Below are 57,671 nucleotides of genomic sequence, written 5' to 3'. Positions count from 1 at the left end.
ATCGAACGGAACAAATACGGCAGGGGTACCACTTTGCAGCAAGTCCAACGCTGTGTTGTAGCCACACATACTGACCGAGGCGGCGGCATGAGGCAGCATCTGGCGAAAATCCGGGCGCACGGGTTCCAATGTCACTGACGCACCTTTTGCCAGTTCAGCCAGCTCGGCAATACGGATTTTGGCGTCCTGTCCACCAACCAACAGGCGCCAGCGCCTGTTGGATATCTTTCGGGCGGCCTCGATGGCCGCACGAAAGATCGGCTGCCCCACTGACCCGCCACCGGCACTGACAAGAACCTCGTCCTGGCCGATAGCTTCAGGGTGGGGTCGGGGCGGTTCAGGTGCAACAAAACCAGTGTAGTGCAACCGCGCGGCCAGTTTTTCCGAGACCGGCCAGCTGACAGACAATGGTGTTATGCTTTCGGTGGAGTGCACCAAGATGCCGTCATAATAGCGTTCGACAATGTCGTCAGCACGGGTGGCCTTCGACGGTTTTGACGGGGGCGCCAGAATGTCACGGATCGATCCGAGTATGAGTGGCCTGTTGGAAAGGCCCTGCGCGGTGGTCAGGGCCGCGTCGAATTCGGCAGCTAGCGATCTGCGCCCAAACGGATAGAGCTCGGTGATCAAAACCTGCGGCTGAAAGCTTTGAACCGCCTGGGTCAGTGCGGTTGCGCGGGCTGCTTTATAGGCGTCATCGGTGACGTCATTTTGGTCGGTCAGCAGTCGGGTAAAATCTGTCCCATCAGATCGCAACGGCGGCAGCCCAAACAATGTCACGCCGTCGCTGTTCAACTGCGGCGCAGGCATGCCGCCTGACGTGACCATAACGTCATGCCCATCCTCGGCGAAAGCCCGTCCCAGTGTCAAAGCGCGGCTCAGATGGCCCGTGCCCAGCAAATGCGTGACGATGATCATCACCTTCATCAGAGGGCCTTTCGGTTAATCAGGCGAACAGGATCAGCGTCGGGAGACATATCTGCTAAATCAACGATATAGAACCGATTGCGTTTGATTTTGAACGGCGCTGGGCCGTTGAAACCCCAACCCCAGGCCTTCGCCAGAATGACCCGCATGATCCCGATATGGCAAACGGCGATCGTATCGGACCGCAGACCTGAAACCCAAGGGGACAACCGGACCCAGACCTCGGCCGGACTTTCGCCGTTTGGGGGGCGATAGTCCCATCCCCAATCCTCGATATGCTTATAGCCGCTGTCGGCATCCGCAATCAGATCTACTCCGCGCAGGCCCTCCCAGTCTCCCCAGTTCATTTCAATCAACGCATCAGACATCCGGGGCGGTTGGCCGGTAACAAGGCGGGCGGTTTCGCTGGCACGCTGCAACGGGCTGGACCAGATGTCTGCCGCTTTCCAGTGATCGGGAAGATCGTACCCCGACAAGTCATCCCGCGCGGTCTGGTCCAGCGGAATGTCACTGCGCCCCTGAATGCGCCCGGCCCGATTCCAATCTGTGTGTCCGTGACGGAGCAAGGCCAACCGGGTCATGACGATGCCTTTAGCATTGGACGAATGGTAGACCAGAATTGTTCGGTCGCTTTGGGCATCAGATGGTGGTGCCCGATATGGTCGCGCGCCTTTGAGCCAATAGAACGGCAGAGGAGCGGATCATTCAGAAACTGTTGCATACGCTTGGCAAGACCCACTGAGCCTGCGCTGACCGGCGGGTAATCAGATGGGAACAGCACATCCCGCACGCCGGGCCGGTCTTGTGCGACCACCGGCAGACCCGCTGCCTGCGCTTCAAGGTAGATCATACCGTATGCTTCATTCACTCCAGGCCATACCAGAAAAGATGAACGCCCATATACGTCCTGCAAAGCATCACGGTTTAGTTCACCCAGAAATTCAACCTTGTTTCCAAAGGGTGCCATAAGGGCTTTGACTTCGGCCCGGGCAGGGCCATCGCCTGCGATCTCCAGACGCCAATCGCCTTTCAACAAAGACAAGGACTCGGCCAGAATTGCGTAGGACGCCAATTTGTCACCATGCCGCATCATTCCAACCGCGAGAATCGGACCATGGCCAGAAGTTTCCAAGGGTAAATCACAGATCGGCAAGAAGGGTGGAAGTTCGACCAATGCCTGATCACGATACCGGTCTCGTTCCAATGTGATCAGGTCATTTGCGGTGTGGTAGAAGATTGTATGGGCGGCATCGCACGCATCATGCGCAGATTGCGCGAACCCGGCCCACGGACCCATCAAACGGCTGGAGGCGCGGGTGCTTTCCAGTTGGATGTAGGGGATTCCCCTTGCCGCGCAAACCTGGGGTCCCAGTAAATCGGGGGCTTTGTAATAATTGTGGTACGTCACCCAAAGGTCGGTATCCAACGGCATCTGGGCGATCAGCCGTTTTGCTTCAACCTGCGCCGTGTCACGTAGCGTATTTTGCAGGGAAGGGTTCCCCGTTTTGTCATAGATACGAAGACGGGACACCAGATCGATTGCATCACCTTGAGCTGCGATGGCTTTCATCAGGTTTCGGGCCATTTCGCGATCGCCCGAAGGTTTCGGACTGTCCGGAGCTTTCATCGGTGCATAAAAGGCAACTCGGGCCATTACGCTGCATCCGAACACAAAGCATTCAGCCGCGCAGACAGACGCGCAATGCCGGGGTCCATTCTGAACTCAGCGATCAGGCGGTGGTAGGCGGCGTCGGCCATCCGAGCTGAATTTCCAGGGTTCGACGCCATCGCTGATATTGCGGCGGCCAGCGATGCGGGGTTGTCATCAGACAGAACGCCATGCGTTCCTGTCTCGATGAACTCTGGAATGGCCGACACTGGCGTCGACAAGATCGGTAGCAATTGCGAGGCTGCTTCCATCAAGACATTGGGCAACCCATCGCGATCACCATCGGCTGCGATGCGGCTTGGCAGTACAAACAAGTCGGCAGCTCGCATGGCCTGGATCACTTCCGGCTGATCGCACGGGCCCTGCCAGGTGATCCTGTGGCCGATTCCCGTGGCCTCGGCCCGTTCAAACAATGCGTCGCCGAGAGAGCCGCCGCCAATGTGAGTCCAGTGCCAATCGAGCGATGCGGGCAGCAAGGCAAACGCGTCGATCAGGCGGTCAAAGCCTTTTTTCTCGACCAGACGCCCGACAGACACCATGTGAAACGAGCTATCAGTTGCGCGCTGCGCGCGCTTGGGTGGTGTCGGAAACCGGGTCAGGTCCAGCCCGTGATAGATTAGATCGACGCGCCCCCGGTCGTCTGCCAGCCCACGCAGGTGGTCCGCACCGACGGCCGTACAGGTTGCACCAAATTGGGCGCCATGGGTTTTGGCCTGCAACTTTTCTCGCTTTTCCCAGTCAGGCGATGTCCAAATATCTTTGGCATGGGCTGAAAAGCTCCACGGGATACCGCGCATGATCGCCGCGTATCGCGCGACCGAAGAGGGTGTGTGCATGAAATGCGCATATAGGCCTTGTGTCGCCTCAGGCAATTCTGCGGCCAATACACAAGCCTGACCAAAGCGGCGAATGCGGTTGTGCGTTGGGTCCCGGCGCAAATCCCGGCGCCAGACATCATAGGCTTCGGCATAACCGGGCAAGTGCTGGGCACGATGTCGCGCCGCCCAAACGCGTTGAGGCTCGTCAAAAAGATACTCGGGCAGGTAATGCACCTGTCCCGTAAACCGGTCGTGCAGGGGATGGCGTTTGGTGTCGGTCGGGTGGCGCAGCGACCAGATGTCAAACTGATGCCCGACATCCTGCAAAGCAACGAGTTCCTGGGCGATGAACGTCTCAGACAGGCGTGGCCAGCCTTTGACCAACACCGCCAACTTGGGGGCGGTCGTGGTCATCCGGTGGCCCGTTCCTGTTCCCGGCTTAGCAATGTATCAATGCGATCAGTGACGTAGTCCAGCCCGTCCAGCAAACCGTCCTGGATAGTCTGCGACGGTAAGTTTTGATGCGGCAGGTTGCGGATGGCTTGGATCATCGAGTCGGGAGTCAAACCATCGCGGGTCTCGTCCAACATTCGCACAAGACCCAGACCCTCGGCGCGTGATGCCCGGATCCACTGTTCCAGACGCGGGGTGGTGCGGGGGACGATGACGGCGCGTTTGTCGAAGGACAGAACCTCGCAGAACGTGTTGTAGCCACCCATACAAACCACACCGGCGGCACCGGCAAAAAGTGTTTCAATCTGGGATTCAAACCCGACCGCCGTGACGCGACCATCCAGTGCGGCGACGCGGGTCTCAAACTCCTCGCGCAACTCGCCTGACAAGAAAGGGCCGTAAACCAGTACCGCGCGAGGCGACAGGTTGGGGTCTTTCTCATAAGCGGACAAAACCAGATTGACCATGGCCTTGCCGTCACCACCACCACCGGGCGTAATCAGAATATAGGGTTGTTCGGGGGATTCACCGATCGGACCAAGATCGCGACGCAGGTAACCGGTCCAGTGGATACGGGACTGAGCAGCGGGGCTTAGCGGCAGCCCTTCAGTCGGATCGTAGATTGACCGCAATCCATATACCCAGATTTCGTGATAGAACCGCTCTGTCGCGGCGATGGCATCCTTGCGGGCCCATTCGGCGGCCAGAACCTCGGGTTCGTCCAGAACGTCGCGCAAGCCAAGGATCAGCTTGATGCCACTATCGTTTTCCATTTGCTTCAACGTTGGCAGCAGCTCACCCCGGAACCCTGTGGGTTCTTTGTCGACGATCAACACGTCAGGATTAAACTGTTGAACCGCCGTTTGAATCAGACCCGAACGCAGTTCGGTGACCTCATCGATGCCCATCCCTATCGTGCGCGCGGCATAAGACCCATCAGCCCGCTTGGTCACGCCCGGCAGCCGCACGTGGTCAACCCGACGTGGAAAGGTGAATCGGCCAGCAACGGGTGATCCCGTCAGGATCAGCGCAGATGCGCTGGGATCTGCCTGCGTCATCGCCGCAGCTAGGGCGCGCGAACGCCGCAGATGGCCCAGCCCGAACGTGTCATGACTGTAAAACAGGATACGCGGCGCGCGGTTCGACTTGGTTTTAGCTATGCTTAGGCTCATACATTTGCCTGTCTTCTAGGTCGTTAGGCGGTATCCGCGCGTTCGCAGACGTTATCTTACATTCCTTGGCGGCGCTTGCCAAAGGCAGAAGCGTATTCCCGCAAATGTGCTAAGCATTGCGATTTGGCAACAGGATATTGATGGATTCGCGGCATATCGCACCAGAGTTTGGCATTGGTCGCAGAATGATCGAGAAAACAGCAAACGGGACGGCACTCAGACACAAAATCGGTCATAGTCAATTTTCCCTGAATTGAAAATACCCGCAGTGGTCTTGTGCGCCGAGAACACGTCTCGACACGATGTTGAGATTGTCGGCTGTGAAGATTTGTATAGACCCATGTGGTTCTGTAATCTGCCCGCATCGGAAAAATTGGATACAAGACCCTATGAAACCAAACTTTCTGGCCGGACTTGTCCTGGCATTCTGGACCCTTTTTCTGGCCTTTCCTGTCAGCGTGGCGGCGCAAACATCGTTGATACCGGGGTATCCGACGGGGTCAAGCGACGAGGCTGAAACCACGAGTGACAGCGATCTGGCCGCTGCGATCCGGGCTGCAAGCGAAGCGGGTGCAAGCGTCATCGTGATTGATAGCGCTGGACAGGTCGCAACTGCGACGACACCGGGTGGGACCACCGTTGATGAGGATGCGTCGGACAACCCGATGGCCAACGGGTCGCAGCTGATGAAGGCGCAGGAACGGTTTTCGAAGTTCCGCGAGTCGGTGGAATCACGTCTTGAAGCGCTGCCTTATTCAGTTTTTGAAGTGCAGTACATTCTGCGACAGACCAGTCCGGATGGTCGAATACAGACCTATTTTGAAGTTCTGGGCTGGAACATCCTGTTCCTTTTGCTGGGGCGATGGCTGTCCATCGAGATTTACGGCAAGCGTATCGCAAAGCGATATGTCGTCGCCAAGATAAAAGAAAACCCGCAAGGGTACCGTGAGAAGATGCCGTTCCTCGTAATGCGTTTTCTGACAGGAATTGGAGCTACGATTTTTGCCATGCTGATGGCGCTGATCGTCGGGTATCTGGTGTTTGGCGAATCCGAAGATATCTCAATCCAGTTTACAGTGACGGCCGTCTTTACAGCCTTCTTCTTGTCTCGCACAGCCTCGGATCTGTGGCGGATGGTTCTGTCGCCATATCTGAGCCAGTACCGTTTACCGCCCTTTTCTGACCGCCATGCAAAGCGGCTGTATTACTGGGCGTCAGCTTTGGCGACATATGACATCTCGGTGGCATTGTTTTCGACTTGGGTGGCTGATTTTGGCCTGAACTACAACGTATACGCGATGGTCTATGGCGGGCTGACGATGTTGGGGGCCGTCGGCAATGTTTTGATGATCCTGTTCAACGCGGGCGCTATTTCACATGCAATCCGCGGTGGGCGGGCGGCGGATCAGGTGTCGTGGATTTTGCGCTTCATCTCCTATGGATGGGCGCCGGTATTGATCGTTTACATGGTGTTCAGCTGGTTCAAGCTGGCGGTCGACCTGGTTCTGGAAAACGAGAACTCGCTGCCGATCGTGGCCAGCAGCTATGCAATTTTCATGTCCGTGGTCGTGGCTTATGGCGCGATGAACTATCTGCTTGAACGGTATTTTGACCGCAATCGCCGGCTGGAAGAAATCAACAGCGATGCCGATGGCGAGGATGACCCCAGCGAAGGAACGGAAACTCCTGAGGCCGAGCAGAGAAAACACACGATCCTGACCTATGAAGATCTGGCGCGGCGTGTGGCCGGGATTCTGGCCTTTGTCGTCGGTCTGTATGCGCTTGTGGTGATCTGGAACCCGGATGCCAGTTGGAGTGAGGACCTGCCGATTGAACGGGCGTTGGATGTGATGGTCATCCTGTTCATGGGTTACATCCTGTTCCACTTCTTCCGTATCTGGATCGACAGTAAAATCGCGGAAGAAGAGGTGGAAGTTGGCGACGCAGAGCTGGGTGATGAGGGCGGCGATGGCGGACAAAGTCGGCTGGCCACGTTGTTGCCGCTGTTCCGTGGGGCTATTCTGGCTGTGGTTGTCGTGACCATTGCCCTGATTGTTCTGATGGAACTGGGCATAAACGTCAGCCCATTGTTCGCGGGTGCTGGTGTCGTCGGTCTGGCCGTCGGCTTTGGCTCGCAAACTCTGGTGCGTGACATCTTTTCCGGGGCCTTCTTTTTGATGGACGATGCCTTTCGCAAGGGAGAGTACATCGACATCGGGGATGTGAAAGGGACGGTCGAGAAAATATCGGTCCGCTCGTTCCAGTTACGCCATCACCTAGGCGCGCTGAACACCATTCCGTTTGGCGAAATCAAAGTGCTGACCAATTACTCGCGTGATTGGGTGATCATGAAACTGCCGCTGCGTGTGACCTATGACACGGATGTCGAAAAGGTGCGCAAATTGATCAAGAAGCTGGGGCAGGAGTTGCTTACCGATCCAGTAATAGGGGAAAACTTCATCCAACCGCTCAAATCGCAGGGCGTGATCGAGATGCAGGATTCGGCGATGATCATCCGGGTCAAATTCATGACCAAGCCGGGCGATCAGTGGTTGGTGCGCAAACGTGTGTATCAGGATATCCGAGAGCTGTTTGCGCGTGAGGACATTCGTTTTGCCCACCGTGAGGTTACGGTGCGTCTGGCAGATAACAAAGACACGGAAGACCTGACGCCCAGAGAGCGCGAAGCAGTGACCGGTGCGGTTCAGGCGGCAATTGATGAGGATTACCTTGATGATATCGGACCTGGCGGAGATGACCGTTAACGAGGTCTCCCGCCGCATTGGACAACGTCTCTGACGAGACATTACCCAATGCGTTGGGCCGGGCCGCGCGTTCCGCGCGGCGGTTGGTCAGGTGGTCAGGGACGGCCAATTCGGTTCGGCTGTGCCCAGTTTCGAGGCCGGGCTCGACCACCGCATCTTGGCCCTTCCAACACTCAACGCCGGTTTGAGGCGGTGTCCGGGGCCCCAGCCGGACGGCTCGGTTGCCGCTGAGTAGTCCTTATCAGTGGCTTCGATTGCTTTATCGTCTGATCCTGTTTTGCCCAAAACCGCCAGTAACTCGGCCGTTCGGGCCAGCGACAGATGGGCATGCATGATCGAATTGCCCGACGCAGCCTCGGCCAGCGCAGATAGCACTGAGGCGGCCATCAGATATCCGGTGGCATGATCCAACGCCTGAACGGGCAAGGGCGTCGGTTTATCGGCGCTTGCCCAGCCCATCCCCGCATGAGCGATGCCAGCGCTCATCTGTACCAGACTGTCGAAACCGCGCCGCGATGACCATGGTCCTTGCCATCCATAGGCGTCCAACGTGACCTCGACCCTGTTCGGGGCCAGTTCGTCCCGCTTGGATTTTGTTAGCCCAAGAGCATCCAGCGCGCCGGGTCGATAGCCATGAACGAAGACATCGGCCCTCGCTAGCAGGTCTTGCAGATGCTCAAACCCCTCTGGCGTTTTCACATCAAGATATGCGCAGGCTTTACCTAGTGAGATATCCGGGATCACGCCGGGCTCGTCCCATTCCGGAGGATCGATACGCAGAACTTCGGCACCAAACCCAGCGAGTGTTCGGGTCGAGACAGGCCCGGCTAGAACGCGGGTCAGGTCGAGGACGCGCAGCCCGGCCAGAGGACGCGCCGCAGTCGCCTGAGATCGATCACGCAGTTTGATGCTTCGAGGTCCTTGCCAGCCAATCAAAGGGTCGCGGGCAACGGCGCGGCCTTGTGGGTGGTCTTGCCACTCAGAGCGGCTGCGCATAGCCGCCGCGACCCCACCTTCCGCCACGATAGCGGCCTCAAGTTCTGCGACTGCTCGGGATCTGACAGCCTGAGTAACAGCGACCCTGTCTGCAGGTGTTTCCAGAACTCTCAGGGCTGCATCTCGGTGACGCGGAAGGTTGGTGTGCAGCCGGATCCAGCCGTCAGAGGCCTGGTAGTTACCGGCAATTGCATCCCACAGATCGGGCATGTCCCAGCCGTCGGGTTTGAAGGAGTATCCAAACCAAAGCGACGCCAGCCGGTGATCGACTGTGACCTCGGGTGAAGTCGGTGTCAGGTTCAGTGCCGTCATCAGACGCGCCATCTCCTGTCCCACAGCAGCGACGCTTGCGGTGGCCAGTTCCGAGACTGCAAATGCACTGGGCAGCGCGCCAGAGCCCTTTTTCCGGTAGCCGTCCACGGCCGGAAGGGATGACAGCAAGCTCATTGCTGGTAGGGATCCAGACTGTCGCGCAGCCCGTCACCCAGGAAGTTGAATGCCAGCACAATGATGATGATCGGTAGCATCGGGATGGCAGTCCATGGGTAGATTTCGATCGAAGCTAGGTTTTGCGCATCGTTCAACATCACACCCCAACTGACAGCGGGTGCGCGCAGCCCTAGGCCCAGGAAGCTGAGCGCAGTTTCCCCAAGGATCATCGCAGGTATCGAAAGGGTGGCCGAGGCGATTAGGTGAGACATGAAATTGGGCAGAAGGTGCTTGCGGATCACCCGACCTGAACTTGCGCCCATCATCTCAGCAGCCCTGACGTATTCTTCTTCGCGCAACGACAGGAATTTCGCGCGCACGGATCTGGCCAGCCCGGGCCAATCGAGGATGCCCAGAATGATCGATATGATGAAGAAGACCGCAACCGGGCTCCAGTTAGACGGCACCGCTGCGGAAAGGGCCAGCCACAAGGGCAATTCGGGCAATGATCGCAAGACTTCGATCACCCGATTGATGACCCAGTCGATACGGCCGCCGAAGTATCCGGCCATCGAACCGAACAGGATGCCAAGGGAAAACGAAACCGAAATGCCGATAAGGCCCACGGTTAGCGACAATTGCGCCCCGTAGAGAATTCGGCTGAAAATGTCGCGGCCCAATCGGTCGGACCCCCACAGGAACAAAGTGGCGCCTTCTGGGGCACAGAACAGATGCGTATCTGTCGGGATAAGCCCGGCCAGCCGATATTCGGACCCTTCGCAGAAAAACCGGATGGGGCGTGGATCTTCGGTATCAGGAACAAATTTCCACTGGAACGTTTCCAGATCAGCCTCGGCCACGATCGGATAGACATATGGGCCTATGAAGGCGCCATCATGGAACCAGTTGACCGATTGTGGCGGGGCATACAGGTGCTCTCCGTTGCGTTCATTCGGGCCATAGGGGGCAATAAACCCTGCAAAAGGCAGCAGCAGGTAACACAGTAGCAGGAAGATGCCCGAGATAAGGCCCAATTTGTGCGTTCTGAATTTACGCCAGACCAACACCCAGTTCGGGGCGTCCAGGTCCGCACGCTCTAATTGCTGGACCGACGCCTGAGGATCAAACGGAGCGTCGTCGACAAAGCGGTCGTCGTTGCGGTCGGTCATGCTTCGCGCCCTTCGTATCGGATGCGTGGGTCAAGCATGACCAGCAAGATATCCGAGATCATGGTGCCGATCAGTGTCAGCAAGGCAACGAACATCAGGATAAAGGCCGACAGGAACTGATCCTGTGTCTTGAGTGCCGTCAGCAAGGTGGGACCAATGGTTTGCAGACCCAAAACCACCGAAACCAGAACAGAGCCCGAGATCATCGAAGGCAACAGGTTGCCGATGTCCGCTACAAAGGGGTTGAAGGCGACACGCAGCGGATACTTTGTCAGCATCCGGGCCGGTGCCATGCCTTTGGCGATAGCAGTTTCCACATAAGGCTTGCCCAACTCGTCCAACATGTTTGCGCGCAAGCGTTGCATCATGGCCGAGGCGCCAGAGGTGCCGATCACAAAGGTGGGGACGATCAGGTGGATCAGGATGGACTTCAGCTTTGCCCAACTCATGGGTTCGCCTTCAAAGGACGGGTCCATCAGACCGCCAATGGGAAGGTTGAAATACTGGTGCCCGTAGTAAAACAGGATCAGCGCCAGCAGAAAGTTTGGTGTTGCCAGACCCAGATACCCCACGAAGGCCGATGTATAATCGATCCATGTCCGGGATTTGGCGGCGGCGAGAACACCAAGCGGCAAGGCGACAGCGTAGACAAACAGGATTGCAGCCAGATTGACGACAACGGTTAGCCACAATGTGTCACCGACGATATCAGACACGGGACGATCAAACTCAAACGACCAGCCATAGTTGCCTTGCAGCAATCCGGAGAATCCGTGCGGACCGGGCCAGAACCCCATCCAGATCAGGTATTGCTCCCACATTGGGCGATCCAGCGCGTATTCAGCGCGTAGGAATTCTGCCTTGGCGACACCTGCGGACTGGCCCGAGGCCTGAAGTTCTGCAATCTGGTTGCTCAGATAGTCGCCGGGTGGAAGGTTGATGATGATGAATATCAAAACCGAGACCACCAACAACGTCAGCAGCATCGTGAAAAAGCGATACACCACATAGCGCAGCATGATCATTTAGCTGCTCCTGTCAGTCGGCGAAAAAGAACTCGTCCGGGCGGTGAATACCAAAATGTGCTCCGGGCTCCCAGGCCCACATGGCTTGTTCCGGGACGTTGCGCAAACGGTTCGACACCACGATCGGCTGAGGCGCGCCATTCAAAATCCCAATTGCGTATAACTGATCCGCATGGATATTGAGCATCTCGGTCCAAGCCGCTTCGCGCTCTTCATCATTTGCAGCAATTTCCCAATTGTGTGCCAGTTCCATCAGGCGTTCAGCCTCGGGCATGTCCGGGGCTTCGCCGACCTCACCGCTGGTTTGGTAGAATTGTCCCCATTTGGGCCAGGCCAGAAAGACCTGATCCGTCGGTGCCAGATAGGCGGGTGAGGTATGGGCCTGCGGAATGCCGTCATCCCAACCGAACCAGACCGAAGCCATGGTGTTCCCCGCAAATACACGATTGCGGAGGATGTCACGATCCAGCGGGCGCATCACCAGCTTGACGCCAATTTCCCGCCATGTGTCGGTTACGATTTGCAATGCGTTTTCGACTTCTTGCCGTTCGCCCGCAGTCTCGATCACCAGTTCCATTGGCCGACCGTCCGGCAGCAGGCGGATGCTCGACTTGTCCCGCTTATCCAACCCGGCTTCGTCGAGCAGGGCATTGGCCTGATCTACGTCGTAGGCCGCCCAGGACTGAGCGTTTTCCTCGCTGTAAAAGGGCGAAGCCGGAAGCACCGACATAGCGCCGGGATGCGCTAGCTTGAAGTACAGCGCCTGATTGATGGTCTTGCGGTCAATTCCAAGGGACAGTGCACGGCGGACCCGCACGTCGCGCAAAACATTGCGCCAGCCTTCATCATCGAAGTTCAGGTTGGGATAGATCGCAATCTGCGAGGCGACCCCGGTCTTCCAAAGTAGCGTTTTGTATCCGCCATTTGCCTCACCCTTTTTCAGGATCGACGCATCCCGAAAGGCCAGGCCTCGGCCTTGCAAGTCGCTTTCGCCAGCGTTGGTTTTGGCGGCCACCAGGCCAGGGGCGACGATTTCCATCTCGACAACGTCGATATACGGAAGCTGGACCCCGTTACTGTCAATCCGGTGGTAATAAGGGTTGCGCACAAAGTTGTGCCGGATCTTCTTGCCAGAACTGGCGTTCAGCCAGGGTTGCAAGGTGGGCAGTTCGTGATTGTCGAACTTATAAAGGTTGTCGAGCTTGTTGTGCAGCGCCGCCCAGCTTTTGACACGGGCATCTTCGACGTGAAAAGCAAGCTCTTCCTGATCCGCGAACTTCTCGTGGAACTGCTTCAGGAAGGCAGAAGGGCGATAGATAAACGGGGGCCGCGCTTGTGCCAACGACTGCAAGAAATCGGGGTTTGGGTCGTCCCACTCGTAGATCACCGTTGTCTCATCGGGAAATGAGACCGTTGGCAGTTTGCCTTCTACGATCAGGAAATCCGGTGGACCTGACGGGCTGAGCAATTCATTATTGGCCACATCTTCCCACCAATAGCGGAAATCTTCCGAGGTAAACGGTGTTCCGTTGGACCACTTGTGCCCTTCGCGCAGGTTCAGCGTGAATTTGCGATTGCCCTCGGTTTCGTACGAAGACAGCAGATCGGGGACAATTTTGTAACCCTGGTCAAACCCAACCAATCGCGCGTAACCGTAAACGACCATCTGCCGGATGTCCTTGGATCGGGTCACCATTGTCCGCAGGGTGCCGCCAGGCGTTCCGAAGTCGCGCCCCTTTGCAGCCAGATCAACAACCAATGGCTCCTTGGGCAGGCGATCTTGGACGGGCGGCAGATCGCCGGCATTTACTTCGGTTGCCCAGAACCCGCTTTCTTGCGGGGCAGGCGTGGTTTCTGCCGCAGCGGGCAACATCCACGCAGCGGTCAGCGAAGCGGCCAGGATCAGGGTGCGAGTGGTCTTATACATGGCAACGTACCTTATGGCCTGGTTCCAATTCCACCAGTGAAGGTATCACGGTGTCCGAGAAACGAAAGGCTTCGTCCCAACTGTCCGGCGCGCCGGCACCCAGTGAAACCATCTTCAGGTCGATTGGGCGATTGATGTCGGGTTCGGGTTGAGCGGCAATCAGCGCCTTGGTGTAGGGGTGGCGCGGATTGTAGAAAAGGGTCTCGGGTGGGGCTTGTTCCACGACAAGACCGCGCCGCATAACAGCGACCTCGTCAGCAATGCGCGCTACAACGGCAAGGTCGTGGGAAATAAAGAAGTAGGACAGATTCAAGCTGTCCTGTAGCCGTTCCAATAGGGTCAGGATTTGTTCCTGAACGGACACATCAAGTGCCGAGGTGGGCTCATCACAGACAATCAGTTGCGGATCCAGCATCATCGCACGCGCAATCGAAAGACGCTGTCGTTGCCCACCTGAAAAGGCATGTGGATAGCGTTTGAGCATATCTGCGTTCAGGCCAACGCGTTGCAGCATCTCGGATGCTTTGTCCCGTTGTTCTGAGGATGATCCGATGCGGTGAATCTCCAGCGGCTCGGTCATGGCATCCTGTATCCGCATCCGCGGGCTAAGCGAACTGTAGGGGTCCTGAAACACCATTTGCGCCTTGCGCTGAAACGCGGTGCGCTGGGCGCGTGTCATCTGATGAACTGGTATCGGATCCTCGTCCGGCGACGTGCGGAACAGAATCTCACCGCCCGGATCCGGAAGTTCGGCGCCCAGGGCGATACGGGCCGCCGTGGTTTTGCCCGAGCCACTTTCGCCGACAATTGCCAGCGTCTTGCCACGCGCCAGATTCAAGTCGACGCCCCGGCAGGCATGGATTGCCTTGTCAGACTGCCACCCTTTGCTGGACCGCATGGTGTAGGTTTTCGACACATTCTTCATCTGCAGGATCAGATCTTTGTTCGGCATCGGCAGGCCGACGGCATCCTGATCCGGAATTTCGGGTGCCGCGTCAAACAGTTGTTTGGTATAGGGATGCGCCGGGTTGGTGAGGATAGGGGCGGCTGGACCTGCCTCCATCACGCGACCTTTGTGCATGACCACGACTTTCTCGGCCATATTGGCGACGACACCCAGATCATGGGTGACAAGGATCAGCGCCATTCCGGTTTCGCGCTGCAGTTCCTTGATCAGCCCCAGGACCTGCGCTTGGGTGGTTACGTCCAATGCGGTGGTGGGTTCGTCTGCGATCAGCAGTTCAGGCTTTGACACCATGGCCATGGCGATCATGGCCCGCTGGCGCATTCCACCAGACAGCTCGAACGGATAAGAATCGTAGGCGCGTTGAGGGTCAGGAAAACCCACACGTTCGAACTGGGACAGGACTTCTTTGCGCGCCTGTGCTTCGGATGCATTGCGGTGCAGCCACAAAACTTCGCTGACCTGATTGCCGATTTTGTGCAAAGGGGACAGCGATCGCATGGGTTCCTGAAAGATCATCGAGACCCGGTTGCCGCGAATATCTCGCATTTCGCGTTCACTGATCGTCGTCAGCTCTGCCAGCCCCTTGGAGTCGTTCAAGGTGATGGTGCCACTGCGAATTTGGGCGATGCGGGGGAGAATACGCAAAGCGGCCCGGCACGATATCGTTTTCCCCGAACCGGATTCACCGACCAGTGCAAGTGTTTGCCCGGCCTCAACATCAAAATTCACACCTGTGACAACAGATTCTGCCGTGCCAAAGCCAATGCTGAGGTCTCTGACAGACAACAACGCGCTCATGCGGGTTTTCCACCCGGCTGGCCGTTCGATAACATCGGCTAAATCAACTCCCCGTGTTTTTTTGTGCAGTGTCGCCCGGTTCTGCCCGACTAGTCAAACCCGTTCTTGGGCTGAAATGCCGTGAAAATGTGAAACTTTGGACTTCTGTCCTACACAAAGTCTTGAGTTTTTGCCATCACAGGCGGCGTCGACCACATCTATGTTGGCGACTGGTATCAAGGAGAGATTTCCCGTGTCCGAGAATCAAAGCCGACTGGATCTGTTTATTGATCGCATGGTGTCGCAGCGTACCTGCCTGGATTTCGCGATTGGGCAAACCAACGACATGACAGGTCCTGTTTTCGAATTGGGCCTGGGAAACGGTCGAACCTATCACCACTTGGTGCAGCATATTCAGGGCCGTCCGGTATATGTATTTGAACGGGCGGTCGCGTCCCATCCGGATTCCACACCACCGGAAGACCGTGTTATCCTTGGCGATGTGCGCGAGACTTTACCAGCATCTGTTGAACGGTTCGGTGCATCTGCCAGTTTGATCCACGCTGATCTGGGTGGGCACAACCGGGAAAAGAACGATGCGTTTGCACGGTTTGTTTCGCCTCTGATTGAGCCTCTTTTGGCGCCGGGCGGGCTGATGGTTTCCAGCGATCGGATGTACTTTGATACACTGACCGAATTGCCGTTGCCCGATGGTGCGGTTGATGGGCGTTGCTTTATCTACCGCCGTTGATCCGCGAGGGAGGCAGACGATGATTTTCTATGATTGCTCCACGGCCCCAAATCCACGCCGCGCCCGTATGTTCATAGCCGAGAAAGGGTTGGAGATCGAGATCCGCGATATCTCGATTGCCAAAGGTGAACAACTGACCGAGGCGTTTCGTGTCGTGACCCCCCGCGCCACGATACCGGTTCTGATGACGGATGAGGGGACGGTGCTGACCGAAAATCTGGGCATTGCTGCTTACCTTGAAGCGCGATTTCCGGAACCGCCGTTGATGGGGCGGACGCCTGATGAAAAAGGATCGGTCCTGATGTGGAACGCAATTGTCGAGCAACAGGGCGGCATGCCGATTGCCGAGGCCCTGCGGAACACACACCCTGCATTTGCGGACAGGGCTATCCCCGGTCCCGTCAACTACCCCCAGATCCCGGACCTGGCGCAGCGAGGTTTTGACAGGACGAGGCTGTTCTTCGACCTGCTGGAGGACAGGCTAAAGGAAAGCCCATTTGTTGCGGGTGAGATGTTCACGCTTGCGGATATCTCGACCTTTGTTTTTGTCGATTTCGCGCGGGTTGTGAAAACGCGGATCCCTGAGGGAAACACAGCCACTCAGTCTTGGTTTGACGCTGTGAAATCCCGCCCCAGCGCGTCCCTGTAAAAACTGACGAATGTTTCGATTAATTTCACAAGGTAACTACTGTACAGAAATGTCTAGACAGAAGTGAACAGTGCTACTAGCGTCTCCTGAGAATCTATGCAGGGGAGGTTGGGATGAAATCCCAGTATCGTGTCGTGGTCATCGGGGGCGGTGTAGTAGGCGCCTCGGTTCTGTATCATCTGGCCAAATTCGGCTGGTCCGATGTCGTCATGTTGGAACGCCGACGTCTGGCGTCGGGGTCTTCCTGGCACGCAGCGGGCGGCATTCACGCATTGAACGCCGATCCGAACATGGCGTCGCTGCAGGCTTACACCATCGACCTTCTGAGCGAGATCGAGAAAGAGTCAGGTCAGAATATCGGTCTGCACATGACCGGGGGCCTGACGCTGGCCGGCACCCCGGAACGTTGGGAATGGTTGCAGTCGAACTACCGCATCTTCCAGTCAATCGGCATAGATGATTGCGAATTGCTGACGCCGGAAGAGGCTCAGAAACGTTGCCCGATCATGTCCACTGACGGCGTGCTGGGTGCCATGTGGGCTGATCGAGAGGGTTACATCGACACCACCGGCACCGTGCAGGCCTATGCTACTGCCGCTAAAAAGCGGGGGGGCGAGTACTACGAAGAAACCAAAGTCGAAGAGCTGATCCAGACCGACGATGGCTGGCAAGTCGTCACCGACAAAGGCACGATAACGTGCGAACATGTGGTCAATGCCGCGGGCCTCTGGGCCAAGCAGGTGGGGCGTATGGCGGGTGTGGAATTGCCGGTTTCACCATTGAAACACCACTATCTGATCACCGATTCCATTCCCGAAGTGGCCGCTGCCGACTTTGAGATGCCAATGACGGTCGACCTCGAAGGGTTCACCTATATGCGGCAGGACCAAAAGGGTGTTCTGATTGGGATCTATGAGGTTGATCACGAACACTGGGCCATGGATGGCGCCCCTTGGAACTATGGCGAAGAGCTGTTTCAAGAACAGCTTGACCGCATCGAGAACGAGCTGACGCTAGGTTTCGAACGCTATCCTTCAATTCAGGACGTGGGCATCAAAACCTGGGTCAACGGCGCCTTTACCTTCTCGCCAGACGGCAACCCGCTGGTCGGGCCTGTTCCGGGAAAGCGCGGGTACTGGACTGCCTGTGCGGTGATGGCGGGTTTCCTACAAGGTGGCGGTGTTGGCAAGACGTTGGCCGAATGGATGATTCATGGCGAGCCAGAGGCCGATGCATGGCCAATGGACGTGGCGCGCTATGGCGATTTCGCTCAGAATAAACGGTACATCCGCGAAACCACGGGGCAGTTCTATTCCCGTCGTTTCGTGATGACTTACCCGAACGAGCAACTGCCTGCGGGCCGTCCGTTGAAAATGGCCCCGGCCCATGACGCGATGACCGAGGCTGGGTGCAAATGGGGGGTAAGCTGGAATCTTGAAGTGCCGCTGTACTTTGCGCCGAAAGGATTCGAGGAAACGCCGACCCTCAAGCGGTCAAACGCGCATGATATCGTCGCCCAGGAATGCAAGGCGATCCGCGAAGGCGTAGGTTTGATGGATATCTCGGGTTTCTCCCGTTTTGAAGTCTCAGGCCCGAAAGCAGAAATTTGGCTCGACAAAGTCATGGCCTCAAAACTGCCTGTGCCGGGTCGGGCGAAACTGGCACCGATGTTGGGTGAGAACGGGCGTCTTAAAGGCGATCTTACCGTGCTGAACTGGGGCGACGGCACCTGGTGGATCATGGGCAGCTATTACCTGCGTGCCTGGCACATGCGCTGGTTCGACGATCACATGATCGATGGCGTGGATGTCCGCGATCTGGGCGAAGAATATTGTGGCTTTGCGGTTGTTGGTCCGAAATCGCAGGCTGTCATCGAAAAGCTGGCTGAACAGGACATCTCGGGCCTGAAATTCATGGGCTGCGGTGATTTCGATATTGGCCTGGTGCGCGCTCGCGTCGCGCGTATGTCAGTGACCGGTGAAAAGGGGTACGAGATCAATTGCCGCTATGGCGATCACATCAAGCTGCGCCGGATGCTGCTTGAGACCGGGGCCGAGGAGGACATTCGCGAATGCGGCTTCAACGCAATGCTGTCGACGCGTCTTGAAAAAAGCTTTGGCATCTGGTCGGCGGAATTTACCCAAGCCTACACACCGGGCATGACAGGGATGGATCGCTGGATCGACTGGGATAAGGATTTCGTTGGTAAAGACGCGGCTGTGGCCGAACGTGATGGCAACGGACCGGATCAGATTCAGGTGATACTGGAGGTCGATGCGCTGGACGCAGATGCCAGCGGATACGAGCCTGTTTGGGCGGGTGAGGAACGTGTTGGGTTCGTCACGTCCGGCGGATATGGGCACTACACTGGCAAGTCGCTGGCGATGGCGCTGGTGAACCGTGACAAAGCCGAAGCGGGCACCGAATTGTCCGTTCATGTGGTGGGTGTCGAACGCCCGGCCCGCGTGGTCGCGCCGTCGCCCTATGATCCGCAAGGCAAAGCGATGAGGGGCTGAGGATGGTCGCGCAGACCTCAGAGCGGGGCAGACGACGGCGCGGGCGCGGGGCGGATGCTGCCCCGCCGGTCAGCCGCGATGTGAACTATCGACAGTTAAAAAACCCGTTTCCGGCAATGGAAGTGTTCCCGGCGGACCAGATCGCGGACATGCACGAAACCGCACTGCGTACGCTTGAAGAGCTCGGGGTCAAGGTTCTGCTGCCCGAAGCGTTCCGTATCTTTGAAAAAGCGGGCGCACGGGTGGATGAAAACAGTCAAATGGTCTTTGTCGGGCGCGACATTGTTGAGGCGGCGATTGCCTCGGCTCCCAAATCTATCGCATGCCGTGCCGGGGCGCGACACCGGGATTTCACCTTGGAATTGGGTTCGCTGGTCTTTCAGCCGGGGGCCGGGGCCCCGAATGCCACAGATTTGGAACAGGGGCGCCGTCCTGCGACCGGGCAGGATTATCTGGATTTCCTGAAACTCACGCATCATTTCGATGTGTTCCAGATGATCTCGCCTCAGGTCGAACCGCAGGATGTGCCGACCCATTTGCGTCATTACTTCACGACGCAGGCCCAGATGGAACTAACCGACAAGTTCCCGTTCTTCTTCTCTCGTGGGACGCCGCAGGTGTTGGATTGCTTTGAGATGCTATCGACGGCGCGGGGTCTGTCGGACGATGCGTTTCGCGGAAATCCGCATTGCTACACAATTATCAACACCAACAGCCCCCGAACATTGGATATTCCAATGGCGCAAGGGCTGATCGACTTTGCCCGACACGGCCAGATGTCGATCATCACTCCTTTTACTTTGATGGGGGCTATGGCGCCGATCACTGTGGCCGGAGCGATCACATTATCTCATGCCGAGGCGCTGGCCGCTCTTACACTGACGCAGCTGGCCAATCCCGGTGCGCCCGTCTGCTACGGCACATTCACCAGCAATGTGGATATGAAGTCAGGTGCCCCTGCCTTTGGGACGCCTTCTCATTTTCAGGCTTCACTCGCGGCCGGGCAACTCGCGCGGTATCTGGGATTGCCTTGGCGGTCTGCGGCAGGGTCAGCTTCCAACACCAACGATGTGCAGGCGGCAAATGAAAACCAGTTCGGTCTTTGGGGCTGCCTGATGGCCGGGGCCACGGTGATCATTCATTCGGCAGGTTGGCTGGAGGGCGGCTTGACAGTGTCATTCGAAAAGCTTGTTTGCGATGCCGAAGTGCTGAACATGGTCGCCGAACTCTGTGCTGGTGCGCAGGCCGGAGAGGCCGAGATCGGCTTTGACACTGCGCTGCGCGAGGTCGAACCGAGTGGCCATTTCTTTGCCTCCAGCCAGACCATGGAGCGTTACAATACCGAATTCTACCAACCCCACGTGCATGATTATGCCAATTTTGGCACCTGGGCTGAACGTGGATCGATGGATGCCAATCAGCGCGCGACAGGTGTTTGGAAGGGCATTCTGCATGACTTCAAAGCCCCGACCAGCGACAGTGACAGGCTGGGCGCATTGCATGACTTTATTGCCCGACGTACTGCCGAGGGCGGCGCACCGCCGGAGAGTTGAATGAACACAAAACCGATCTTGCACAGGGATGATCCTCAGGCTGAACCACTGGTCGGCAACATCAAGGTCACGCGTGATGACTGGCTGAATGTTGCGATGGATGTTCTGATCTCGGATGGTGTGGACCAGATCAAGGTTCTGAACCTGGCCGAGCGGATGGCCGTGTCACGGTCTTCATTCTATTGGTACTTCAAGTCGCGTCAGGAACTGCTGGATGCGCTTCTGGCGCGGTGGCAGGCCACGAACACGGCAGCCTTGATCGCGCAGGCTGAAGCACCTGCAGAAACCATCACGGCAGCCGTTTGCAACGTGCATCGATGTGTTGTGAACACGGCGCTGTTCGACACGGCGCTGGATTTTGCGGTTCGCGACTGGGCGCGGCGTTCGGGCAAGGTGCGGCGGATGCTGGACCAGTCGGATGCGCGACGGTTGGCGGCCCTTCATGCAATGTTCGCGCGCCATGGCTATTGCGAGATCGAGGCCGAAACCCGGGCGCGGGTGCTCTACTACATGCAGATCGGATATGACCTGGCCCAGTTGAACGAGCCGATGGCAACGCGGCTGTCGATGGTGCCGCATTATCTTTACGTCTTCACCGGCGTCGAACCAAGGGCCGAGGAAGTCGAGGAATTCAGCGCCTATTCAAAGCGCTTTTCGGAAGGAGACACAGAATGAGCCAACCAGACGCAATCATCATCGGAACCGGTGTCATCGGAGCAGCCATCGCATTCGAGATGGCCAAGGCGGGCTGGAAGACCCTGTCGCTGGATCGCAACAGCCAAGTTGGTCACGGCTCGACCGCCGGATCCTGCGCGATCATCCGCATGCACTATTCAACCTTCGACGGAACGGCCTTCGCATGGGAGGGATATCACTACTGGCGTGACTGGGCCGACTATCTTGGCCTGCCTGAAGACGCCAACCTAGCGCAGTTCCGCGAAACCGGCTGTTTGGTTATGAAGACCGATGCCAACGGTCTGCTGGAAAAGCACAAGCACAACAGTGCCGATCTGGATTGCCCGTTCGAGGAATGGTCGCCCGAGAAAGTCGCCGAACGACTGCCGGTTTACTCACAGGACAGCTTTGCCCCCGCCAAACGCATGGATGATCCGGAGTTTGGTCAGCCAAACGGTCGTAAGATGCGTGGCGGCGTGTTCTGGCCACAAGCTGGTTATGTCACTGACCCAGCCTTGTCCGCGCAAAACCTGATGGACGCCGCCAAACTACACGGGGCAGAGGTGCGTACCGGCGCTGAGGTTGTTGAAGTTCTGACCGAGGGCGCGCGCGTGGCGGGTGTCAAACTCGCCTCGGGCGAGGAAATTCGTGCAAAGGTGATTGTAAACGTTGCCGGACCGGGGTCGGCGATCGTCAACAAAATGGCCGGAGTTCTGGATGATATGACCATCGAAACCCGCCCCCTGAGGCAAGAGGTGGTGCATGTTCCGGCGCCCGAAGGCTTTGATTTCGAAAATGACGGAACGATCGTTTCGGACAGCGATATTGCCTGCTACTGCCGCCCCGAACACGGAAATCACATTCTGGTTGGGTCTGAAGATCCGGAATGCGATCCGCATCAGTGGTGTGAAGACGACGTTCATTACAATCACGACTTTACGGATCAGTGGACAACCCAAGCCATGCGCTACGCGCAACGCGTGCCCAGCCTTGGTATTCCTTCGAAAACGCGCGGAGTCGTCGATTTGTATGATGCGTCGACCGATTGGATTCCGATCTACGACAAGTCCAGCCTACCGGGGTTCTACATGGCCTGTGGTACCAGTGGGAATCAATACAAAAACGCCCCAATCGCTGGCAAGATGATGACGGCGTTGATTGACTATTGCGAGGGCGGTGCGGATCACGACACGCAACCACTGCAATACGAACTGCCATATATCAAGCGGTCGGTCGACGTTGGGTTCTATTCACGAAAGCGGCCAATTAACGAAGAAAGCAGTTTTTCGGTTCTGGGCTAGCCGTTCACTGGAAATGCTCTAAGATTCACGGGGCTCGCAATCAAGGCGGACCCCTGATGATTGATCAAAAGAACACAGTACTGATTCTTGGCAGTGCCCCGTCTGCCATGGCGGCGCGGGATTGGTCGCGTTGTCCGTTCACGCATATTGTGGCCATCAACAATGCTTGGCGCATCCGACAGGATTGGGATTTTCTGATCCATCCAGAGGATTTTTCGACAGAAAAGCGCCCTGAAAGACTGAACACGGGTCAGAAAATGGTGTCTGCCGACGACTATGTCCCGCGACAAAACGAATTTGGGGGATTTGTTTATGCCGGCGGTACGATGGCTTTTACGGCAGGTTATTGGGCTCTGTCAGTCTTACGTCCCAAGGTCATAGCCTATTTTGGATGCGACATGGTGTATGACGGTCCGGGCCAGACTCATTTTTATGGTAACGGGGCAGCAGACCCTTTGCGAGACGACATCACCTTGCGCTCGCTTGAGGCGAAATCTGCCCGACTTGCCCTGTTTGGGGCGTCACAAGGGTGCCGGGTGGTTCGGTTGTCTGATGGAGAGAGCCGCTTGGTCTATCCGTCTGCGAAGGCAACAGAACTATCTTCGGGTTCTCTGTTGTCGACAAAACGCATGAGCGCGCCGCTTCAGCTTGAAGCTGAGCTTGGTTATAATGTGCCATCCGGGCGGTATTGGGAGACCACGCAGCAGTTTGACGTTGATAAGATCGATGCGTTGGATCGGTTGTGGTTGTCCGCCTATCAGGCCTGCGCGTTGGATGCTGTCGCCTGACCCCTGGTACCGATCAGGTTGCGAAGGTGACCCAAGCCCAAACCATTGCTATGTAGGTCAGGTTGTGCAGGCACTGATCCAATCCCGCCGCGCGCCAGAATGCAGCCTGGTTCGGCTCTAACTGTTTCTTGTCAGAATAGCTTGCCTTGAAGAAATCGATGTTGAAGTGAACGATCCATTCGAGTGCTGCGATGACCAGTATGAAGATTAGCGGCGTGCCAAATAGCAGGAAAACAATAACGGAGCCCACGACGTGCACACCGGCATGTTGCGCACGCCCCATGTGAAAATACTCTCCGCGCCCGGAAAGCATTTTGGGTGTCTGTAGGAAGAAGTCGGCAAACATATGCTTGATCTGCAATAAGCAGAGCATAAGAAACACTGCGCCAAAACTGGCAGTCAAAAGTACCCTCCCGATGTCGTCCTGCCCGAATACTAAGCCTTAAAATGCAGGCACGTAAATGAACTAGTTCACACAACGTGAATAAATATACCAAGTGTGAAACTATTTGCGTATCCCAACTGGATTACTGTAAATTCAATCTGTTGTATTTGCATGCATAACACCAAAATTACTTCGTTGATCAGCAGCAGGGGCAGGTTCAATAGAACGCACGATTTTTCGGTTCATTTGGAAGTACTCCAAGCGCGACCAGCTGATCTTGCTGGCCGTCACATCGACGTTGTTCCCACTGTTATACCTGACGCTGGAGCTGCCGAAACGCATCATCAACGATGCGATTGGCGCTACAAGTAGCATCGTCGAATTCTGGGGTTACAGCCTGCCGCAGACAAATTTCCTGATCATCTTATGCTTTGCCTTTTTGGCCGCGGTTTTGGCGCATGGGCTGATGAAGATGCGCATCAATACCATGAAAGGTGTGCTGAGCGAGCGGATGCTGCGCCGGCTTCGCTACCAGTTGATCAGCCGCGCCTTGCGATTTCCGCAACCCTATTTTGAGCGCGTCAGCCAGGGCGAGCTGGTGTCGATGATCACCGCCGAAAGTGAGCCGATGGGCGGGCTGATGGGCGATGCGATCAGTCAGCCCGTTCTTCAAGCCGGACAGATGATCACCATCCTGTCTTTCCTGTTTCTTCAAAGCGTCTGGTTTGGCCTGGCTGCCGTTGCGCTGATCCCGGTCCAGGCCTGGTTGATCCCGCGTTTGCAGCGCCAGATCAACTTGTTGAACAAACGCCGAATTCAAGAAGTGCGCGTTTTGGCCGCCCAGATCGGTGAAAACGCCGCAGGTGCGTCGACCCTGCGCGCAAACGGCGGCTGGCGGTATCGACGGGCCATGATCTCCGATCAATTAGGTCGGTTGTTTGGTATCCGGTTCGAAATCTACCAGAAGAAGTTCTTTATGAAGTTTATAAACAACTTCATCTCGCAACTGACGCCGTTCATGTTCTATCTGGTCGGCGGGCTTCTGGTGCTTCAGGGCTCTGTTTCACTGGGGGCATTGGTTGCAGCGCTAGCGGCCTACAAAGATCTCAGCTCACCCTGGAAAGAGCTGTTGACCTACTATAACCAAACCCAGGATATGTCTCTGCGTTGGGATGTCGTGAACGAGCGTTTTGCGCCTGCCGGTATGCATGATGAAAAGCTGTTCGAAGGTGAGCCTGATGCGCGCCCGCAGCTGAATCGCGACATTGTTCTGGATCGGGTTTCGGTCCGCGACATCGATGGAAATCAGGTGTTGGATGATCTGAACCTGACTTTTCCGCATGGAAAAACCATCGGTATAGCCGCTCCGAGCGAAGAGGACAGGCGCGCAATCGGCGAGTTGCTGACCCGGGAAATCCTGCCAAGTGCAGGTCGGGTCGAAATCGGTGATCTGAACCTGTCGGAGCTGCACCAGGGTATTGTGGCGGCTCGCATTGGCTATGCCTCGTCGCGCCCGGTCATGTTCCAGGGCACGCTGGGTGACAACGTCATGATGCCGATGCGGTACAAACCGTTGTCAGATGTGGCGGATGATCCGAATTTCTCTGAAACTCTGAGGGCTGGGAACAGCACCGACCCTTTTAAGGCCGAATGGTTGGATCCGTCTCTGGCCGGTCTGGACAGTGCGACCGCCCTGCGAGATTGGTGGCTGCAACTGATTGATGGAATGGGGTCCGGGGCTGCCCTGTTCCAACGCGGTGCAGAACAGGAATTTGACGCGTCAGAACATCCTGAGTTGGCGCAAAAACTGGTTGAGTTGCGCCCACGTGTTCAACAGGCCGTTCTTGAGGCAGGGCTGGACCAGAACGCCCTGATCTTTGACCGGGACAGCTACAACTCTGCGCTTCCTGTGGCTGAGAACCTGCTATTTGCGACGCCCCGAGTTCCGGTGACCCAAGACGTTCTGGCGCAACAAACTATCTTTTTGGGGCAATTGCGTGAATTGGGGTTGGACGAGACATTGATCGCGCTGACGCGAGACGTGATCGATATGTTGCGGCAGATTTTCGGGCTCGACGGGACGGATCACCCGTTGTTCCGCAAGCTGGGGCTTGAGGCGCAAACCTATGAAGCGGCTGTCGAGTTGATCGAGCGCACGCGCAAGGAAGGTGCGGCGGGGTTGGATGACGAGCAGTTGGCCAATTTGCTGGCGGTGCCGCTGGTCATTTCGGCTGAACAGATCGGGCCAGCCTTTACGGATGAGTTGAAGGACCGGATTCTCGAACTGCGGCACAGCCACTCCGAAAAGCTGCTGGAGCGGCTGCAGGATGTCTTTTTGCCGTTGAAACCGGACGAGTTCGCACCTGGCTTGACGGTGATGGAAAATGCCCTGTTCGGGAAGGTCAGCCAGATTGGCGGCGTGCGTTCTGACGAAGCACGCAAATTGATTGTTGATGTACTGGCCGAAAACGGTGCACGGCCGCTGGTGGTCGAATTGATCTACGACATTCCGGTTTCTCTGGGCGGGCAAAACCTGCCAGCCGTTTTTGCCGAGCCTTTGGCCTTTACCCGGGCAACGATCAAAAAGCCCGACATTCTGATTCTGGAAAATGCCTTGGCCAGCTATGACATGCAGACACAAGTTGCTGTGTACAAGAACCTGCGAGAATTGTTGCCTGAGACCACGGTTATCTACCTGAACGATCAGTTCGAAAGTCCTGACGTATTCGACATGTATGTTGAAATCCGACAAGGTCGTGTGGTCACAGACGAAGGACCTGCGGACGTGGAGGAAGACAGCGCTGCCTCGGCCGACCTTGCGCGCAAGCTGCGCGCATTGGAACAAACCCCCCTGTTTTCGGGGTTGGATCGCAGGCAATTGCGCCTGTTGGCTTTTGGTGCGCGCTGGTTCGATGCGGCCCCGGGGCAGGTTGTGTTTTTGAAAGATGATCAGCCGACGGACGGGGCCTATGTTGTGCTGGACGGTGAGGCTGGGTTGTACCTTCCCCAATCTGAGGGACCTGACCAGTTGATCGCGAAGGTCGGATCGGGCGCTTTGGTTGGCGAACTGGGGTTGATCCGCAAAGAACCACGCGCCTTGAGTATGGTGGCTGAGACAGAATTGTCCTGTTTGCGCATTGGTGAGGAAGAGTTCCTGGCCGTTGTGGAAAACGACGCAGCCACCGCGTTCAAGCTGCTGCAGGTCATTGCCGGGTATGTTTCCAACTAAAGCTCGGCGTTGTAGTTTTAGCAGCTGGTGTTAGAGGCACCTGATGATTTGCTTTGTTACCCTAAAACGACGCACGGCAATCCTTATCGCGCCTCTGGCGTCTCGCCCCAGCCGTCCATCTACGTAGTAGAGGCGCGGTAGCCTCCTCCTGCTCGAATCATTCCTCAGTCGCCGGGGCTCCTCCCTGAAAGGCATTGCCGTTGGTATAATCGCAGGGCGCCTCTTGCATCTCCAGATGCAATCCGGTTCCGGTGTAGGGGTTGGCACGCGCCAGATCTTCATCAACGTCGATCCCAAGCCCCGGGGCGGATGGCGCAACGATGTACCCATCTTCGACGCGCAAGGATCCCTTGATCAGTTGGTCGTGGAATGGTGTATCGATGGACTCCAGCAGCAACAGATTGGGGATTGAGGCCGCAAGATGGATGTTGGCCGCCCATTCGATTGGGCCGGCGTACAGATGTGGTGCCATCTGGGCATTGAACACCTCGGCCATTGCTGCAACTTTTTTCATCTCCCAGATCCCGCCTGCGCGACCAAGCGCGGGTTGCAGGATTTCCGCAGCACCCGCTCGCAGAACAGCGCCGAACTCGGCCTTGGTGGTCATACGTTCGCCCGTCGCCACAGGAATGCGGACGTTGCGCGCGACACGAGCCATGTCGTCGATCATGTCTGGCGGTGTCGGTTCCTCGAACCAGAGAGGCGCGTAGGGCTCCAGTGCCTGGCCCAGACGGATAGCACCGGCGGTGTTGAATTGACCATGGGTGCCAAACAGCAGATCGGCCTTATCGCCGACTGCCTCTCGGATCGCTTTGCAGAACGCCACAGACAAAGAGATGTCCGTCATCGCAGGCATGTGCCCACCGCGGATCGTGTAGGGCCCGGCCGGGTCGAATTTGACGGCTGTGTACCCGCGCCGCACCATTTCCGCCGCACTCTCCCCGGCTTGTTCCGGGGATGTCCAGAAATCCGTCAGATTATGCCGGGGCAGGGGGTATAGATACGTATATGCCCGGATGCGGTCGTTCATCTTGCCACCAAGAAGGGCATAAACGGGCCGGTCACGATCTTTGCCCAGAATGTCCCAACACGCGATTTCCAAGCCAGAAAACGCCCCCATGACGGTCAGGTCGGGGCGCTGCGTAAAGCCACTGGAATACGCACGCCGAAACATCAATTCGACATTCTCGGGATTTTCACCCTGCATGTGCCGCTCGAACACGTCGCGGATGACATGGCGCATGGCATCAGGTCCGACCGAGGATGCATAGCATTCTCCCCAGCCGGTGATGCCCGTGTCGGTCGTTACCTTGACCAAAATCCAATAGCGCCCACCCCATCCGGGTGCCGGGGGCGCTGTGATGATAACGTCGAGGTCTTGCAGTTTCATTACATACCCTCCTGCCGAGCGCGATTAGCTTCGGTCAAAGATGATTACATTGCGTTTGGCCGAGCCGGATTTGGTGTCCTTGATGGCATCGTTGATTTGGTCCAGCGACCAACGGCCAGAGATCAGTTCATCCAGTTTCAATCGGCCTTGTTCATAAAGATCGATCATCCATGGGATATCGCGCTGGATAACAACATCGCCCATTTTCGATCCGACCAGTCCTTGGCCAAGCGCGGCCAGAATGACCGGCTCGTAACGCGCTTCATCGCCGGAATGCGGCATTCCGATCATGATGGCCTTGCCCCCCGGGCCAAGATAACGCGGCGCTTGCTCGTAAGCCGGAATTGCGCCGACGGTGATCAAAACCGCATCTGCTCCGCGTCTGCCCAAAGCCTTGTAGGCAGCTTTCCAAGGCTCTTTCAGGCTACCGAGCACGCCATGGGTCGCGCCAAACTCTTTGGCGATTTCCAGTTTATTCTCGGTCATATCAACTGCCACGATGCGGCGCGCGCCAGCGATCCGCGCCCCTTGGATGGCATTTAAACCAACGCCACCAGCACCGATCACCACCACGTCCTGACCTGGTCGCAACCCGGCTGCGTTCACGGCGGCACCAACTCCGGTGATCACACCACACGACAGCAGGCTGGCCAGATCTTTCGGCAGGCTTTCAGGGATTTTTACAATCTGCCGATGGCTGACCACCACCTTTTCAGCAAAGGCCCCGCAGGCCATGGCCTGCTGTAGTGGCTCTCCGTCAGCCGTTTGCAACGGGCCTTTGATCGTATCGTAAGGTGTTTCGCAGATTGTTGGTTTCCCACCAGCACAGGACGGGCAGGACCCACAAGCGCGGATCAGGGTGACAACAACAGGATCACCGACTTTGAATTCGCCCGCCGCGTCGCCAATTGCGGTGATAACACCAGCGGCCTCATGACCGTAGACAGTAGGCAAAAAGCCGCCCCAGGCCCCATCGGCAAACGAAATATCCGAATGGCAGATGGCCACCGCATCCAGGGTCACTTCGACCTCTCCGGTTCCGGGTGCGGCCAGTCGAACCTCTTCGATCACCAAGGGCTCATTGAACGCCCGGCATACTGCGGCTTTGATGGTTTGCATATTTTCCCTCATTCCCAATGACCCACGGTGGCGCGTGATGCTGCAAGCTGCAAGACAGAAATCGCCAACAAAATGTCGTTGTTATGCAACGACAGGGCGGGATCGCAAAAACAGGATGAACCCGGCCAACATAAGCCCCAGTGCCAGCAGGAATGGCGCGCCGGGCAGATAGATGGCCGCATCTGGTTTGATGAACTGTGCAAATATACTGGTCATCAACAGAGGAGAGATCACCATCGACAGTGCGTGTAAGGCCGCTAGAACACCTTGCAGTTCCCCTTGCTGAGAATCCGGTGTGGCGCGCGACATCATTGCTTGCAAGGCGGGCGTGATTACGGCTCCTAAGGCCGTTATGGGAATAAGCATCAAAGCGATTGTGCCGTTGGTCAAAACGGCCAGCAGGGCAAAGCTGACGATCTCGAACACCATCCCAATGACGATTGTCATCCTTTCACCAAGGTAACGGGTTGCCGGTCGGATCAATCCGCCCTGAACCGCAGCCATTCCGATGCCATAGACGCCCAGAGACAACCCGATCATCTGCGGCGACCAACCAAAGCGTTCGGTCGTGAAATAGGACCAGATCGCAGGGTAGACATAGATCAAAACCGAATAGAGGAAATAGACCCACAGCATGGGTCGTATCCCGGGCAAGGCTGCGATGGCTTTTAGCGAGTTTATGGGGTTTGCACGTCGCAGGTTGAACGCACGCTGGGTTCTGTCTGTCACGGTTTCCGGCATCACCAAAACGCCGATGCCGAATATCATCGCTGAAAGGCCAGCCGCCGCCCAGAACGGAGCACGGGTTCCATACTCGCTCAGCAATCCGCCGATAACGGGGCCGAGGACAAAACCGATGCCGAATGCAGCACCGATCAGCCCGAAATTTGCAGCTTTTTCATGTGGCTTCGATACGTCTGCCATGAATGCAGCAGCTGTAGAGTGAGTGGCGGCCGTGATCCCACCAACTATTCGACCGATCAGCAAAAGCCAGATACTGCCAGCGATTGCCATCACCACATAATCCAAAGCCATGACAAAAAGGGAGACGAGCAAAACGACACGCCGCCCATAAGCGTCGGACAGGTTGCCCAATATGGGGCCAAAAACGAACTGCATTGCAGCAAAGGCAGTGCTGAGAATGCCGCCCCAGATCGCGGCATTGGCCAACGTGCCGCCCTGTACCTCGACAATCAGCTGCGGCATGATCGGTAGCACAAGGCCAATACCCATCGCGTCGATCATGACTGTACTGAGAACAAAGGCAAAGGGGAGGCGCATGAATACCGCTGCAATGGACCGTCTGCCGCACAGTATGCACAGTCACGGCCCGAGGGAAGAGAGCCTTTGCAATCTGGCCGCTAACGTTCCGTAACGACCTAATCGGTGCGATTCATAGCTTGCCTTCTATCTCGTTTAGGATCTCTGCCAACCTGCGTGGATGTGAGAAAAATGCCGAATGCGAGCTGTCGATTGTGTAGCGCAGATCCGCAGGTACGCTGTCACTCATCTGTTTTTGATACTCGGTCGGGACGGTCCGGTCATCGGTGCTGCGGATATAAGCTTTTGGAACTTTCTGGAACTTGGCGCTTAGGGGAAGCGGTGTGTTCTGAGGCCTGATGGGCTGTGGGGACAACCGGGCAAAGGCGAAAGGCAAGATTTCGGGCGCACAATCGTGATAAAACAGGTCGCGAACGCAATCAGGATGGACGGTGTAAGACAGGCCGTCGTCGGATTTTTCCACTGCGTTTACAATGGTTTGATGGGGTCCGTTTTTACGCATCTCGACCATCGACATGCCGTCAAGGGGGACATAGGCGCTTAGGTAGATCAGGGCGCGCATGGCTTCAGGTTGTGCTTCGGCTGCAGCGCTGATTGGATAGCCACCCCAGGAATGCCCAACGATGATTGTGTCAGGCGTGGAAGCGGCCAGAACTGCGTCGCGGCAGCTGTTTAAAGTCACTTCAGGTATAGGGGTCGGGTCTGAACCATGGCTGGGTAGATCAATAGCCCGTGCAACATGGCCCATCGCTTCAAGTTCGGGGATCAGATCACGCCAGCACCAGGCGCCGTGACAAGACCCGTGAATCAAGAGGAAACTGGCCAAGGTAATGCTCCTTTAAATATGACCGATTTCGGTCAAAAACTGTGTCAGCAGATTGGCATATTCTACTGGTCTTTCGACACAAGGCAGGTGCCCGGCGCGGCGCATCAGTTCGAAACGGGACCCCGGGATCAGGTCTATGGTCTCGCGCACCAGATCCGGTGGGGTTGAACCATCGTCGCTGCCTGCGATGCCAAGCGTGGGCAGGCGCAATCCGCTGGTTGGGGTGTAAAAGTCGGTGCCTGCAATCGCGGTGCAACACCCCAAGTAGCCGTCGACTGGTTGACGCACCATCATATTGCGCCACAAAAGATGGTCGTCTGACGCGCGGAAACCCCGCGTGAACCAGCGTTTCATAGTAGCGTCTGCCAATGCTTCAATTCCGCCCGAACGGACAGCCGCCATGCGATCCTGCCAGATTGATGGCGTGCCGATCTTTGCCGCAGTGTTCGACAAGACCAAAGCGCGGATCTGATCCATGCGTTTGACGGCCAGCCCTTGTGCAATCATACCGCCAACGGACAACCCGACAAAGACGCAATCGCGAACCTCAAGGTGATCCAGCAGCGCCTCGGCATCGCGAATCAACGCACCCATAGAATACGGGGCAAGGGGTGTGGATGACAGCCCATGTCCGCGTTTGTCATACCGGATGATCCGCACACCTGCAGGCAAATGAGGCAGGACCGCATCCCAAAGGCGCAGGTCAGTTCCCAGCGAGTTGGCAAACACAACCGGTGCGCCATTTGCCGGACCATCAATCCGGTAATGCAGTCGCACGTCGCCAAGATCAGCGAACTTCATATCCTAAATCCTTGTCGGCAAGACTAGTGCGGCCAGAGTGCACCGCCCGCGCGCGATTGTCAGGTCAGGAATTCCAACGCTCGGTCAAAAACTTCGGGGTCAGTGTTGCCGCCCGAGGCAACGACAATGACGTTGTCGCCTGCGATATCGTCCTTGCGGAACAAAGCTGACGCCAAGGCCACGGCGCCTCCGGGTTCCAATACGATCTTAAGGCGCAAAAACGCTTGTGCTACTGCACGCAAGGCCTCTTCCTCGGTGACGGACAGCCCTGGTCCACACAGGCGGAGCAGAATCGGAAAAGTTATGTCTCCCGGCTGCGGTGTCAGGATGGCGTCGCAGATATTGCCCGAAGCTGCATTGTTGTTCTGGATTTGACCTGCCGCCAATGAACGCTTCACATCGTCAAACCCTTCGGGTTCGCACGGGCGGGCGCGCAATGCGGGAGCATGTTTTTCCAAAGCCAACGCAATGCCCGAGGTCAATCCGCCGCCACCACAACAGATCAGCACGTCGGCCTCGGTCACGCCCAATTCTTCTGCCTGCCGGGCTATTTCCAAACCAGCAGTGCCTTGCCCGGCAATCACCTGGGGTTCGTCATAGGGTCGGATCAGGGTCAAGCTGCGTTCTGCCGCCAGTGTCTCACCGATCTCCTCGCGGCTCTCCGAGGCCCGGTCATACAGGACCACTTCGCCACCAAGCGCCTTTGTATTGTTGATCTTCAGCTGAGGTGCATCAGACGGCATCACGATAACCGACGCAACCCCGTGTTTCGACGAGGCCAAGGCGACACCCTGCGCGTGATTGCCCGAGGAATAGGCAATGACCCCGCGCTGACGTTTTTCCGTGCTGAGGGCGGAAATGGCCGACCATGCGCCGCGAAATTTGAAACTGCCCGTATGCTGCAGGCATTCGGGTTTCACAAACACACGGCGTCCAGCGATTTCATCCAGAAATGGTGAGGTCAACAGGGGCGTTTCCTGGACGTTGCCTTTTAGTCTTTCGGCGGCGGATTCGATCAGTTCAATAGTGCTCATGTGGCGTTCAATACCTTGCGAATAATGTCAAGCGACTGTGTTTCGTTCAAAAACGGGACATGCCCACGATCGGGGACTTCTGCTGAGATCAGGCCTGGATGTCGGGCATGCATCTCGGTTACGGTGTCGCGGCTTAGAAGGTCCGAATTCGCGCCTCGGATCACTCCGGTTGTCAGGTCTCGCAGTGTTTCAAACAATGGCCACATATCAGGTATCGCCCCGCTTGCGGCTTGTTCTTGCAGGGCTTTCCCAAGCGCCGGATCATAGCGCAACCCAAGGCTGTCGCCTTGTTCTTCAAACTGGAACTCTGCCTGCTTGCGCCAAACTTCAAGGGCGACGCCGGGAAACTGCGGCTCCATCAGTATTTTGAGAACAGCAGCGGCATCGTCATAAGATTTTGAAGTGGGCCGAGCGCCAACGTATCCAATGATTTTAGCAACGCCAGCCGGTTCGATCATCGGACCGACGTCATTCAGAACAACACCCGCCAGACGTTCCGGATGGCCGGCGGCCAGTGCCATGGCGATCAGTCCCCCTCGGGATGTTCCCAGAATTGACACTTTCTGCAGGCCCAGATGATCCAAAAGTTCGATCACATCCTGAGCTTCGCGTGGTACATTGTAGTTCAAATAGTTCGGATCGTATTCCGACCGCCCGCGTCCGCGATAATCCATCGCAATCATGCGTAGGTCGGTTGCATGAGGTGCAAAAAACGAAAAATCGCGGCTGTTTCGGGTCAACCCGGCCAGACACAGAATAGGTGCGCCTGTTCCAGTTTCCTCAAAGTATATCCGGATATTGTCAGAGGTCGTGAATTCAGCCATCACAGCCCTGCCAACTTGGGAATTGAGGTCAGGTCAGGCAGCACATGCGCAGGGGTCCATGGAAGGCGATCCATCGGCTCGGCTGCACGATTGACCCACGCCGTTACGAAACCATAGCCGCTTGCGCCGGCTGCATCCCACCCGTTTGAGCTGACGAACAGAACCTCATCGCGGTCGCCGCCGAACCTCTTCTGCACCAGATCGTAAACTCGCGCATGGGGTTTGAACACGCCAACGCTTTCGACCGATAGAACGTCGTCCAACACATGGCCTATTCCGGCCGATTGCACCGCTCCGTCCAACATCGGAGGCGACCCATTCGAAAGGATTGCGGTTTGCAGGCCACCCTTCTTCAGCGCCGTCAGCATGTCCGGAACTTCGGGGTAGGCCCGCAATTCCCAGTACAAGTCCAAAAGGCATTGACGCAGCTTTGCGTCCCCCTGCAAATCGGTCGCTTCCAGCGCCCAATCAAGACCATCTTGTGTAACGTCCCAGAAATCGGCATGTGCGTCGGCAACGGCGCGCAGCCACGTGTATTGTAGCTGTTTCAGGCGCCAATGACCCGCCAGATCAGGCCATTTTCTTTGTAAAGCCTCGAATCCCGGTTCCGTTGCGGCCTGACGCGCCGCCGCAGCAACATCGAACAACGTGCCATATGCATCGAATACGCAGGTCTTGATTGCCATCTACCTCTCCCTCGCTCGCCAGCAAGTTGGCACAAGAGATGTGGGGGTTAAAGGGCCAAGGGTTTACATCATCGTGTCAGCGCCTAGGGTTGATCGTTCAATTTCCACTAGGCCGGAGGCCCATATGACCGCAATCAAACAAGGCGACACTGTTCGCATCCATTACACCGGTACGCTGTTGGACGGTAACGTCTTTGACAGTTCCGACGGACGCGATCCGCTGGAGTTCGTCGTTGGGTCCGAGCAGATTATTCCCGGTCTGGACAGCGCAATGCCCGGTTTGTCGGTTGGTGAGAAGAAGCGGGTCGAAATTGCCTGTGTTGACGCCTATGGCCCGATCAACCCAGCAATGCGGCAGGACGTTCCACGCGAAGGCATTCCGGATGATATCCCGCTGGACCCGGGCACCCAGCTGCAGATGCAGACGCCAGATGGTCAAACCTTGCCGGTAACGATTGTCGACGCCGACGAAGCGACCGTGACCCTGGATGCAAATCATCCCTTGGCCGGGCAGGATCTGGTGTTTGAAATCGAGGTTGTTTCGATCAACTGAAGCACAGTTTGATGTGCTTCTTACCCCAGCAAGGCCTCAATCGCGGCGCGAACGGGTGGCTGCGTCATAAAAACGAAAAGCAGCAGCAACGAGGTCAGCGTCAGCAGCAAAACTCTGGCGCGATTCCCAAGAAAGCCTGATTTTCTCCGGCCACGGGATGCGCGTGCATTGTTTGCAATGATTTGGTCTAGCTTGTTCATAACGAAATCCTGCCGCCGAAAGATGGTTAAATCTTGGCGACGGCAGGGAAATAAATCGTCACATGAAATCAGGCTGTGGCATTCCAAGCACATGGAATCCGCCATCAACGCGGATAATTTCGCCAGATGTGCACGCACCAGCATCTGAGGTCAGATAAACAGCGGTCCCGCCAACAGCTTCAAGCGTTGCATTTGACCGCATCGGTGCGTTCTGGTCGCAGAACTTGTAAGTTCTACGCGCGCCACCGATTGCCGCCCCGGCAAGGGTTTTCATCGGTCCCGGCGAGATCGCGTTGACGCGAATGCCATCGGGACCAAGATCATTTGCAAGATAGCGGGTCGCCGATTCAAGGGCAGCCTTGGCCACGCCCATAACGTTGTAGTTCGGCACAACCCGGTTCGATCCCTGATAGGTCAGGGTCAAAAGCGTTCCGCCATTTTCGGTCATCATCGGATAAGCGCGGCGCGCGACTTCGATGAAGGAATAGGCAGAAACATCCATTGAGTGTTTGAAATTGGCGCGGGTGGTGTTCAAAAACCGACCGGTCAGCTCGGACTTGTCAGAGTAGGCAATGGCATGCACTACGAAATCGATTGTCGGCCACCGTTCGCCCAGCTCGGCAAACGCACGGTCCAGCGACGCGTCGTCGGTCACATCCGCATCGACCATGAAGTCACTGCCGAGGCTTTGGGCCAGCGGTTCCAACCGCTTGCCGAACGCCTCGCCCTGATAGGTGAATGCCAGTTCGGCGCCAGCCTCGTGCATTGCCTTGGCAATACCCCACGCAATCGAGCGGTCATTTGCCACGCCCATGATCAGGCCGCGTTTACCCTTGAGAACTTCCGACATCACATTCACCCGTTATACTTTGACAGAATCATGGAACCGTTCGTGCCACCAAAGCCGAAGCTGTTGGTCATCACGCTGTCCAAGCCTGCGTTTTCAACTACTTGAGTTGCAATTTCACCGGGCAGGATGCCTTCGGCAAGTGTGTCGACGTTGATCGACGGAGTAATAAAGTCATGACGCAGCATCAGCAGGCAGAAGATCGCCTCAAGCGCGCCGGCCGCGCCTTGCGCGTGACCTGTCATCGACTTGGTAGAGGAGATGGGGGGCACACTGCCTTCGCCAAAGATACGACGCACCGCCTCAACCTCACCCACATCACCGACCGGAGTCGAGGTGCCATGGGCGTTGATGTAGTCAACCTTGCGGCCTTCTGGCACGGTCGACAGGGCCAGACGCATCGCCCGCTCGCCACCTTCCCCGGACGGAGCGACCATGTCGTGACCATCGGATGTTGCCGCAAAGCCGGTCACTTCGGCATAGATATCAGCACCACGTGCCAGTGCGTGTTCCAGTTCTTCCAGAACAACGATACCGCCGCCGCCCGAAATCACGAACCCGTCGCGATCCTGATCGAACGCGCGTGACGCTTTCTCGGGCGCGTCATTGTATTTGGACGACATCGCGCCCATCGCGTCGAACAGGCAGGACAGGGTCCAGTCCAGTTCTTCACCACCGCCCGCAAACATGATGTCTTGTTTGCCCATCATGATTTGTTCGGCGGCGTTGCCCATGCAATGCAATGATGTCGAGCAAGCCGAGGTGATCGAATAGTTGATCCCTTTGATCTTGAACGCAGTCGCCAGATTGGCCGAAATCGTTGAACACATGCATTTCGGAACAGCAAACGGGCCGATCCGCTTGGTGGCACCGTTTTTCAGTACTGTCTGATGCGCGGTCAGCATGGCGCTTGTGGAAGGTCCACCAGAGCCTGCAACAAGACCGGCGCGCGGGTTTGACACCTGATCTTCGGTCAGGCCCGCGTCGGCGATTGCCTGTGTCATCGCGATATGGGCGTAGGCCGCGCCTGGCCCCATGAACCGCAGGGTCCGTTTGTCCACATGCGCGGCAACGTCGATGTTGATCGATCCGGCGATTTGGCTGCGAAAACCATGTTCGACCATCTGCTCATTGGCCTCGATGCCAGACTTGCCAGTCTTGAGAGAGGCCAGAACCTCTTCGGCATTGTTCCCGATGGAGGAAACAACCCCCAAACCGGTGACAACTACTCGACGCATGTGCGTGCTCCTTATTTCAGGCCAGTCCGGCGCTTAGGCTTCGGACAGAACGACTTTCATATCTTTGACGTCGTAAATCATTTCGCCGTCTGCTTCGACGATACCATCCGCCACACCCATCGTCAGGCGGCGTGTCTGGATCGCTTTCTTGAAGTCTATCTTATAAGTCAGCATCTTGCGATCAGGCCGGACCATCCCGGTCAGTTTCACTTCGCCGACGCCGACCGCCATGCCGCGCCCCTGCCAACCACGCCAGCCGAGGTTGAAACCCGTTAGCTGCCATAGGCCGTCCAGCCCCAGACAACCCGGCATGATCGGATTTCCTGGGAAATGGCACTCAAAGAACCAAAGGTCAGGTGTGATGTCGAATTCAGCAACAATATGACCTTTGCCATGTGCACCTCCGTCACCGGAAACATCCGTAATCCGGTCCATCATCAGCATCGGCGGAGCAGGCAACTGCGCATTGCCGGGGCCGAATAATTCGCCACGGGCGCATTTCAGCAGATCGTCCTTGTCAAAGCTGCTCGGGAATTGGGCCATTCTGCCGCCTCTCCTGCCAGGGGTCCGTTCGTTACATCTGGCCTCGTCTAGCACCCGTATGCAAGGTCCTGCAAGAGCAGCGCGCGACATCATGTTTTGTGGGTAACATTCTTTGCGAATGAATTTCATTTGAAATTACCGACTGAGCGACCCTATATATAGTATCAGCAAAAACGGGTATCGGATTGATGACACCTCAGAGCCGAAACATCGCGACAAACTGGTTGGAAAACGCCGGATTACGCCCAACGCGACAGCGTGTGGCCTTGGCAGAGCTATTGGTGGGTGACGGTCACCATCGGCATGTCACTGCCGAAAGCCTGTTTGAATCGGCAAAAACAAATGGCGACGCCGTGTCGCTTGCGACGGTCTACAATACTCTGCGCGCGTTTTGCGATGCTGGCGTTTTGCAAGAAATCACGGTGGACGGATCAAAAAGCTATTTCGATACGAATACGCATGATCATCCGCATTTCTTCTGGGAAGACGAAGCCCGCCTGAGTGACGCGCCTTCGGAAGAGCTGGTTATTCAGCGTTTGCCCCAGGCCCCCGAAGGGGTTGAGATCGCATCTGTCGATGTGGTCATCCGCCTTCGCAAGAAGTAGTGACCTAGGCCGCCTGCAGGCAATCGCTCAGAACCCGCTCAGCAATTTCAACAGTCGTATCCATCGGTCCTGCGCCGTGGTGTGCCAGAACAACCGCCTCGGACGCATCCGGGTTGGTGACTGGCAGGCTGACCAGTGGTTTGTCACCAAAACTGTCGCCGTTGGATGCGTCGGCATAGCTGACCCCGATTCCCTCACCATGCGCGGCCAGGCTGCGCTGCAGATCCAGCGATACAGCTCGATGCGCCACAGTAGGATGCAGCCCGTTCCGGCGAAACAGTCCCAATATGTGCTGCGCAGACAATCCTTCCGTCGACAGGATCAAAGGGTAGGGCGCTATCTCTGCCAGCGTGACTTGCCTGGCGCAGGCCAATGGATGGGCGGGCGACATCAGCGCAAATGGTCGATTGTCGAACAGCTTTCGACGAACAAATCCTTCGTCCATGGTCAGGTCATAGGTGATTGCGATGTCGATTTGTCCGTCGGTGAGCCCACTTAACAACCGTTCGAACGGCTCAACTCTGTAGGACACTGCGACTTCTGGCAATGCCGTGCGCAGCTGTTGGAGCGCGGGGGCGAGGTGAAAGGGTGCCAGATCCGTGAACATGCCCAAACGAATGTGTGATGCGCCTTTTACTGCGAGGTTTGGAGTTTCAAGCTGTGCTGCTTGGGCCAGCACTTCCTCGGCCTGTTTGATGAATTTCCGCCCTTGGGGTGTCAGCGCCATGGCCGCCCCACGCCGACGAATGAACAAGGGGTAGCCCAGATGCGATTCGACCCGCGTTAGCGCATTCGACAGGGCAGGTTGCGAGACATTCAGGTTCAGGGCCGTGGCAGACAAGCTGCCATGACGTCCTATGGCACATACGTATTCGTATTGGCGCAGAGAGATATATAACATAAAGTTAATACTATATTTGAAAGATATGATTTGAACAGAAGGTATATTCCAGAGCAGAACAGGGAGACTGTTGAAAGGAACCCGACATGACGCATCCCCTCGTTTCCCAAACCATGATCGATACATATCAGGCTGAAGGCGTCGTTTTGATTAAAGGGCTGTTTGCCGATCACGTGGATCAATTGCGCGATGGCGTTGCGGCGAACATGGCCGAACCCGGTCCCTATGCATCCGAGAACAAGAAACAGGGCGAATCTGGCCGCTTCTTTGACGACTATTGCAACTGGACGCGCATACCGCAGTTTCGTGAGGTGATAGAAACCTCTCCGGTGGCCGAGGTCGCGGCGGATCTGATGAAGTCGCAAAGCGTGCAGGTGTTCCACGACCACGTGTTGGTCAAAGAGCCCGGGACGTCGATGGCAACGCCCTGGCATCAGGACGGTCCCTACTACTTTGTAGAAGGACAGCAGACGGTCAGCTTCTGGTCGCCGCTGGACCCTGTGAAACAGGCGACTCTGCGGTGTGTGGCCGGGTCGCATCGATGGGAAAAGGAAGTTCTGCCTACACGGTGGGTTTCAGAGGAAGGGTTTTTTCCGGATGAAGGTCAGTACATTCCGGCCCCTGATCCAGATGCAGAAGGCATGAAAGTCGTGGAGTTTGAAATGGAACCGGGCGACGCGGTGGCATTCAACTACCGAACTTTGCATGGCGCACGCGGCAACCAGTCAGACAGCCGCCGTCGCGCGTTTTCGCTGCGGCTGGTCGGCGACGACGCGCGCTATGTCGAACGCCCCGGTCGCACGTCACCGCCGTTTCCTGGACACGACATGACACCGGGTCAGCGCCTGCGCGAGGATTGGTTCCCGATACTGCTACAGCGCTGAGGAGATCAGAACCACTGCCCCGATTCGATCAGCCCTAAATCGAGCAACTGGCGCGAGCTCCACTGAAACGGGACGGAATTTCGCCAGCGAAAGCTGGGAATATCGAATGTAGACCCTGCGTTGCTTTTGAGGGCCTTTGCGGCCCGAAACGAGCAAATGGCCGCTGTCATATTGTGATGCCAGGGGCAGGAATAGGTGTTGTATTCCGGTTCGTTAAAGGTGTGGTCCTGCAGAATTTCCAGCCCCTTTCGGGCCTTGAACAATGCGATCCGGTCGATGCGTCGCCGCTCGTATGGGATGTGATCCTCGAACCGCCAGCGCAGGCCACCTGACATATCCAGCTGTCGTTCCAGCGGCTTCCCGGTCGGGTCATGACGTGTGTGGGCATAATACCCTGTGCTGTCGAACATCGCATGATCGGGGGCAACGCCACTGGGAAAGCTATTCAGATCATCAGCGTAAAGATCGACGACGTGGCCGAGCATGGCATTGCGGCGCTCTTCGCCGTGGAAGGTCAGCATTTCGCCGATACTGCGTGTTTCGCAAAAAGGAAAGAACAGATACTCTGCGTTATAGCAGTAATACATCCAGATGCCGGGTGCAGCTTGGGTGATCCGATTGATCGTCTCGAACACAACTGATCGGGGGGCGCATTTCAACGTCACCCGGTGGATGCGTTCGCCCAGTTTGTCATCAAGCCGAAATTCGGCGGGCATGAACGCGATCAGAGACTTGAAGCCCAAATTCAGGTGATGGCGCAGGGTCCCGTCCAGCTCTGTCTCATCTTCCGCAAAGACCATTGCAATCGGGCCTTTTGCCAAAGCACCCTGGCCTGTTCTCAAAAAGTGATCGAGGGTTTCGTACTGCATCGCCGGTTTCATTCATGCCTTGCTGGAAAGTCCCGCCAAATTCGGGTAATTGCGCCTGCATTGCAAGCGGCGTTCGAAGCATATAGATGACGCCGATCCAGCGACTGCAAAGGCCCGATCCATGTCCGAACCGAAAAAGCTGTTTATCAAGACCTATGGTTGTCAGATGAATGTCTACGACAGCGAGCGCATGGCCGAAGCACTGGGTGGTCAGGGCTATGTCGAAACCAAAAGTGCAGATGACGCGGACATGATCCTGCTTAACACATGTCACATCCGGGAAAAGGCCGCCGAGAAAGTCTATTCTGAGTTGGGTCGTTTTAAGGGTTTGAAGGCTGACAAGCCGGATCTGAAAATCGGGGTTGCAGGTTGCGTTGCACAGGCTGAGGGTCAGGAAATCATGCGCAGACAGCCTCTGGTCGATCTGGTGGTTGGTCCGCAAAGCTATCACCGCCTGCCCGAGATGGAGGCCAAGACCCGCGCCGGTGAAAAGGCGTTGGATACGGATTTCCCCGAAGAAGACAAGTTCGAGAAGCTAAAGAACCGCCCCAAGGCCAAGCGTGGACCAACGGCATTCTTGACCGTGCAGGAGGGCTGCGACAAGTTCTGTGCCTTCTGCGTGGTGCCCTATACGCGCGGGGCCGAGGTTAGCCGCCCAGCCGATCGCATTCTGCGCGAGGCGCAGGATCTTGTTGAACGCGGTGTACGCGAGATCACTCTGCTCGGGCAAAACGTCAACGCCTATCATGGCGCAGGGTCGAATGGCGAAATGACACTGGCCGGGCTGATCTGGGAATTGAACAAGGTTGATGGGTTGGAACGTATTCGGTTCACGACGTCACACCCCAACGACATGGCGGACGATTTGATCGAAGCCCACGGCACCTGTGACAAGCTGATGCCCTATCTGCATCTGCCGGTTCAGTCGGGCTCGGACAAGATTCTGAAGCGTATGAACCGCAGCCATACCTCTGAAAGCTATTTGCGCTTGATCGAACGCATCCGCGCAGCCCGGCCCGATATTGTCATGTCGGGGGATTTCATTGTTGGGTTCCCTGAGGAAACCGAAGAGGATTTTCAGGCCACGTTGGATTTGGTCGAAGAGGTCAAATACGGGTATGCCTACTCGTTTAAGTATTCGACGCGACCCGGAACTCCGGCGGCTGAACGGGCTCAGGTCGACCCACAGGCCGCGGATGATCGTCTGCAGCGCCTTCAGGCCTTAATCACGCGCCACCAAAGGGAAATACAGGATGCAATGGTGGGCCGAACCGTTCGTGTGCTGTTTGAAAAGCCAGGCCGGCTACCAGGGCAAATGGTCGGGAAATCCGAATACCTTCATTCGGTTCACGTTGTAGGGCCAGAGATTTCCTCCGGTGATCTGCGCGCGGTTCGGATCACCGAATCCCGTGCCAATTCTCTGGCAGGTGCGCTGCTGTAACTCGGAAACTATTCGAAGTTCGGATACCGTTACCGGTGGTTGTTTCCAAAATTTACCCTTGATTTATTGCTTGGAACTATGTTCCGAGGGAAGCCAGGTTTTTCTGGACGACGTTTTCGATACCCGGAAAACCATATTGCACCGATCCGCAAACCGGGCCGGAGCCATGGAGGGTACGAGTGACGGTTCTTGAGCACTTCAGTATTGCGAGTTTCCGGCAAGCTCTGCCGGTTGCCTCGGTGGTTACGTTTTTTGCCAGCGCGACCTTCGCCGGTGACCTGACCGGGGACATATCTGACCCGGATGTCGGAAGCCCCAAACGATTTGGCAGCGATGTGAGTGCGTTTTACCTCGGCCTGAGCGCTGGGTATGGCTCGGGTGGCGATGACCGGTTTGGACTAAGGGCGCCTGCGGGCGTGTTCGAAATCGGGGAATTGGATCTGACCGGATCCTACGGCGGGCTTCGCGGTGGTTGGAGGGGCGTTCTGCCAACCAGCATTGGCCGCGACTACGTTTATGGCTTCGAAGTCGGGTATGACTTTGGCACTCTCGATGACAACGTCACCAATCAGATCGGCGGAGATACGGTTCAGGGCAGCAGCGCAATCTCAGACGTATTGTCGTTGCGGATCAAGAACGGTCTGACGAATCGCAAGGGCAGCGTCCTCTATTTTGTCAGCTTGGGTTATGTTTGGGGCGACGTTGAGACGACAAGCAGCATCACATCCGGGTCTTCACGGCGGGCGTTCGAAGATTCGGATCGCAGAGGCGGGTTTACAGCCAGCATCGGGGCAGAACACAAGCTAAGCGACAATTGGTCGATTACTGGCGAGTATGAATTCGTTCAGTTCCAATCGAAAGATGTCCAGTTCAACTCGAATTTTTCGACGAAATCGACACCCAGCTATCGCGGGTTGCGGTTTGGTTTGAACTACGCTTTTTAGCGTCAGTCGTCGGCAATGGGTCGGCGGTTTTGTCATCTGCCGAGTTTTTTTAATTCTGTGGCTTGCGCCCACCAAGAATTGTTGTCTACGCTTGAGGTGAACTGCCAAGACAGGAGAATGGATTGGCCATCGGTGCCCTTACCCCACCGCAAGATGAAATGCCCCAGAGCGAGGCGTTTGTTGAGTTTCCAGACAACCGATTGTTGATTGACCTGTGCGGTGAATACGACCGCAATCTGGCTGATATTGAACAGAAGCTATCTGTTCAGATTATTCGCCGGGGCAATCAGCTTGCAGTAATGGGCGACGAGGAGGCCCAGAAACACGCGATCGAAGTGCTACAGGCGCTCTATACCAGATTGGAAGGCGGCCGCGACGTCGAGGCAGCGGATGTTGATCGAGAACTTCGCATGGGCGGGTCCGAACAGGAAATCGGCAGCCGCGACGGCGACCAGCTTGAGATGTTCAAGGGCGGTACTGTCGAAATCAAGACACGCAAGAAGCTTGTCGAACCTCGTACGGATGCGCAGAAGATTTACGTCCAGTCGCTGTTCAATAATGAACTTGCATTTGGCATCGGGCCCGCAGGCACCGGAAAGACGTACCTTGCCGTCGCAGCTGGGGTCTCGATGTTCATCGGCGGACATGTAGACCGGATCATCCTAAGCCGCCCTGCGGTGGAGGCTGGTGAAAAACTGGGATATCTGCCCGGTGACATGAAAGACAAGGTCGATCCTTACATGCAGCCGCTATATGATGCGCTGAACGATTTTTTGCCCGGCAAGCAGCTGGCCAAGCTGATTGAAGAAAAGCGAATCGAGATTGCGCCGCTGGCCTTTATGCGCGGCCGAACGCTGGCCAATGCATTTGTGGTGCTGGATGAGGCGCAGAACGCCACAACCATGCAGATGAAGATGTTCCTGACCCGTTTGGGTGAAGGCAGCCGGATGGTGATCACGGGTGACCGCTCTCAGGTCGATCTGCCGCGCGGTGTGCAATCAGGCCTCAAGGATGCAGAGCGGTTGTTGAAGACCATTCCCAATGTCAGTTTCAATTACTTCACGTCGAAGGATGTGGTGCGCCACCCGCTTGTCGCGGCTATCATCGAGGCGTATGAGGCCGACGCGGGTCGTGAAACAAATTGATTTCCAATTCCCGCATGCGGGAATTGGAACGGCAATATGAACCTGGAACTGACCATCGAAGATGAACGCTGGCACGGATTGGAAGCCCTCTCTGTGCAAGCTGTGTCAGCGGTTTTGCTGTATTGCGAATTGGACCCGGACCTCTGCGAGGTCAGTATTCTGGGCTGTGACGATACACGCATTGCTGATCTGAATGCCGAGTTTCGCGAAAAACCGACCGCAACCAATGTGCTGAGCTGGCCAGCCGAAGATCTGGCCGCCGATGTGCCCGGGCGCAAACCGTATCATCCCCAGCCAGATTTCACCGGCGAAATTGCGCTGGGGGATATTGCGATCTCTTACGATACCTGCAGCCGCGAAGCGGCAGAGGCCGGCAAATCCACGGAGGATCACGTGAGGCATCTGATCGTTCACGGGATGTTGCACTTGCTGGGGTATGATCACATTCGTGACCCTGATGCCACCCTGATGGAAGAGGTTGAGGTCAAGATACTTGGCAAACTGGGTATTGATGACCCATATAAGAGGTAAGGCGGGTTAATTCACCCGATCAATTGGAACAGGACAATGGGCGATACAGACGGCAGTTCTAGGGCGGCGCACAGCGCGCAACCACAGAACACCAGCGATGACATTGAAAAGAAAAACGGATTTTTTTCTTGGGTTTACGATGCGTTTTCCGGCCCGACTGGGGAGCAGCACACTTCTGTAAACGGACATCAGGAAATTCCCGATCAACCCCGAGGTATGATCAACCTGCGCCGAATGCGGGTCGAGGATGTTGCAATCCCAACCGCAGAAATCGTGTCGGTACCTTCAACGATCGCCAAAGATGAACTGGCGCAGGTGTTTCGCAACAGTGGCCTGTCACGCATTCCGGTCTATGAGGGGACGCTGGACAATCCATTGGGTTTTATCCATCTGAAAGACTTTGCTCTGACGCATGGGTTTAATGGCGGATCGACCGAGTTTGATCTGCTTTCAATGTTGAGAACCTTGCTGTTTGTGCCACCTTCGATGCCGATTGGCGTGCTGATGACCAAGATGCAGACCGAGCGCCGCCATATGGGTTTGGTGATCGACGAGTATGGCGGTGTTGATGGCCTGTTGACGATCGAGGATTTGATCGAACAAGTCGTAGGCGAGATTGCCGACGAACATGACGCCGATGAAGATCAGATGTGGATACAGGAAAAGCCGGGCTGCTATGTTGTTCAGGCCCGTGCACCACTTGAAGATTTCGAAGCTGAGATTGGCCGTTCTCTGACCAGCCATGAAGATGTCGACGAAGAAGAAATAGAAACGCTGGGCGGTTTGGTGTTCATGCTGTCTGGTCGTGTTCCGGCCAGAGGCGAAGTCGTCCTGCACCCCGAAGGCCCCGAGTTTGAAGTCGTCGAAGCCGACCCACGCCGCATTAAACGGCTGCGTGTCATGCTTCCGGATATCGCTGCATGAATCCTGCCCAGCGCTGGCCCTTTTGGCTGAAACTCTTGGTTGCAGCCTTGTTGGGTGCGTTTGGCGCTTTTGGGTTGGCACCTTTCGGCTATTGGATGGCGACTCTTGTGTCGCTCCTCCTGATTGCGCCTCTGTTTCTGACCTGCAGCACGCGCGCCCGTGCGGCAATGCTGGGTTGGGTTTTTGCGACGGGGTACTTCGCACACGCGCTAAGCTGGATAATCGAACCCTTTCAGGTCGATGCCGAACGGCACGCTTGGATGGCGCCGTTTGCCTTGATTCTCATGGCGGGGGGGCTGGCACTGTTCTGGGCGCTTGCCTTCTGGGTCTCGCGGCGCCGAAACGCGTCGGCAGTACGACAAGGCGTGTTGCTTGCCGTGGCGCTTGGGCTGGTCGAGTTCGGGCGCGGGTATCTTTTGACGGGCTTCCCCTGGGCCGGTGTTGCGCAAATTTGGGTCGACACGCCCGTCGCGCAACTATTGTCGCTGATTGGACCATATGGGTTAGGGGCGCTGATATTTGCGGCAACTTTGCCTTTGGGTGCGGCTTTGTCGGAAAACAGGTCGGTTCGCAGCGTGGTGTTGCCTTTTGTCTTTGTTTTAACGTGCGCAGTGCTAGCACTGAGCTATTCTGCTTTTCGACCACTCGTGCAATTTAGTGAAAACACAGTGCGCCTTGTGCAACCAAATGCGCCGCAGCATCAAAAGTGGGATCCGGATTACGCACCGTTGTTCTTTGCCCGGCAAATTGAATTCACGGCAAGCCATCCCCGACCAGACTTGATCATCTGGCCGGAAACCTCGGTGCCCGCTTGGTTGGGAAGCGCTCAGCCATATCTATCTGCAATAGCTGATGCCGCGCAGGGAACGCCCCTGGTCTTGGGTATTCAGCGTGGCGACGGTCCGCGAATTTACAATTCGATGGTCTATCTGGACGAAGAGGGGCAACAGCGCGGGCTATACGACAAGCACCATCTAGCTCCGTTCGGCGAATATGTCCCGTTTGGCGATCTGATGGCTCGGTTGGGTGTTTTTGGTCTCGCAACAACGACGGGCAATGGATTTAGCGCGGGGCCAGGACCTGCGTTGCTGGATGTCGGCAAATTGGGCCGGGGTGTGCCGCTGATTTGTTACGAGGCAGTGTTCCCGCAGGACGTCAACGGGGCGCCTGATCGGGCTGATTTCCTCCTGCAGATCACCAATGATGCCTGGTTCGGCACCCGTTCAGGTCCCTACCAGCATCTTGCGCAAGCGCAGATGAGGGCGATTGAGCAGGGCCTGCCGATGATGCGGTCGGCCAATACCGGGATTTCTGCGATGATTGATCCGCTGGGTCGGATCACCGAGGCCCTTCCTTTGGGGCAGGCGGGCTATGTCGATGCGGTATTGCCAGAACCACAGCCTATGACGGTTTATACGCGGATCGGGGATAGCCCGGTTCTAATCGCGTTACTGTTCTTGTTTGCGTTGTTGTTGCGCCGCACTCGGAGCGCTTCACGGTAGTTTTCGATTGACCCTTTTGGTCAACGCGCGTATCCCGGCCATCGCCTGTCACAACGGCTTCCTGACGTGACGGAGACATCTCAATGGAGCACTTTTATGTCCCGACAGAACTATACATTTACTTCGGAATCGGTTTCCGAAGGGCATCCCGATAAGGTCTGTGACCGTATTTCCGATGCCGTCCTTGACGCATTTCTGAATGAAGAACCCGAAGCACGTGTTGCGTGCGAAACCTTTGCCACGACCGATCGTGTCGTTATCGGCGGAGAAGTAGGTCTGTCTGATCAGGAAAAGCTGCATGACTACATGGGCCGCATCGAAGAGATCGCGCGCGCCTGTGTGAAAGACATCGGCTATGAACAGGACAAGTTTCACCACGAAACAGTCGAGGTGACGAACCTGTTGCACGAACAATCTGCGCATATCGCGCAGGGTGTGGATGCATCTGATGACAAAGAAGAGGGTGCCGGTGACCAGGGCATCATGTTCGGTTACGCAACAACCGAAACACCTGCGCTGATGCCTGCGCCTATCCAGTATTCCCATGCAATTCTGCGGCGTTTGGCAGAGGTTCGCAAAAACGGTACCGAGCCTGCATTGGGTCCTGACGCGAAATCTCAGCTTTCAGTGATTTACCGTGACGGCAAACCGGTCGGCATCAGTTCGATCGTGTTGTCGACACAACATCTGGACGAGGCTTTGACCTCAGATGACATTCGTCAGATTGTTCAACCTTACATCACCGAGACGCTGCCAGAGGGTTGGGTGACCGCCGACACGGAATGGCACGTCAACCCGACTGGGAAGTTCGTAATTGGCGGCCCTGACGGTGACGCAGGTCTGACGGGCCGCAAGATCATTGTTGACACCTACGGTGGTGCGGCACCGCACGGCGGCGGGGCATTCTCGGGCAAAGATCCGACGAAAGTTGACCGGTCAGCCGCTTATGCTGCCCGCTATCTGGCCAAGAACGTGGTTGCTGCAGGCATGGCCGAACGCTGCACTATTCAGCTGAGCTATGCGATTGGCGTTTCCAAGCCGCTGTCGATTTATGCAGATACGCATGGCACAGGTCAGATCGCAGATGCGTTGATTGAAAACGCGGTTGGACAGGTGATGGACCTGACCCCTCGGGGCATCCGCCAGCATCTGCAGATGAACAAGCCTATCTACGAGCGCACAGCCGCATACGGGCATTTCGGCCGCGAACCCGATGCGGATGGCGGTTTCAGCTGGGAACGCACCGATTTGGCAGATGCGCTGAAGCAAGCCGTCTGACGCTAAAACCCAAAAGCGCGCCGATGCAGGCGCGCTTTTTCATGATACGGGGTGCAGATGACACCCTTGCAAGGCGGCTGACCCCGCAGTATGGCCTCGGCCATGAGCTCTGAGACCCCACAACGCCCGCGCAGAAACTTCTATGGCCGCTTCAAGGGCAAGACCCTGAAGCCCAGCCAGAAGACATATTTGAACGAAGACCTTGCCGCTCTGGCACCCGGCGCCGTGGATTGGGACAGCAACCCCGAGCGTGCCCCGCTTGACCTCAACGGTCTTTTCGATGGCAAACCCGTTTGGCTAGAGATTGGGTTTGGCGGTGGTGAGCATCTTGTCCATCAGGCTGCGAACAACCCCGATATCGGAATCATCGGGGCCGAGCCCTACATCAACGGCGTCGCAATGTTGCTGGGCAAAATTCGCAAGGCAGGCGTCGAAAACCTGGCCGTACATCCCGGAGACGTGCGGGACCTGTTTGACGTTTTGCCGGATGCCAGCATCTCGCGCGCGTTTTTGCTTTACCCCGATCCGTGGCCCAAAACACGTCATCATCGCCGTCGGTTTGTCACGCCCGAACATCTGGAACCGTTGGCGCGTGTTCTGAAACCGGGTTCGATCTTCCGGGTCGCTACCGACATTCCCGACTATGTAAGGCAAACGCTTGAAGAAGTCCCGCGTGCGGGCTTTGAATGGTTGGCTGATCGTCCTGACGATTGGCGCGCGCCGTGGGCGGACTGGATTTCCACCCGCTATGAGCAAAAGGCCCTGCGTGAGGGGCGCACGCCGCACTATCTGACGTTTCGGCGCACCGACTAACTATCGTTTAGCTTCGCGAACACGCGGCTTTTGGCAAACCACGCGGTTCCGAAGGCCCAAAGCGCGACTGCCTCAACAAAGAAGGTTAGGTTCAGGCTGTCCCACCAGATCAAAAAGCCTGGGCCGCCGATTTTGCCTTTGAAGAACAGCAACGCCACGCATACGAGAATGATCAGGCCACAAACGCTGTAAAGCTGATTGCGTTGACGCTTGCTTTCGATCATCACGCCGTTTGCCTCGTGTCGTTCTGGAACCACCCGTTTTAGCACGATCAGACAATAGAGCGCGAGGTAAATGAACAAGATGCCTGCCGCGACCAGATGCCAGTTGCTGGCGGTGCTGAACAGGTTGAAGAACTCCTGATCGGTTGCCTCTGCAACGGCTATGGGGTCGCTATTCGTCACTTCAACAAAGACGCGAGACAGGAACTTATCGGGCCCCTCACATCCGCTGCCCAAGGTAGGGATCGAGGCCACGATAAAGGCGCCGACGCCGGCCACGGAACTTAGCCTGTCCTCGAAAAAAGTCTCGCCTGTATAGGCAATCAGGAACCCGCCGATGAAATAAAGCAGGCCGACAAAGATCGGTCCAAGAAACTGGGCGTAGTAGAAATGACTGATGCTGTCGCGAAAGCAGCTGCCACCAAAGATGGCCCCAGCAGCCAATACGACGGGTAGTCCGAATGCAACCAGGCCGACAAGAAACGCCAGCCGTTTCTCGATATCGCTTTCGGGTTGGTGCGGGTCGGTAGGATGAAAAAGCGTTCTGGGACCTCTGGCCAGCAGAGATGGAGCATCGGTCATAATATAGTCCTTCAACTGTTTACTGAGTTAAAATCGATAAAGATCAATGCTGTGATTTTAACCCAAAAGCCGCATTTTTTCTACTGCCAGGACAGGCTTTTCAACTGGGCAGTGATTTACAACGCCTTTGAGGCTGGACCAAACTTGGCCAATTCGCTAATCGGCTTGAGCACGATAGCGCAAAAGGAGCCCGCATGTCCGGACACGGCACACCCATCCCGATGACTTCGCACCCCTGCGGTCCGCTAACCGGCACGGCCGAAGTGCCCGGCGACAAGTCGATCTCGCACCGGTCGCTGATCCTTGGCGCGATGGCGGTGGGCGAAACCAAGATCTCGGGGCTTTTGGAAGGTGAGGATGTTCTGGACACGGCAAAGGCCATGCGCGCGTTTGGGGCCGAGGTCACGGATCATGGTAACGGTGAATGGACGGTGCATGGTGTCGGTGTCGGCGGATTTGCCGAGCCCGATCAGGTCATCGACTGCGGAAACTCGGGAACCGGTGTGCGCCTGATAATGGGCGCGATGGCAACCTGTCCGATTTCTGCGACCTTCACCGGGGATGCCAGCCTGAACAAACGCCCCATGGCACGAGTCACTGACCCGCTGGCTTTGCTTGGCACGCAATCGGTCGGGCGTTCGGGCGGGCGACTGCCGATGACCATCGTGGGCGCGGCAGAACCAGTTCCGGTGCGCTACGAAGTGCCTGTACCTTCTGCTCAGGTAAAATCTGCAGTTTTGCTGGCGGGTTTGAATGCCCCGGGCAAGACTGTGGTGATCGAAAAAGAGGCCACCCGAGACCATTCCGAACGGATGTTGGCTGGGTTTGGGGCTGAAATCACCGTCGAGGATACAGACGAAGGCCGTGTGATTACCCTGACAGGTCGTCCAGAGCTGAAACCACAAGTGATCGCGGTGCCGCGGGATCCATCCAGTGCGGCGTTCCCTGTTTGCGCAGCCCTGATCACGCCCGGTTCAGACGTTTTGATCCCCGGCATCGGCCTGAACCCGACCCGCGCCGGGTTGTTTGCCACCCTGCGCGACATGGGCGCGGACCTGACCTATGAAAACGAACGCGAAGAGGGCGGCGAACCAGTTGCCGATTTGCGCGCGCGCTACTCACCGAACATGACGGGCATCACGGTTCCGCCAGAGCGTGCAGCGTCGATGATTGACGAATATCCGGTGCTGTCGGTGGTTGCAGCGAATGCGACCGGCACAACGATGATGGGCGGCGTCAAAGAACTGCGCGTCAAGGAAAGCGACCGTATCGACGCGATGGCACGTGGTTTGCGGGCCAATGGTGTGACCGTGGATGAGGCCGACGATTGGTGGTCTGTCGACGGCCTGGGTATCGGCGGAGTGACCGGGGGTGGGACATGTGAAAGCTTTCTGGATCACCGCATTGCCATGTCTTTCATGGTGATGGGTATGGGGGCTAAAGCTGCGGTATCCGTGGACGACGGCGGTCCGATCGCCACCTCCTTCCCGATCTTCGAGCCGCTGATGGCCTCGCTGGGCGCCAAGGTCCAGCGCGGGTGAGCCTTACTGTTGCCATCGACGGCCCGGCTGCGGCAGGCAAGGGGACGATATCCAAAGCCGTCGCTGCGCATTTTGGGTTCTCTCATCTGGATACCGGGTTGCTGTATCGCGCGGTCGGGCGACGCACTTTGCAGGGGCTCAATCCTGTTGAAGCTGCACAGACTTTGACAGCCGAGGAGCTGGAGCAAGGCGACCTGCGGACGGCTGAGATTGCGCAAGCGGCATCCAAAGTTGCCGTCGTTCCTGAGGTACGGGCCGCCCTGGTCGATTTTCAGCGCGCTTTTGCACGGCGCGCCGGTGGCGCTGTTTTGGACGGGCGGGACATCGGGACCGTCATCTGTCCGAATGCCGACATCAAGTTGTTCGTGACAGCCAGTGCCGAAGTTCGGGCTGAGCGCCGGTTTCTGGAGCTGGAAGCCAAAGGCGCAGAAGTGACGCGGGATCAGGTCCTTACAGATGTGCGCGAACGGGATGCGCGGGATTCTGAACGCAGCGCCGCGCCGATGAAGGCGGCAGATGACGCGATTTTGCTGGACACATCTGACTTGAGCATCGAGGCCGCCTTGGCAAAGGCCATTGAGATCATTGAAAAGGTAAGACCCACGAACCCTTGAGTTCGCGAATCTAAGTTGCGACGTGCCAGATTGCAGCTCTTCGACCTCGTCACTTTTTTGATTTCGAGGGGCGTGGTTTTGTGCGGGACCAGCAGCGAAGGGTCTTTTACCCTGGGTCGCGGGGCCGAATGGGTGGCTGTGCATGCTGGCTAGGGCGTCATAGGCTCTAGCTGGATGCAGGAAAGCTGCTATAGTTTCCCTAATAAAGCCTTAAGGGAAAGCCGCTATTCAAACCCCAAAAAGGGGAGGCAGCTATATAATTCCCTAAGCCAACAGGGATGGAATGAAATGAACAATCGTTTGCGCAAACTCACCATTGTGGGCGGCGGCACGGCTGGTTGGATGACCGCGCTGATTCTGGACATGGTGCTTTCCCGCACGTCAGCCCCAAAGGATCGCCCACGCATTTGCCTGATAGAGAGCCCCAATATCGCTACTGTGGGTGTAGGCGAGGCCACGGTGCCGCGCATGCCGGTCACACTCCGTCAGGCAGGCATTTCAGAGCGGGATTTTTTCCGCGAGACCAACGCGTCGTTCAAATTGGGTGTGAAGTTTTGCAATTGGAACAAGGACCCCAAGGGTAATCGTATCGATTATGTGAACCCCTTTGCCCATGGCCAGATGTTGGAGGGGTTGGAGGCTGCCGAGTACTTCTTGCGCTTTGGCAACGGGGATCGGGATTTTACGCAGTCCATCTCGCCGCACGATGACTTGGGCCGTCTATGCAAAGGCGCGCGGCAATTGGGTCAACCTGAATTTGAGCAGCGGTTTGGCTACGCCTATCATCTGGACGCTGTGAAATTTGCAGGCATGCTCACCAAGGTCTGCACCAAGCGCGGTGTGGAGCATATCCAGGATGAGGTGAAATCGGTTGAGCTGGATGAGCAGGGCAACGTCAGCCATCTGATGTTAGAACGCAAAGGCCGCCATGACATCGAGATGGTCATAGATTGCACCGGGTTTCGCGGGTTGATCATCAATCAAGCACTTGGCGAGCCGTTTATGGATTATTCAGACTACCTGCCCAACGACCGCGCCCTAGCGTTGCAGATCGAACATCCCGACCCAGAGAAGATCGAAAGCCTGACACGGTCTACCGCACTTGGCGCAGGTTGGACCTGGCGGGTGCCGCTCTACAACCGTGTGGGCACCGGCTATGTGTTCTCATCTGCGCATCGTACCGATGATCAGGCGGCAGATGAATACCTCGAATGGTTGGGTGACAGCGGCAAGGGGGCAACGCCGCGCGTGATCCCAATGCGCATCGGGCGTGTGCGCAATGCTTGGGTCAAGAACTGTCTGGCGATCGGTCTGTCCGGCGGGTTTATTGAGCCATTGGAGAGTACCGCGATCCATATGGTTGATCATGCGGTGCGCTGGTTCGCCGAGCACCTGCCCACGCGGGACATCGCCCCGCCACTGCGGACAAGGTATAATCGGCAGATGAACAACCTCTATGACGAGGTTCTGGATTTTATCTGTCTGCACTATCGATTGGGCAATCGCACGGACGATCAATATTGGATCGACGCACGCACCGAGATGAAGATACCGGATCGGTTGGCCGAGAACTTGGAATTGTGGCAGCACCGCCTGCCCTTGGAAAACGACATCGAGTTTGCCACGCTGTTTAACTTCCGCGTTTATCAGACGGTTCTTTTGGGCAAGCAGGTCTATGACACGGGCTATGGTGAAGGCATCCGTGATCGTCTGCGACCGTTGAAGAAACCGATCTGGTTCCAGTGGTGGAAGGGCGCGAAAGTGGACCTTGCAAAGATACTTAAAACCATGCCGGATCACAAAATGCTGCTGCGCGATATCCGAGGAGAGCTGGAGCAACCAGCCTTTGGCACGGCGGCGGCGATGAAACCGACAGTAGCGATGCCGGGCGCGGCACCGGCACCCGTGGTGATCCAAAACATGCCAAACCTCGCCGAAATCCAAAGCGGCGCGAAGGATTTGCAGCTTTTTTAAGAATTCATTGTGCTCCGGGCAGAGCACACTTTTAGGAAAAGTTGGGGCGGGGCGGGGCGTTAGACCTCCGCTCCTAAATATCGACGTGAGATTTTGGCGTCTAGTGAGGCATGTACTCACTTGGTGGTGACGCCACGAAGATTTGTGCTGAAATGATTGTTACCAGATCACTCTACGCCAAAAGCAAGAACATTGGGGGAGAAATCTAAGCGGCCGTAAGGGATATCGTCTCGTTGCGAGTGGGTTGATGTTCCTTGATTGTTGTCAAAATGAAATATAATAACATATCGATAATCGACGCTGACAAGAGATATGTTAATGCCTGCTGCAAACGCTTGCTCAAACGACCCATGGGGTGGACGTCGAACCGCTCGAAACCTTCGTAGCAACCTGAAGCGTCGAAAGCGACAAGGGCGCACTATGCACGCATACGATAGGCTCCCGTCAACGTTACGACACTGGTTGGCCGAAGCGTGCCTGCCGTGGAGCCCCGCATCGGCATTGAAAATCTGGGAAAAAGCCGGAGGAGATCGCAATCCAGAAGCCGCGCTGGCACGGCTGGACACCATTGAGCGGTCAATGCTGCGTCGCGATGCACGTATCTGGGAGGTGAACGCCTAGATCACCCGGATGAGGGAATTCTTTGAACACCCATGCTGCGTTGGGCTTTGCACTTGCACAAACCCTTCAAACGGCCTATACGCGCGCTGTCACGACAAGGGCGGTCAACGTCCGGATGACGTATCTGAGCAGGGCCGGGTTACCTCGGCCCTTTGTGTTTGTGTAGTCAGATACGCCCCGGGTCACGTCCGATGACACCATGAAACAAGACCGGCGGAGACAACCGCTCGGCCAGTAAAAACGTATTGTAAAGGAAAACACTGCCAGATGGCTGATACAACTATGGAGGAATTCGAAGCCCTCCTGAACGAAAGCTTCGAAATGGACACACCCGAAGAGGGTTCTGTTGTCAAAGGCAAGGTTCTCGCGATCGAAGCGGGCCAGGCCATCATCGACGTCGGCTACAAAATGGAAGGCCGCGTTGATCTGAAAGAATTCGCAAACCCCGGCGAAGCTCCTGAAATCGCTGTTGGTGACGAGGTAGAAGTCTACCTGCGTGCCGCAGAAAATGCCCGTGGCGAAGCCGTCATCTCTCGTGAGATGGCCCGCCGCGAAGAAGCATGGGACCGTCTGGAAAAAGCATATGCCGACGACCAGCGCGTCGAAGGTGCTATCTTTGGTCGCGTCAAAGGTGGCTTCACCGTCGATCTGGGTGGCGCAGTTGCGTTCCTGCCCGGCTCGCAGGTTGATGTGCGCCCCGTGCGCGATGCTGGCCCGCTGATGGGTCTGAAGCAGCCGTTCCAGATTCTGAAAATGGACCGCCGCCGTGGCAACATCGTTGTTTCGCGTCGCGCAATCCTGGAAGAATCACGTGCTGAACAGCGTGCTGAAGTCATCGGCAACCTGACCGAAGGTCAGACCGTCGAAGGCGTGGTCAAGAACATCACCGAATACGGTGCGTTTGTTGACCTGGGCGGCGTTGACGGCCTGCTGCACGTCACCGACATGGCGTGGCGTCGTGTGAATCACCCGTCCGAGATCCTGACGATCGGCGAGACCATCAATGTTCAGGTCATCAAGATCAACAAAGAGACCCACCGCATCAGCCTGGGCATGAAGCAGCTGCAGGACGATCCGTGGGATCTGGTTGCGGCCAAGTACCCGCTGAGCTCGGTCCATCAGGGTCGCGTCACCAACATCACCGATTACGGCGCGTTCGTCGAGCTGGAAGCCGGTGTCGAAGGTCTGGTGCACGTATCCGAGATGTCCTGGACCAAGAAAAACGTTCACCCCGGCAAAATCGTTTCGACCAGCCAGGAAGTTGACGTCATGGTTCTGGAAATCGACGGTGCCAAGCGCCGCGTTTCCCTCGGACTCAAGCAGACTCAGCGTAACCCGTGGGAAGTGTTTGCAGAAACACACCCCGAGGGCACCGAAGTCGAAGGCGAAGTCAAGAACATCACCGAATTCGGTCTGTTCATTGGCCTCGAAGGCGACATCGATGGCATGGTTCACCTGTCGGATCTGTCCTGGGACGAGCGCGGCGAGGATGCCATTCAGAACTACCACAAGAACGACGTGGTACAGGCTGTCGTCTCGGAAGTGGATGTCGAGAAAGAGCGTATCTCGCTGTCGATCAAAGCCCTGGGCGGTGACAAGTTCGCCGAAGCCGTGGGCGGCGTGAAGCGTGGCTCGATCATCACTGTCGAAGTTACTGCGATCGAAGATGGCGGCATCGAGGTGGAATACGAAGGTATGAAGTCCTTTATCCGCCGTTCCGATCTGTCGCGTGACCGCGCCGAACAGCGTCCCGAGCGCTTCTCGGTCGGTAACAAGATCGACGTTCGCGTCACCAACGTTGACAGCAAGACTCGTCGTCTTGGTCTGTCGATCAAAGCACGCGAAATTGCCGAAGAGAAAGAGGCCGTGGAACAGTACGGTTCTTCTGACTCGGGCGCGTCGCTGGGCGACATTCTGGGCGCAGCGCTGAAATCTGGCGACTAAGCCAAGGCAGCGTTTTGAAGATGAATTATCGGCCTCGCGCAACAGCGCGGGGCC

At 56.6% G+C, this 57,671-nt stretch carries 51 protein-coding genes and 1 riboswitch (1 of these 52 cut by a window edge); of the genes, 25 read left to right on the top strand and 26 right to left on the bottom strand.

Translation table 11 applies throughout. The features are described from left to right. The 5 genes in view from D9K61_RS16975 to D9K61_RS16955 are tightly spaced (each overlapping or abutting the next) and all read right to left on the bottom strand, a layout consistent with a single transcriptional unit that may run on beyond the window. A protein-coding gene (locus tag D9K61_RS16975) for a glycosyltransferase family protein (protein WP_120634373.1) crosses the window boundary here: on the bottom strand, window positions 1-927 show its 5' portion. The gene continues 216 nt to the left of window position 1, outside the view; 927 of the gene's 1,143 nt are visible here — the first part of the coding sequence; the start codon lies at window positions 925-927; its stop codon lies off the left edge, out of view. After that, window positions 927-1,508, bottom strand: coding sequence for a histidine phosphatase family protein (locus D9K61_RS16970; protein ID WP_120634372.1), 582 nt, complete (start codon window positions 1,506-1,508; stop codon window positions 927-929). The genes D9K61_RS16975 and D9K61_RS16970 overlap by 1 nt, the downstream gene beginning before the upstream one ends. Beyond that, complete coding sequence (locus D9K61_RS16965) at window positions 1,505-2,581, bottom strand: glycosyltransferase family 4 protein (RefSeq protein WP_120634371.1); 1,077 nt, start codon at window positions 2,579-2,581, stop codon at window positions 1,505-1,507. The genes D9K61_RS16970 and D9K61_RS16965 overlap by 4 nt, the downstream gene beginning before the upstream one ends. Then, a complete protein-coding gene (locus tag D9K61_RS16960; protein ID WP_120634370.1) occupies window positions 2,581-3,828 on the bottom strand; it encodes a glycosyltransferase family 4 protein in 1,248 nt (415 codons plus the stop codon). Before D9K61_RS16960 ends, D9K61_RS16965 begins: the two co-directional genes overlap by 1 nt. After that, window positions 3,825-5,039 carry a glycosyltransferase family protein gene (locus tag D9K61_RS16955; RefSeq protein WP_174235109.1) on the bottom strand — a complete coding sequence of 405 codons (1,215 nt, stop codon included), beginning with the start codon at window positions 5,037-5,039 and terminating at the stop codon, window positions 3,825-3,827. The genes D9K61_RS16960 and D9K61_RS16955 overlap by 4 nt, the downstream gene beginning before the upstream one ends. A gap of 389 nt (window positions 5,040-5,428) precedes the next feature. Here D9K61_RS16955 and D9K61_RS16950 point away from each other — a divergent pair, with 389 nt between their 5' ends. Continuing rightward, window positions 5,429-7,804, top strand: a complete 2,376-nt coding sequence (locus tag D9K61_RS16950; RefSeq protein WP_120634369.1) for a mechanosensitive ion channel domain-containing protein — start codon at window positions 5,429-5,431, stop codon at window positions 7,802-7,804. A gap of 87 nt (window positions 7,805-7,891) precedes the next feature. On the opposite strand, the gene D9K61_RS16945 is transcribed toward D9K61_RS16950, so the two are convergent. The 5 genes from D9K61_RS16945 to D9K61_RS16925 are packed head-to-tail and all read right to left on the bottom strand — an operon-like array spanning window position 7,892 to window position 15,115. Continuing rightward, a complete protein-coding gene (locus D9K61_RS16945; protein ID WP_120634368.1) occupies window positions 7,892-9,247 on the bottom strand; it encodes a CoA transferase in 1,356 nt (451 codons plus the stop codon). Then, on the bottom strand, window positions 9,244-10,398 hold the full coding sequence (locus D9K61_RS16940; protein ID WP_120634367.1) for an ABC transporter permease: 1,155 nt from the start codon (window positions 10,396-10,398) through the stop codon (window positions 9,244-9,246). Before D9K61_RS16940 ends, D9K61_RS16945 begins: the two co-directional genes overlap by 4 nt. Next, a complete protein-coding gene (locus D9K61_RS16935) occupies window positions 10,395-11,423 on the bottom strand; it encodes an ABC transporter permease (protein WP_120634366.1) in 1,029 nt (342 codons plus the stop codon). Before D9K61_RS16935 ends, D9K61_RS16940 begins: the two co-directional genes overlap by 4 nt. Window positions 11,424-11,436: 13 nt before the next feature. Further along, a complete protein-coding gene (locus D9K61_RS16930) occupies window positions 11,437-13,350 on the bottom strand; it encodes an ABC transporter substrate-binding protein (protein WP_120634365.1) in 1,914 nt (637 codons plus the stop codon). Then, window positions 13,343-15,115 (bottom strand): ABC transporter ATP-binding protein, encoded by a 1,773-nt coding sequence (locus D9K61_RS16925; protein WP_120634364.1) that lies wholly within the window; start codon window positions 15,113-15,115, stop codon window positions 13,343-13,345. The genes D9K61_RS16930 and D9K61_RS16925 overlap by 8 nt, the downstream gene beginning before the upstream one ends. A 199-nt stretch (window positions 15,116-15,314) precedes the next feature. Between D9K61_RS16925 and D9K61_RS16920 the strand changes: the two genes are divergently transcribed. The 7 genes from D9K61_RS16920 to D9K61_RS16890 all read left to right on the top strand — a co-directional run bounded on the left by D9K61_RS16920 (window position 15,315) and on the right by D9K61_RS16890 (window position 23,327). Further along, on the top strand, window positions 15,315-15,845 hold the full coding sequence (locus D9K61_RS16920; protein ID WP_120634363.1) for a class I SAM-dependent methyltransferase: 531 nt from the start codon (window positions 15,315-15,317) through the stop codon (window positions 15,843-15,845). Window positions 15,846-15,864: 19 nt separating this feature from the next. Next, a complete protein-coding gene (locus D9K61_RS16915) occupies window positions 15,865-16,494 on the top strand; it encodes a glutathione S-transferase (protein ID WP_120634362.1) in 630 nt (209 codons plus the stop codon). 113 nt (window positions 16,495-16,607) lie between these two features. Next, the gene (locus D9K61_RS16910; protein WP_120634361.1) at window positions 16,608-19,010 is read left to right on the top strand and encodes an FAD-dependent oxidoreductase; all 2,403 of its coding nucleotides are present in this window, start codon (window positions 16,608-16,610) and stop codon (window positions 19,008-19,010) included. A 2-nt stretch (window positions 19,011-19,012) separates the two neighbouring features. Beyond that, window positions 19,013-20,563, top strand: coding sequence for a trimethylamine methyltransferase family protein (locus D9K61_RS16905; protein ID WP_120634360.1), 1,551 nt, complete (start codon window positions 19,013-19,015; stop codon window positions 20,561-20,563). Further along, entirely contained in the window at window positions 20,564-21,238 is a 675-nt protein-coding gene (locus tag D9K61_RS16900) for a TetR/AcrR family transcriptional regulator (RefSeq protein ID WP_120634359.1), read from the top strand. Then, window positions 21,235-22,539 (top strand): FAD-binding oxidoreductase, encoded by a 1,305-nt coding sequence (locus D9K61_RS16895; RefSeq protein ID WP_120634358.1) that lies wholly within the window; start codon window positions 21,235-21,237, stop codon window positions 22,537-22,539. Before D9K61_RS16900 ends, D9K61_RS16895 begins: the two co-directional genes overlap by 4 nt. 56 nt (window positions 22,540-22,595) lie before the next feature. Further along, window positions 22,596-23,327, top strand: a complete 732-nt coding sequence (locus D9K61_RS16890) for a hypothetical protein (protein ID WP_120634357.1) — start codon at window positions 22,596-22,598, stop codon at window positions 23,325-23,327. A gap of 13 nt (window positions 23,328-23,340) precedes the next feature. Here D9K61_RS16890 and D9K61_RS16885 read toward each other — a convergent pair whose 3' ends face one another. Then, window positions 23,341-23,700: a DUF3307 domain-containing protein gene (locus tag D9K61_RS16885; RefSeq protein WP_120634356.1), complete on the bottom strand. Its 360-nt coding sequence runs from the start codon at window positions 23,698-23,700 to the stop codon at window positions 23,341-23,343. Window positions 23,701-23,944: 244 nt separating this feature from the next. Here D9K61_RS16885 and D9K61_RS16880 point away from each other — a divergent pair, with 244 nt between their 5' ends. Then, a complete protein-coding gene (locus D9K61_RS16880; protein WP_174235111.1) occupies window positions 23,945-26,941 on the top strand; it encodes an ABC transporter transmembrane domain-containing protein in 2,997 nt (998 codons plus the stop codon). Between the two features lie 157 nt (window positions 26,942-27,098). On the opposite strand, the gene D9K61_RS16875 is transcribed toward D9K61_RS16880, so the two are convergent. From D9K61_RS16875 to D9K61_RS16840, 8 genes are all read right to left on the bottom strand, one after another. Next, window positions 27,099-28,331 (bottom strand): mandelate racemase/muconate lactonizing enzyme family protein, encoded by a 1,233-nt coding sequence (locus tag D9K61_RS16875; RefSeq protein ID WP_120634354.1) that lies wholly within the window; start codon window positions 28,329-28,331, stop codon window positions 27,099-27,101. Between the two features lie 24 nt (window positions 28,332-28,355). Further along, the gene (locus tag D9K61_RS16870) at window positions 28,356-29,450 is read right to left on the bottom strand and encodes a Zn-dependent alcohol dehydrogenase (RefSeq protein WP_120634353.1); all 1,095 of its coding nucleotides are present in this window, start codon (window positions 29,448-29,450) and stop codon (window positions 28,356-28,358) included. Window positions 29,451-29,531: 81 nt separating this feature from the next. Further along, entirely contained in the window at window positions 29,532-30,731 is a 1,200-nt protein-coding gene (locus D9K61_RS16865) for a TCR/Tet family MFS transporter (RefSeq protein ID WP_120634352.1), read from the bottom strand. Between the two features lie 112 nt (window positions 30,732-30,843). Further along, on the bottom strand, window positions 30,844-31,557 hold the full coding sequence (locus tag D9K61_RS16860; protein WP_120634351.1) for an alpha/beta fold hydrolase: 714 nt from the start codon (window positions 31,555-31,557) through the stop codon (window positions 30,844-30,846). Window positions 31,558-31,569: 12 nt separating this feature from the next. Beyond that, window positions 31,570-32,358 (bottom strand): 3-oxoadipate enol-lactonase, encoded by a 789-nt coding sequence (gene pcaD, locus D9K61_RS16855; protein ID WP_120634350.1) that lies wholly within the window; start codon window positions 32,356-32,358, stop codon window positions 31,570-31,572. Between the two features lie 59 nt (window positions 32,359-32,417). Beyond that, a complete protein-coding gene (locus D9K61_RS16850; protein WP_120634349.1) occupies window positions 32,418-33,392 on the bottom strand; it encodes a threonine/serine dehydratase in 975 nt (324 codons plus the stop codon). Continuing rightward, complete coding sequence (locus D9K61_RS16845) at window positions 33,389-34,216, bottom strand: alpha/beta fold hydrolase (protein ID WP_120634348.1); 828 nt, start codon at window positions 34,214-34,216, stop codon at window positions 33,389-33,391. Before D9K61_RS16845 ends, D9K61_RS16850 begins: the two co-directional genes overlap by 4 nt. Beyond that, on the bottom strand, window positions 34,216-34,902 hold the full coding sequence (locus D9K61_RS16840) for a haloacid dehalogenase type II (protein WP_120634347.1): 687 nt from the start codon (window positions 34,900-34,902) through the stop codon (window positions 34,216-34,218). The genes D9K61_RS16845 and D9K61_RS16840 overlap by 1 nt, the downstream gene beginning before the upstream one ends. A 124-nt stretch (window positions 34,903-35,026) precedes the next feature. On the opposite strand from D9K61_RS16840, the gene D9K61_RS16835 reads away from it, so the two are divergent. Then, the gene (locus tag D9K61_RS16835; protein WP_120634346.1) at window positions 35,027-35,455 is read left to right on the top strand and encodes a peptidylprolyl isomerase; all 429 of its coding nucleotides are present in this window, start codon (window positions 35,027-35,029) and stop codon (window positions 35,453-35,455) included. A gap of 20 nt (window positions 35,456-35,475) precedes the next feature. On the opposite strand, the gene D9K61_RS16830 is transcribed toward D9K61_RS16835, so the two are convergent. Genes D9K61_RS16830 through fabA form a run of 4 tightly spaced genes read right to left on the bottom strand, consistent with a single transcriptional unit; the run spans window position 35,476 to window position 38,283 of the window. Further along, window positions 35,476-35,655, bottom strand: a complete 180-nt coding sequence (locus D9K61_RS16830) for a hypothetical protein (protein ID WP_120634345.1) — start codon at window positions 35,653-35,655, stop codon at window positions 35,476-35,478. Window positions 35,656-35,713: 58 nt separating this feature from the next. Further along, entirely contained in the window at window positions 35,714-36,505 is a 792-nt protein-coding gene (locus D9K61_RS16825; protein ID WP_120634344.1) for an enoyl-ACP reductase, read from the bottom strand. 5 nt (window positions 36,506-36,510) lie between these two features. Next, complete coding sequence (gene fabB / locus D9K61_RS16820; protein WP_120634343.1) at window positions 36,511-37,740, bottom strand: beta-ketoacyl-ACP synthase I; 1,230 nt, start codon at window positions 37,738-37,740, stop codon at window positions 36,511-36,513. Between the two features lie 33 nt (window positions 37,741-37,773). After that, a complete protein-coding gene (gene fabA / locus D9K61_RS16815; RefSeq protein WP_120634342.1) occupies window positions 37,774-38,283 on the bottom strand; it encodes a bifunctional 3-hydroxydecanoyl-ACP dehydratase/trans-2-decenoyl-ACP isomerase in 510 nt (169 codons plus the stop codon). A 188-nt stretch (window positions 38,284-38,471) separates the two neighbouring features. Here fabA and irrA point away from each other — a divergent pair, with 188 nt between their 5' ends. Next, window positions 38,472-38,888 carry an iron response transcriptional regulator IrrA gene (gene irrA / locus D9K61_RS16810; protein WP_120634341.1) on the top strand — a complete coding sequence of 139 codons (417 nt, stop codon included), beginning with the start codon at window positions 38,472-38,474 and terminating at the stop codon, window positions 38,886-38,888. Window positions 38,889-38,892: 4 nt separating this feature from the next. On the opposite strand, the gene D9K61_RS16805 is transcribed toward irrA, so the two are convergent. After that, entirely contained in the window at window positions 38,893-39,789 is an 897-nt protein-coding gene (locus D9K61_RS16805; RefSeq protein ID WP_120634340.1) for a LysR family transcriptional regulator, read from the bottom strand. Window positions 39,790-39,875: 86 nt separating this feature from the next. Between D9K61_RS16805 and D9K61_RS16800 the strand changes: the two genes are divergently transcribed. Next, on the top strand, window positions 39,876-40,673 hold the full coding sequence (locus tag D9K61_RS16800; protein WP_120634339.1) for a phytanoyl-CoA dioxygenase family protein: 798 nt from the start codon (window positions 39,876-39,878) through the stop codon (window positions 40,671-40,673). A gap of 5 nt (window positions 40,674-40,678) precedes the next feature. Here D9K61_RS16800 and D9K61_RS16795 read toward each other — a convergent pair whose 3' ends face one another. After that, window positions 40,679-41,542: a hypothetical protein gene (locus tag D9K61_RS16795; protein ID WP_120634515.1), complete on the bottom strand. Its 864-nt coding sequence runs from the start codon at window positions 41,540-41,542 to the stop codon at window positions 40,679-40,681. A gap of 121 nt (window positions 41,543-41,663) precedes the next feature. On the opposite strand from D9K61_RS16795, the gene miaB reads away from it, so the two are divergent. The 8 genes from miaB (at window position 41,664) to trmB (ending at window position 50,120) form a co-directional block, all read left to right on the top strand. Beyond that, window positions 41,664-42,983, top strand: coding sequence for a tRNA (N6-isopentenyl adenosine(37)-C2)-methylthiotransferase MiaB (miaB, locus tag D9K61_RS16790; RefSeq protein ID WP_120634338.1), 1,320 nt, complete (start codon window positions 41,664-41,666; stop codon window positions 42,981-42,983). 179 nt (window positions 42,984-43,162) lie between these two features. Continuing rightward, entirely contained in the window at window positions 43,163-43,927 is a 765-nt protein-coding gene (locus D9K61_RS16785) for an outer membrane protein (RefSeq protein WP_254055804.1), read from the top strand. A gap of 122 nt (window positions 43,928-44,049) precedes the next feature. Beyond that, window positions 44,050-45,072: a PhoH family protein gene (locus D9K61_RS16780; protein WP_120634337.1), complete on the top strand. Its 1,023-nt coding sequence runs from the start codon at window positions 44,050-44,052 to the stop codon at window positions 45,070-45,072. Window positions 45,073-45,108: 36 nt separating this feature from the next. Next, the gene (gene ybeY / locus D9K61_RS16775) at window positions 45,109-45,603 is read left to right on the top strand and encodes an rRNA maturation RNase YbeY (RefSeq protein WP_120634336.1); all 495 of its coding nucleotides are present in this window, start codon (window positions 45,109-45,111) and stop codon (window positions 45,601-45,603) included. Window positions 45,604-45,639: 36 nt separating this feature from the next. Further along, entirely contained in the window at window positions 45,640-46,527 is an 888-nt protein-coding gene (locus D9K61_RS16770) for a hemolysin family protein (protein WP_120634335.1), read from the top strand. Next, a complete protein-coding gene (gene lnt, locus D9K61_RS16765) occupies window positions 46,524-48,029 on the top strand; it encodes an apolipoprotein N-acyltransferase (RefSeq protein WP_120634334.1) in 1,506 nt (501 codons plus the stop codon). Before D9K61_RS16770 ends, lnt begins: the two co-directional genes overlap by 4 nt. Before the next feature lie 42 nt (window positions 48,030-48,071). Beyond that, window positions 48,072-48,120: riboswitch (SAM-SAH riboswitch) on the top strand. Between the two features lie 5 nt (window positions 48,121-48,125). Continuing rightward, entirely contained in the window at window positions 48,126-49,307 is a 1,182-nt protein-coding gene (metK, locus tag D9K61_RS16760) for a methionine adenosyltransferase (RefSeq protein WP_120634333.1), read from the top strand. A gap of 102 nt (window positions 49,308-49,409) precedes the next feature. Then, window positions 49,410-50,120: a tRNA (guanosine(46)-N7)-methyltransferase TrmB gene (gene trmB, locus D9K61_RS16755; protein WP_120634332.1), complete on the top strand. Its 711-nt coding sequence runs from the start codon at window positions 49,410-49,412 to the stop codon at window positions 50,118-50,120. Here trmB and D9K61_RS16750 read toward each other — a convergent pair. Further along, complete coding sequence (locus tag D9K61_RS16750) at window positions 50,117-50,923, bottom strand: hypothetical protein (protein WP_120634331.1); 807 nt, start codon at window positions 50,921-50,923, stop codon at window positions 50,117-50,119. The two genes, trmB and D9K61_RS16750, sit on opposite strands and share 4 nt — an antisense overlap. A 194-nt stretch (window positions 50,924-51,117) precedes the next feature. On the opposite strand from D9K61_RS16750, the gene aroA reads away from it, so the two are divergent. The 5 genes from aroA to rpsA all read left to right on the top strand — a co-directional run bounded on the left by aroA (window position 51,118) and on the right by rpsA (window position 57,617). Beyond that, on the top strand, window positions 51,118-52,464 hold the full coding sequence (aroA, locus tag D9K61_RS16745) for a 3-phosphoshikimate 1-carboxyvinyltransferase (RefSeq protein WP_120634330.1): 1,347 nt from the start codon (window positions 51,118-51,120) through the stop codon (window positions 52,462-52,464). Then, on the top strand, window positions 52,461-53,078 hold the full coding sequence (gene cmk, locus D9K61_RS16740) for a (d)CMP kinase (protein WP_120634329.1): 618 nt from the start codon (window positions 52,461-52,463) through the stop codon (window positions 53,076-53,078). Before aroA ends, cmk begins: the two co-directional genes overlap by 4 nt. A gap of 288 nt (window positions 53,079-53,366) precedes the next feature. After that, window positions 53,367-55,052: a tryptophan halogenase family protein gene (locus tag D9K61_RS16735; RefSeq protein ID WP_120634328.1), complete on the top strand. Its 1,686-nt coding sequence runs from the start codon at window positions 53,367-53,369 to the stop codon at window positions 55,050-55,052. 312 nt (window positions 55,053-55,364) lie between these two features. Continuing rightward, complete coding sequence (locus D9K61_RS16730) at window positions 55,365-55,673, top strand: DUF6525 family protein (RefSeq protein ID WP_371688484.1); 309 nt, start codon at window positions 55,365-55,367, stop codon at window positions 55,671-55,673. A gap of 267 nt (window positions 55,674-55,940) precedes the next feature. Continuing rightward, entirely contained in the window at window positions 55,941-57,617 is a 1,677-nt protein-coding gene (gene rpsA, locus D9K61_RS16725) for a 30S ribosomal protein S1 (RefSeq protein WP_120634326.1), read from the top strand. Window positions 57,618-57,671 lie beyond the last annotated feature (54 nt).

This window comes from Ruegeria sp. EL01 (genome assembly GCF_900313035.1).
GTDB lineage: Bacteria > Pseudomonadota > Alphaproteobacteria > Rhodobacterales > Rhodobacteraceae > Ruegeria.
Note: the sequence above shows the minus strand (reverse complement) of the source record. Positions and strands in the feature narration are given on the sequence as shown.

Coding starts and splice junctions, on each gene's coding strand:
- D9K61_RS16970 (WP_120634372.1), bottom strand. CDS start 1,508: ATGACCCGGTTGGCCTTGCTCCGTCACGGACACACAGATTGGAATCGG.
- D9K61_RS16965 (WP_120634371.1), bottom strand. CDS start 2,581: ATGGCCCGAGTTGCCTTTTATGCACCGATGAAAGCTCCGGACAGTCCG.
- D9K61_RS16960 (WP_120634370.1), bottom strand. CDS start 3,828: ATGACCACGACCGCCCCCAAGTTGGCGGTGTTGGTCAAAGGCTGGCCA.
- D9K61_RS16955 (WP_174235109.1), bottom strand. CDS start 5,039: ATGAGCCTAAGCATAGCTAAAACCAAGTCGAACCGCGCGCCGCGTATC.
- D9K61_RS16950 (WP_120634369.1), top strand. CDS start 5,429: ATGAAACCAAACTTTCTGGCCGGACTTGTCCTGGCATTCTGGACCCTT.
- D9K61_RS16945 (WP_120634368.1), bottom strand. CDS start 9,247: ATGAGCTTGCTGTCATCCCTTCCGGCCGTGGACGGCTACCGGAAAAAG.
- D9K61_RS16940 (WP_120634367.1), bottom strand. CDS start 10,398: ATGACCGACCGCAACGACGACCGCTTTGTCGACGACGCTCCGTTTGAT.
- D9K61_RS16935 (WP_120634366.1), bottom strand. CDS start 11,423: ATGATCATGCTGCGCTATGTGGTGTATCGCTTTTTCACGATGCTGCTG.
- D9K61_RS16930 (WP_120634365.1), bottom strand. CDS start 13,350: ATGTATAAGACCACTCGCACCCTGATCCTGGCCGCTTCGCTGACCGCT.
- D9K61_RS16925 (WP_120634364.1), bottom strand. CDS start 15,115: ATGAGCGCGTTGTTGTCTGTCAGAGACCTCAGCATTGGCTTTGGCACG.
- D9K61_RS16920 (WP_120634363.1), top strand. CDS start 15,315: ATGTTGGCGACTGGTATCAAGGAGAGATTTCCCGTGTCCGAGAATCAA.
- D9K61_RS16915 (WP_120634362.1), top strand. CDS start 15,865: ATGATTTTCTATGATTGCTCCACGGCCCCAAATCCACGCCGCGCCCGT.
- D9K61_RS16910 (WP_120634361.1), top strand. CDS start 16,608: ATGAAATCCCAGTATCGTGTCGTGGTCATCGGGGGCGGTGTAGTAGGC.
- D9K61_RS16905 (WP_120634360.1), top strand. CDS start 19,013: ATGGTCGCGCAGACCTCAGAGCGGGGCAGACGACGGCGCGGGCGCGGG.
- D9K61_RS16900 (WP_120634359.1), top strand. CDS start 20,564: ATGAACACAAAACCGATCTTGCACAGGGATGATCCTCAGGCTGAACCA.
- D9K61_RS16895 (WP_120634358.1), top strand. CDS start 21,235: ATGAGCCAACCAGACGCAATCATCATCGGAACCGGTGTCATCGGAGCA.
- D9K61_RS16890 (WP_120634357.1), top strand. CDS start 22,596: ATGATTGATCAAAAGAACACAGTACTGATTCTTGGCAGTGCCCCGTCT.
- D9K61_RS16885 (WP_120634356.1), bottom strand. CDS start 23,700: ATGCTCTGCTTATTGCAGATCAAGCATATGTTTGCCGACTTCTTCCTA.
- D9K61_RS16875 (WP_120634354.1), bottom strand. CDS start 28,331: ATGAAACTGCAAGACCTCGACGTTATCATCACAGCGCCCCCGGCACCC.
- D9K61_RS16870 (WP_120634353.1), bottom strand. CDS start 29,450: ATGCAAACCATCAAAGCCGCAGTATGCCGGGCGTTCAATGAGCCCTTG.
- D9K61_RS16865 (WP_120634352.1), bottom strand. CDS start 30,731: ATGCGCCTCCCCTTTGCCTTTGTTCTCAGTACAGTCATGATCGACGCG.
- pcaD (WP_120634350.1), bottom strand. CDS start 32,358: ATGAAGTTCGCTGATCTTGGCGACGTGCGACTGCATTACCGGATTGAT.
- D9K61_RS16850 (WP_120634349.1), bottom strand. CDS start 33,392: ATGAGCACTATTGAACTGATCGAATCCGCCGCCGAAAGACTAAAAGGC.
- D9K61_RS16845 (WP_120634348.1), bottom strand. CDS start 34,216: ATGGCTGAATTCACGACCTCTGACAATATCCGGATATACTTTGAGGAA.
- D9K61_RS16840 (WP_120634347.1), bottom strand. CDS start 34,902: ATGGCAATCAAGACCTGCGTATTCGATGCATATGGCACGTTGTTCGAT.
- D9K61_RS16835 (WP_120634346.1), top strand. CDS start 35,027: ATGACCGCAATCAAACAAGGCGACACTGTTCGCATCCATTACACCGGT.
- D9K61_RS16830 (WP_120634345.1), bottom strand. CDS start 35,655: ATGAACAAGCTAGACCAAATCATTGCAAACAATGCACGCGCATCCCGT.
- D9K61_RS16825 (WP_120634344.1), bottom strand. CDS start 36,505: ATGTCGGAAGTTCTCAAGGGTAAACGCGGCCTGATCATGGGCGTGGCA.
- fabB (WP_120634343.1), bottom strand. CDS start 37,740: ATGCGTCGAGTAGTTGTCACCGGTTTGGGGGTTGTTTCCTCCATCGGG.
- fabA (WP_120634342.1), bottom strand. CDS start 38,283: ATGGCCCAATTCCCGAGCAGCTTTGACAAGGACGATCTGCTGAAATGC.
- irrA (WP_120634341.1), top strand. CDS start 38,472: ATGACACCTCAGAGCCGAAACATCGCGACAAACTGGTTGGAAAACGCC.
- D9K61_RS16805 (WP_120634340.1), bottom strand. CDS start 39,789: ATGTTATATATCTCTCTGCGCCAATACGAATACGTATGTGCCATAGGA.
- D9K61_RS16800 (WP_120634339.1), top strand. CDS start 39,876: ATGACGCATCCCCTCGTTTCCCAAACCATGATCGATACATATCAGGCT.
- D9K61_RS16795 (WP_120634515.1), bottom strand. CDS start 41,542: ATGCAGTACGAAACCCTCGATCACTTTTTGAGAACAGGCCAGGGTGCT.
- miaB (WP_120634338.1), top strand. CDS start 41,664: ATGTCCGAACCGAAAAAGCTGTTTATCAAGACCTATGGTTGTCAGATG.
- ybeY (WP_120634336.1), top strand. CDS start 45,109: ATGAACCTGGAACTGACCATCGAAGATGAACGCTGGCACGGATTGGAA.
- D9K61_RS16770 (WP_120634335.1), top strand. CDS start 45,640: ATGGGCGATACAGACGGCAGTTCTAGGGCGGCGCACAGCGCGCAACCA.
- lnt (WP_120634334.1), top strand. CDS start 46,524: ATGAATCCTGCCCAGCGCTGGCCCTTTTGGCTGAAACTCTTGGTTGCA.
- metK (WP_120634333.1), top strand. CDS start 48,126: ATGTCCCGACAGAACTATACATTTACTTCGGAATCGGTTTCCGAAGGG.
- trmB (WP_120634332.1), top strand. CDS start 49,410: ATGAGCTCTGAGACCCCACAACGCCCGCGCAGAAACTTCTATGGCCGC.
- D9K61_RS16750 (WP_120634331.1), bottom strand. CDS start 50,923: ATGACCGATGCTCCATCTCTGCTGGCCAGAGGTCCCAGAACGCTTTTT.
- aroA (WP_120634330.1), top strand. CDS start 51,118: ATGTCCGGACACGGCACACCCATCCCGATGACTTCGCACCCCTGCGGT.
- D9K61_RS16735 (WP_120634328.1), top strand. CDS start 53,367: ATGAACAATCGTTTGCGCAAACTCACCATTGTGGGCGGCGGCACGGCT.
- D9K61_RS16730 (WP_371688484.1), top strand. CDS start 55,365: ATGTTAATGCCTGCTGCAAACGCTTGCTCAAACGACCCATGGGGTGGA.
- rpsA (WP_120634326.1), top strand. CDS start 55,941: ATGGCTGATACAACTATGGAGGAATTCGAAGCCCTCCTGAACGAAAGC.